The 55947-nt window shown below is 73.1% G+C and carries 53 protein-coding genes (1 of these 53 only partly in view); 17 read left to right on the forward strand and 36 right to left on the reverse strand.

The features are described from left to right. Positions 1-142: 142 nt before the first annotated feature. The 4 genes from ACPZVR_RS23400 to ACPZVR_RS23415 all read right to left on the reverse strand — a co-directional run bounded on the left by ACPZVR_RS23400 (position 143) and on the right by ACPZVR_RS23415 (position 5051). Positions 143-1456, reverse strand: a complete 1314-nt coding sequence (locus ACPZVR_RS23400; protein ID WP_436702093.1) for an ABC transporter substrate-binding protein — start codon at positions 1454-1456, stop codon at positions 143-145. 12 nt (positions 1457-1468) lie between these two features. Beyond that, positions 1469-2269, reverse strand: a complete 801-nt coding sequence (locus ACPZVR_RS23405; protein ID WP_436702094.1) for a cyclase family protein — start codon at positions 2267-2269, stop codon at positions 1469-1471. Positions 2270-2293: 24 nt separating this feature from the next. Then, a complete protein-coding gene (locus tag ACPZVR_RS23410; RefSeq protein WP_436702095.1) occupies positions 2294-3262 on the reverse strand; it encodes a fumarylacetoacetate hydrolase family protein in 969 nt (322 codons plus the stop codon). A 133-nt stretch (positions 3263-3395) separates the two neighbouring features. Then, the gene (locus ACPZVR_RS23415; RefSeq protein ID WP_436702096.1) at positions 3396-5051 is read right to left on the reverse strand and encodes a helix-turn-helix domain-containing protein; all 1656 of its coding nucleotides are present in this window, start codon (positions 5049-5051) and stop codon (positions 3396-3398) included. 94 nt (positions 5052-5145) lie between these two features. Between ACPZVR_RS23415 and ACPZVR_RS23420 the strand changes: the two genes are divergently transcribed. Genes ACPZVR_RS23420 through ACPZVR_RS23430 form a run of 3 tightly spaced genes read left to right on the forward strand, consistent with a single transcriptional unit; the run spans position 5146 to position 6746 of the window. Further along, positions 5146-5736, forward strand: a complete 591-nt coding sequence (locus ACPZVR_RS23420) for a TetR/AcrR family transcriptional regulator (protein WP_436702097.1) — start codon at positions 5146-5148, stop codon at positions 5734-5736. A gap of 48 nt (positions 5737-5784) precedes the next feature. Next, on the forward strand, positions 5785-6180 hold the full coding sequence (locus tag ACPZVR_RS23425) for a helix-turn-helix domain-containing protein (RefSeq protein WP_436702098.1): 396 nt from the start codon (positions 5785-5787) through the stop codon (positions 6178-6180). Further along, entirely contained in the window at positions 6177-6746 is a 570-nt protein-coding gene (locus tag ACPZVR_RS23430) for a hypothetical protein (protein WP_436702099.1), read from the forward strand. Before ACPZVR_RS23425 ends, ACPZVR_RS23430 begins: the two co-directional genes overlap by 4 nt. On the opposite strand, the gene ACPZVR_RS23435 is transcribed toward ACPZVR_RS23430, so the two are convergent. Continuing rightward, positions 6736-7380 carry a TetR/AcrR family transcriptional regulator gene (locus ACPZVR_RS23435; RefSeq protein WP_436702100.1) on the reverse strand — a complete coding sequence of 215 codons (645 nt, stop codon included), beginning with the start codon at positions 7378-7380 and terminating at the stop codon, positions 6736-6738. The genes ACPZVR_RS23430 and ACPZVR_RS23435 overlap by 11 nt on opposite strands. Positions 7381-7455: 75 nt before the next feature. Here ACPZVR_RS23435 and ACPZVR_RS23440 point away from each other — a divergent pair, with 75 nt between their 5' ends. Both ACPZVR_RS23440 and ACPZVR_RS23445 read left to right on the forward strand, forming a co-directional pair. Further along, a complete protein-coding gene (locus tag ACPZVR_RS23440) occupies positions 7456-9066 on the forward strand; it encodes an AMP-binding protein (protein WP_436702101.1) in 1611 nt (536 codons plus the stop codon). Next, positions 9063-9812 carry an SDR family NAD(P)-dependent oxidoreductase gene (locus ACPZVR_RS23445; RefSeq protein WP_436702102.1) on the forward strand — a complete coding sequence of 250 codons (750 nt, stop codon included), beginning with the start codon at positions 9063-9065 and terminating at the stop codon, positions 9810-9812. The genes ACPZVR_RS23440 and ACPZVR_RS23445 overlap by 4 nt, the downstream gene beginning before the upstream one ends. 61 nt (positions 9813-9873) lie before the next feature. On the opposite strand, the gene ACPZVR_RS23450 is transcribed toward ACPZVR_RS23445, so the two are convergent. Then, positions 9874-11556, reverse strand: a complete 1683-nt coding sequence (locus ACPZVR_RS23450) for a flavin-containing monooxygenase (RefSeq protein WP_436702103.1) — start codon at positions 11554-11556, stop codon at positions 9874-9876. Between the two features lie 91 nt (positions 11557-11647). Then, on the reverse strand, positions 11648-12250 hold the full coding sequence (locus ACPZVR_RS23455) for a hotdog domain-containing protein (protein WP_436702104.1): 603 nt from the start codon (positions 12248-12250) through the stop codon (positions 11648-11650). Between the two features lie 92 nt (positions 12251-12342). Here ACPZVR_RS23455 and ACPZVR_RS23460 point away from each other — a divergent pair, with 92 nt between their 5' ends. After that, positions 12343-13110 carry an SDR family oxidoreductase gene (locus ACPZVR_RS23460; protein WP_436702105.1) on the forward strand — a complete coding sequence of 256 codons (768 nt, stop codon included), beginning with the start codon at positions 12343-12345 and terminating at the stop codon, positions 13108-13110. A 76-nt stretch (positions 13111-13186) separates the two neighbouring features. Here ACPZVR_RS23460 and ACPZVR_RS23465 read toward each other — a convergent pair whose 3' ends face one another. From ACPZVR_RS23465 to ACPZVR_RS23520, 12 genes are all read right to left on the reverse strand, one after another. After that, positions 13187-14071 carry an LLM class F420-dependent oxidoreductase gene (locus tag ACPZVR_RS23465; RefSeq protein ID WP_436702106.1) on the reverse strand — a complete coding sequence of 295 codons (885 nt, stop codon included), beginning with the start codon at positions 14069-14071 and terminating at the stop codon, positions 13187-13189. Then, positions 14068-15654 (reverse strand): class I adenylate-forming enzyme family protein, encoded by a 1587-nt coding sequence (locus ACPZVR_RS23470; RefSeq protein WP_436702107.1) that lies wholly within the window; start codon positions 15652-15654, stop codon positions 14068-14070. The genes ACPZVR_RS23465 and ACPZVR_RS23470 overlap by 4 nt, the downstream gene beginning before the upstream one ends. Beyond that, entirely contained in the window at positions 15651-16619 is a 969-nt protein-coding gene (locus ACPZVR_RS23475; RefSeq protein ID WP_436702108.1) for an amidohydrolase family protein, read from the reverse strand. The genes ACPZVR_RS23470 and ACPZVR_RS23475 overlap by 4 nt, the downstream gene beginning before the upstream one ends. Before the next feature lie 3 nt (positions 16620-16622). Then, complete coding sequence (locus ACPZVR_RS23480; RefSeq protein ID WP_436702109.1) at positions 16623-17804, reverse strand: thiolase family protein; 1182 nt, start codon at positions 17802-17804, stop codon at positions 16623-16625. Between the two features lie 16 nt (positions 17805-17820). Continuing rightward, entirely contained in the window at positions 17821-18633 is an 813-nt protein-coding gene (locus ACPZVR_RS23485; RefSeq protein WP_436702110.1) for an SDR family NAD(P)-dependent oxidoreductase, read from the reverse strand. After that, positions 18633-19802, reverse strand: coding sequence for an acyl-CoA dehydrogenase family protein (locus ACPZVR_RS23490; protein WP_436702111.1), 1170 nt, complete (start codon positions 19800-19802; stop codon positions 18633-18635). Before ACPZVR_RS23490 ends, ACPZVR_RS23485 begins: the two co-directional genes overlap by 1 nt. 135 nt (positions 19803-19937) lie before the next feature. After that, entirely contained in the window at positions 19938-20921 is a 984-nt protein-coding gene (locus tag ACPZVR_RS23495; RefSeq protein ID WP_436702112.1) for a nuclear transport factor 2 family protein, read from the reverse strand. 5 nt (positions 20922-20926) lie between these two features. After that, positions 20927-21847 carry an SDR family NAD(P)-dependent oxidoreductase gene (locus ACPZVR_RS23500; protein ID WP_436702113.1) on the reverse strand — a complete coding sequence of 307 codons (921 nt, stop codon included), beginning with the start codon at positions 21845-21847 and terminating at the stop codon, positions 20927-20929. A 92-nt stretch (positions 21848-21939) separates the two neighbouring features. After that, the gene (locus ACPZVR_RS23505) at positions 21940-22644 is read right to left on the reverse strand and encodes an ABC transporter ATP-binding protein (protein WP_436702114.1); all 705 of its coding nucleotides are present in this window, start codon (positions 22642-22644) and stop codon (positions 21940-21942) included. After that, positions 22589-23410 (reverse strand): ABC transporter ATP-binding protein, encoded by an 822-nt coding sequence (locus tag ACPZVR_RS23510; RefSeq protein ID WP_436702115.1) that lies wholly within the window; start codon positions 23408-23410, stop codon positions 22589-22591. The genes ACPZVR_RS23505 and ACPZVR_RS23510 overlap by 56 nt, the downstream gene beginning before the upstream one ends. Continuing rightward, positions 23407-24330 carry a branched-chain amino acid ABC transporter permease gene (locus tag ACPZVR_RS23515; protein WP_436702116.1) on the reverse strand — a complete coding sequence of 308 codons (924 nt, stop codon included), beginning with the start codon at positions 24328-24330 and terminating at the stop codon, positions 23407-23409. The genes ACPZVR_RS23510 and ACPZVR_RS23515 overlap by 4 nt, the downstream gene beginning before the upstream one ends. A 16-nt stretch (positions 24331-24346) precedes the next feature. Next, complete coding sequence (locus ACPZVR_RS23520) at positions 24347-25234, reverse strand: branched-chain amino acid ABC transporter permease (protein WP_436702117.1); 888 nt, start codon at positions 25232-25234, stop codon at positions 24347-24349. Positions 25235-25541: 307 nt separating this feature from the next. Here ACPZVR_RS23520 and ACPZVR_RS23525 point away from each other — a divergent pair, with 307 nt between their 5' ends. From ACPZVR_RS23525 to ACPZVR_RS23540, 4 genes are read left to right on the forward strand one after another with little or no spacing between them, the layout of a single operon-like run. After that, on the forward strand, positions 25542-26816 hold the full coding sequence (locus ACPZVR_RS23525; protein WP_436702118.1) for an acetyl-CoA hydrolase/transferase family protein: 1275 nt from the start codon (positions 25542-25544) through the stop codon (positions 26814-26816). Further along, positions 26813-27298 (forward strand): MaoC family dehydratase, encoded by a 486-nt coding sequence (locus ACPZVR_RS23530; protein ID WP_436702119.1) that lies wholly within the window; start codon positions 26813-26815, stop codon positions 27296-27298. The genes ACPZVR_RS23525 and ACPZVR_RS23530 overlap by 4 nt, the downstream gene beginning before the upstream one ends. A gap of 13 nt (positions 27299-27311) precedes the next feature. Continuing rightward, the gene (locus ACPZVR_RS23535; RefSeq protein WP_436702120.1) at positions 27312-27836 is read left to right on the forward strand and encodes a nuclear transport factor 2 family protein; all 525 of its coding nucleotides are present in this window, start codon (positions 27312-27314) and stop codon (positions 27834-27836) included. Further along, a complete protein-coding gene (locus tag ACPZVR_RS23540) occupies positions 27833-28708 on the forward strand; it encodes a TIGR03620 family F420-dependent LLM class oxidoreductase (protein WP_436702121.1) in 876 nt (291 codons plus the stop codon). Before ACPZVR_RS23535 ends, ACPZVR_RS23540 begins: the two co-directional genes overlap by 4 nt. Before the next feature lie 99 nt (positions 28709-28807). Here the strand turns inward: ACPZVR_RS23540 and ACPZVR_RS23545 are convergent, their stop codons facing one another. From ACPZVR_RS23545 to ACPZVR_RS23615, 15 genes are all read right to left on the reverse strand, one after another. Further along, on the reverse strand, positions 28808-29983 hold the full coding sequence (locus ACPZVR_RS23545) for an ABC transporter substrate-binding protein (RefSeq protein WP_436702122.1): 1176 nt from the start codon (positions 29981-29983) through the stop codon (positions 28808-28810). A gap of 39 nt (positions 29984-30022) precedes the next feature. Then, the gene (locus ACPZVR_RS23550) at positions 30023-31192 is read right to left on the reverse strand and encodes a thiolase C-terminal domain-containing protein (protein ID WP_436702123.1); all 1170 of its coding nucleotides are present in this window, start codon (positions 31190-31192) and stop codon (positions 30023-30025) included. Next, positions 31189-31584: a Zn-ribbon domain-containing OB-fold protein gene (locus tag ACPZVR_RS23555; RefSeq protein WP_436702124.1), complete on the reverse strand. Its 396-nt coding sequence runs from the start codon at positions 31582-31584 to the stop codon at positions 31189-31191. Before ACPZVR_RS23555 ends, ACPZVR_RS23550 begins: the two co-directional genes overlap by 4 nt. Before the next feature lie 4 nt (positions 31585-31588). After that, on the reverse strand, positions 31589-33127 hold the full coding sequence (locus ACPZVR_RS23560) for an AMP-binding protein (protein WP_436702125.1): 1539 nt from the start codon (positions 33125-33127) through the stop codon (positions 31589-31591). Beyond that, positions 33124-34164 (reverse strand): acyl-CoA dehydrogenase family protein, encoded by a 1041-nt coding sequence (locus ACPZVR_RS23565; RefSeq protein ID WP_436702126.1) that lies wholly within the window; start codon positions 34162-34164, stop codon positions 33124-33126. The genes ACPZVR_RS23560 and ACPZVR_RS23565 overlap by 4 nt, the downstream gene beginning before the upstream one ends. After that, on the reverse strand, positions 34161-35366 hold the full coding sequence (locus ACPZVR_RS23570) for an acyl-CoA dehydrogenase family protein (RefSeq protein ID WP_436702127.1): 1206 nt from the start codon (positions 35364-35366) through the stop codon (positions 34161-34163). Before ACPZVR_RS23570 ends, ACPZVR_RS23565 begins: the two co-directional genes overlap by 4 nt. Then, on the reverse strand, positions 35363-36256 hold the full coding sequence (locus tag ACPZVR_RS23575; RefSeq protein WP_436702128.1) for an LLM class flavin-dependent oxidoreductase: 894 nt from the start codon (positions 36254-36256) through the stop codon (positions 35363-35365). The genes ACPZVR_RS23570 and ACPZVR_RS23575 overlap by 4 nt, the downstream gene beginning before the upstream one ends. 92 nt (positions 36257-36348) lie before the next feature. Continuing rightward, positions 36349-37149 (reverse strand): LLM class flavin-dependent oxidoreductase, encoded by an 801-nt coding sequence (locus ACPZVR_RS23580; protein ID WP_436702129.1) that lies wholly within the window; start codon positions 37147-37149, stop codon positions 36349-36351. A gap of 37 nt (positions 37150-37186) precedes the next feature. Further along, entirely contained in the window at positions 37187-38359 is a 1173-nt protein-coding gene (locus tag ACPZVR_RS23585) for an ABC transporter substrate-binding protein (RefSeq protein WP_436702130.1), read from the reverse strand. 141 nt (positions 38360-38500) lie between these two features. Then, on the reverse strand, positions 38501-39376 hold the full coding sequence (locus ACPZVR_RS23590) for a MaoC family dehydratase (RefSeq protein WP_436702131.1): 876 nt from the start codon (positions 39374-39376) through the stop codon (positions 38501-38503). Positions 39377-39450: 74 nt separating this feature from the next. Next, positions 39451-40362, reverse strand: coding sequence for a hydroxymethylglutaryl-CoA lyase (locus ACPZVR_RS23595; RefSeq protein ID WP_436702132.1), 912 nt, complete (start codon positions 40360-40362; stop codon positions 39451-39453). Beyond that, positions 40362-41456 carry an acyl-CoA dehydrogenase family protein gene (locus ACPZVR_RS23600; RefSeq protein ID WP_436702133.1) on the reverse strand — a complete coding sequence of 365 codons (1095 nt, stop codon included), beginning with the start codon at positions 41454-41456 and terminating at the stop codon, positions 40362-40364. The genes ACPZVR_RS23595 and ACPZVR_RS23600 overlap by 1 nt, the downstream gene beginning before the upstream one ends. Positions 41457-41545: 89 nt before the next feature. Continuing rightward, positions 41546-42151, reverse strand: a complete 606-nt coding sequence (locus ACPZVR_RS23605) for a TetR/AcrR family transcriptional regulator (RefSeq protein ID WP_436702134.1) — start codon at positions 42149-42151, stop codon at positions 41546-41548. 90 nt (positions 42152-42241) lie between these two features. Then, complete coding sequence (locus tag ACPZVR_RS23610; protein ID WP_436702135.1) at positions 42242-43429, reverse strand: acetyl-CoA acetyltransferase; 1188 nt, start codon at positions 43427-43429, stop codon at positions 42242-42244. Beyond that, on the reverse strand, positions 43429-44820 hold the full coding sequence (locus tag ACPZVR_RS23615; RefSeq protein ID WP_436702136.1) for a hypothetical protein: 1392 nt from the start codon (positions 44818-44820) through the stop codon (positions 43429-43431). The genes ACPZVR_RS23610 and ACPZVR_RS23615 overlap by 1 nt, the downstream gene beginning before the upstream one ends. Before the next feature lie 129 nt (positions 44821-44949). Here ACPZVR_RS23615 and ACPZVR_RS23620 point away from each other — a divergent pair, with 129 nt between their 5' ends. The 3 genes from ACPZVR_RS23620 to ACPZVR_RS23630 are packed head-to-tail and all read left to right on the forward strand — an operon-like array spanning position 44950 to position 47628. Then, on the forward strand, positions 44950-46134 hold the full coding sequence (locus tag ACPZVR_RS23620; protein ID WP_436702137.1) for an acyl-CoA dehydrogenase family protein: 1185 nt from the start codon (positions 44950-44952) through the stop codon (positions 46132-46134). Further along, complete coding sequence (locus tag ACPZVR_RS23625) at positions 46131-47138, forward strand: TIGR03617 family F420-dependent LLM class oxidoreductase (RefSeq protein WP_436702138.1); 1008 nt, start codon at positions 46131-46133, stop codon at positions 47136-47138. Before ACPZVR_RS23620 ends, ACPZVR_RS23625 begins: the two co-directional genes overlap by 4 nt. 10 nt (positions 47139-47148) lie before the next feature. After that, positions 47149-47628 carry a nuclear transport factor 2 family protein gene (locus ACPZVR_RS23630; RefSeq protein WP_436702139.1) on the forward strand — a complete coding sequence of 160 codons (480 nt, stop codon included), beginning with the start codon at positions 47149-47151 and terminating at the stop codon, positions 47626-47628. A gap of 76 nt (positions 47629-47704) precedes the next feature. On the opposite strand, the gene ACPZVR_RS23635 is transcribed toward ACPZVR_RS23630, so the two are convergent. Next, entirely contained in the window at positions 47705-48196 is a 492-nt protein-coding gene (locus tag ACPZVR_RS23635) for an Lrp/AsnC family transcriptional regulator (RefSeq protein WP_436702140.1), read from the reverse strand. A gap of 131 nt (positions 48197-48327) precedes the next feature. On the opposite strand from ACPZVR_RS23635, the gene ACPZVR_RS23640 reads away from it, so the two are divergent. The 4 genes from ACPZVR_RS23640 (at position 48328) to ACPZVR_RS23655 (ending at position 55070) form a co-directional block, all read left to right on the forward strand. After that, on the forward strand, positions 48328-49419 hold the full coding sequence (locus ACPZVR_RS23640; RefSeq protein WP_436702141.1) for a Glu/Leu/Phe/Val dehydrogenase dimerization domain-containing protein: 1092 nt from the start codon (positions 48328-48330) through the stop codon (positions 49417-49419). Further along, complete coding sequence (locus ACPZVR_RS23645; protein ID WP_436702142.1) at positions 49416-52934, forward strand: indolepyruvate ferredoxin oxidoreductase family protein; 3519 nt, start codon at positions 49416-49418, stop codon at positions 52932-52934. The genes ACPZVR_RS23640 and ACPZVR_RS23645 overlap by 4 nt, the downstream gene beginning before the upstream one ends. 152 nt (positions 52935-53086) lie before the next feature. Beyond that, positions 53087-53668, forward strand: a complete 582-nt coding sequence (locus tag ACPZVR_RS23650) for a hypothetical protein (protein ID WP_436702143.1) — start codon at positions 53087-53089, stop codon at positions 53666-53668. 157 nt (positions 53669-53825) lie between these two features. After that, entirely contained in the window at positions 53826-55070 is a 1245-nt protein-coding gene (locus ACPZVR_RS23655; RefSeq protein WP_436702144.1) for an NAD(P)/FAD-dependent oxidoreductase, read from the forward strand. Between the two features lie 15 nt (positions 55071-55085). Here ACPZVR_RS23655 and ACPZVR_RS23660 read toward each other — a convergent pair whose 3' ends face one another. Beyond that, positions 55086-55947, reverse strand: the 3' portion of a protein-coding gene (locus ACPZVR_RS23660) for a PucR family transcriptional regulator (protein ID WP_436702145.1). 734 nt of this gene lie beyond the right edge of the window; the window shows 862 of its 1596 coding nt (coding positions 735-1596); its start codon lies off the right edge, out of view — the gene reads right to left on this strand; its stop codon occupies positions 55086-55088.

Here is a 55947-nt window from a genome sequence, read left to right on the forward strand (position 1 = left end):
TTTTTGGGGGGGGGGGGGGGGGGGGGGGGGGGGGGGGGGGTGGTGGGTTTTTTTTTTTTTTTTTTTTTTTTTTTTTTTTTTTTTTTTTTTTTTTTTTTTCCCCCCCCCCCCCCCCCCCCCCCCCACGACGGCACGGAGGGGATCAGGGGTTGTAGTCGAGCTCGGCGCCGGCGACGTCCTCGGGCCAGACCAGGACGCGCTTGCCGTCCTGCACCTGGGCCACCCGGTTGATGTCGATGCCGTAGTTGTTGAACCCGTCGAAGTTGAGCGTCCCCACGATGGTGTCGACCTCGTTGGCGTTCAGCCACGCGATGACGGCCGCGTTGTCGACGCCGCCCTCGGTGATCCCGGTCAGCAGGATCTGCCAGGCCGCGAGGCTGGCCGCCGCCTGCGTCTCGACGAAGGGGAACAGGTCGTCCTGCTGCGCGACCTCGCTGTAGGCCTTGGTGAAGTAGCGGGCGACCGGGGTGTCGCCCAGCGGCGGGTTGTCCTCGTAGATCGAGGAGATCATCATGCCGTCGGCCTTGTCGCCCAGGGCGGCGACGGCAGCCGGCGCCGGCAGCGAGACGTAGATCGAGCGCGGCTCGTAGCCGATGGCGTCGAACGCCTGGTAGAGGTTCGTGACGTCGGCGCCGATGCCGCCCAGGTAGACCAGGTCGGGGTCGGCGTTCTGGATCCGGATCGCGATCGAGCTGAAGTCCGTGGTGCCGAGGTCGTACTCGACATCGCCCTCGATCGTGGTGCCGGCGCCCTCGAGCGCCGTCACGACGGAGCCGCGATAGCTCAGCGTGGTCGGGAACTTGGCCGTCGCGAAGAACGCCGACTCGGGCGGGTTGCCACTGGACTCCAGGGCGTCGAGCAGGGTCTGGGCCTGCGCGTCGAACATGTGCGCCGGGTCGTCGACACCACCCATCTGCCACGCCGGGAAGTGGTTCTCGCCGATCAGCTTGTCGGGTGCGCCGTTGGTGGCGGTCGGGTAGGCGTAGCCGGCGCGGGTCACCGGGCCGGCGCCGGCGAGCGTCGCCGCGCCACCGTAGGGGCCCATCACGAAGTCGACCTCGTCGCCGATGAGGCGCTCGTAGTTGGAGGTCACCGTGGCCGGCGTCGACTGGTCGTCGATCACCTTCCACTCCAGGGGCCGGCCGTCGATCCCGCCGCACTCGTTGACCCAGTCGACGACCAGCTCGGCGACCGCGTCGTGGAGGGTGCCGGTCGGCGCGAGGGGGCCGGTGAGGCTGAGCGAGCCGCCGACGACGATGGGGTCGCCGGTGGGCGCGGTGCCCTCGGTGCAGTCCATGCCGGCGATCGGCGCGACCAGCTCGGCGTCGGGGATCTCGGCGACCCGGTCGTCGGCTGACTTCTCGTCCTTCACGACGCCGCCGCAGGCGGTGAGCAGCAGCGCCGCGGCGGCGCTGAGAGCGAGCCCGCGCACGGCGGGCCTCGGGGCGTGGAACATCGTGGTCTCCAGTCAGTTGTCGAGGAAGCCGACGACCCGGCACGGCGACGCGCTGGTCTTCGGGAGCTTGATCGGGAAGAAGCCGACGTGGAAGCCCGTCAGCGGGAGCGCCTGCAGGTTGTCGAGCTGCTGGATGATGAAGGCCTCCTTGTCGGCGATCGCGAAGTGGCCGTCCCAGAGCTCCTTGGGATCGCCGGTCGCCTCGTAGGCCGCCTTCATCACGGGGAAGGGGCGGTCCCATGCCATGGCGTCGGTGCCGAGGATCGTGGCCCCGAGGCCGGTCAGGTAGCGGGTGCCGTCGCCGCTCATGCCGGGGTAGTTGAAGAACTCCGGATCGGCCGGGGTGTAGCGCTCCTGGCCGGTGCGGAGCAGGAGGGCGTCGCCCTGCCGCACCTCGCGCCCGGTCGCGGCGATCGCCCGCTCCAGCGCCTCGATGGTGATCGCCTCGCCGGGCGCGGCCCACGGGCGGACGTCGAGCACCATGCCCGGCCGGTAGAGCTCGGACAGGTCGATGTCGCTGATCGTGCGGGCGGGCTTGCCCTCGATCAGGCTGCCGCTGTGCAGCGGCGCGTCGACATGGGTGCCGCAGTGCGTGTTCATCTCGGTGAGCCAGTCCTCGCCCCAGCCCTCGCCGTTGGGGAGGTGCTCGGCCGGGCAGCCGAAGATGTCCATGGTGCGCTGCAGGCCCTCGCCGCCCGGCGCGAGGTAGTGGATCTTGGGGGCCAGCACGGCGGCGAGCGGCTCGTAGGCCGGCGGCACCATGTCGCGGTAGGCGGGGTCGAGGGTGCGGGAGAGATCGACGATCGTGGTCATGACGGCGTGCCTTTCGGGAGTGGGTCAGTAGGGGAGCTGGACGCGGTTGCGGAGGATGCCGATGCCCTGGACCTCGAGCTCGACCTCGTCGCCGTCCTTGAGGCGCTTGCCGATCTCGACCGGGCTGCCGGACATGACGGTGCCGGTGCCGAGGACGTCGCCCGCGTGCACGGTGCGGTTGCGGGAGAAGTGCGCGATGGCCTTCTCGAACGAGTGGTGCATCGTCGAGGTCGAGCCGTGCGACCAGACCTCGCCGTTGACGCGCGCCGTCATCTCGAGGTCGTACGGCGAGCCGAGCTCGTCCGGCGTGACGATGCAGGGTCCGAGGGTGTTGGAGCCGTCGAAGTCCTTGCCCCGCGACGGCCCGAGCTGCGACTCCATGACGACGCTCTGCAGGTCGCGGCAGCTCCAGTCGTTGAAGATCGTGTAGCCGAAGACGACACCGGCGGCGTCGGCCTCGTCGACGTCACGGGCGGTGCGGCCCAGGACCGCGGCGAACTCCAGCTCGTAGTCGAGCTGGCGGGTCTCGGCCGGCGCCACGATCAGGTCGCCCGGCCCGCTCACCGCCGTGTGGTCGGCGTTGTAGTAGATGACCTCGCGGGAGAACACCTCCGGGGTGTCGAACTTCCCGGTGGCCACCAGCCGCTCGTACTCCGCCTCGGGATCCGCGGCCTCGGCGGCGATCGAGCGCGCCATCCCCCGGAACGCCGGCTGCAGGTGGGCGATGAACAGCGAGCAGTCGCGCAGGCGCGGGGGGTTCGGCAGCGGCGCCCTGAGCGTCACGTCGTCGAGCGCGTGGACCGCCTGGGCCGGGTGGGAGTCGCACAGCTCCCGCGCGTCCTCGACGCCGGCGTCGCCGGCCCGGACCAGGTCGAGCATCGACGCGAACCGCGGGTCGCCCTCCGCGGCCCGGGTCAGGCTGATCGCGGTGTCGCCGGCGAGGGCGCCGACGTGCGTCGCTCCGTCCGTCGTGGTGAATGTGATGAGCCTCAAGGTGACCCCTCCTTCCATCGGGTGGGATCACCTTCACGGCAGTGACGCCCGTCACCTAGAGCGCCGCCTGACAGAGTCCGACGGCCCGGGTGTCACGCCGTGCCAGCCGACGCGCGCACGGCCGCCCGGGGACTCAGGCGCCCGCGAGCGCGGTGCTGAGAGCGTGCATCCGCAGCGCCGTCTCCAACCGGAAGCGGTGGTCGACGTCCCTCATGTCGACACCGAGCACCTCCTCGATGCGGGCGACCCGGTTGCGCACCGTGTTGTAGTGCACGTGCAGCGAGGCGGCCGTGTCCGGCAGGTGCCGGTCGTGGGCGAGATAGGTCCGCAGCGTCGGCACGAAGTCGGTGCCACGGCGCTGGTCCAGGTCCAGCAGGGGGCCGAGGACGTCGCGCACCGTGGTCTCCAGGTGGGCGGCCGGCAGGCTGGCCATCCCGAGGATGCCCAGCTCGTGGGCGGTGACCACCGACCCGACCCCCGACCCGACCGCTGTGCCCACCGCCGCGCCGCGGACCGCCAGCTCACAGGCGGCCCGCGCCTCGTCGTACGACGTCGCGAAGTCGAGGAGTTCGGCGCAGCTGCGGCCGAGGCCGACGGTCCACCCGCGCCGGGACCGGGTCAGGGCGTCGGTGAGCTGCGCCCGCACCCGTGCCGGCGGGCGGCCGGTCGGCGGCAGGACGGCGACCGCGCGACCGGCGCGCTCGAGGGTGACCACTCCCGGGAACACCGGCCGGAGCAGCGAGTCCAGCTCCGCGCGGCCCACCGGCTCCCCGTCGCGCCCGCCGGCGACCAGGACCTGGGCGCCGGGACCCAGGTCGACGCCCATCATGGAGACCCGGGCCCGGAACTCCTCCGGGTCTCCCAGCCGCCCGCTGAGCAGGGCGTCGAAGAGCTCGCCGTTCAACCGCTCCGCCGTCCGCTCGCGCTCGCCCACCCGCAGCACCTGCAGGCGGAACAGGCTGATGCACAGGTCGACGAACGCCTGGCGCTGCTCGTCGGGGTCGCGGGTGTCGATGACGACGACCGTGAGCCCGCCGCAGTCCGCGAGCACCGTGCGGCGGACGACCCGCGGATTGCCCGGGCGCAGCTCGCCCGCCGCGCGGACCAGGGTGCCGTCGCCCTGGCGGAGCTCGACGCGGCCGCCGAGCTCGCGAGCGAGCAGGTCGAGCGAGCCGACGGGATCGGTGTGGGTGGCGAAGCCGTTGGCCAGGTCGGCGCAGGCGCGCTGCTCGCGGGTCGCGCGCTCGGCACGCCGCTCCGCGGCCGCGGCGAGCAGCCCGCGGCGCCCGTCGACGTCGAGCTGGTGGAGGCGGACCCCGAGGTCGTGGGCGATCTCCTCCAGCATCTCGACCTCGGTGTCCGACCAGGGGTAGGGGTGCCGGTGAGCCGCGTAGAGGACGCCGAGCAGCGAGTCGGCCACGAGGATGGGGACGATCAGCGTCGCCTGAATCCCCTCGTTGTCGATGAGCCGCTTGAGCAGCGGCACCCGCCGCGAGTCGTGGCGGTAGTCGCGGCTCATCTGCGGCCGCCGCTCCAGCGCGACCCGGCCGCCGATCCCCTCGCCGATCTTGAGCCGCCAGGCCGCCGCCATCTCCGTCGACGCGACGCCGTGGTGGGCCCCCATCACGAGGTAGTCGCCCTCGACCAGGCCGGCCCACGAGACGGGGCAGTCCAGCACGGTGGCCACGTGGTCGGCGGCGAGCTGCAGCGCCTGGGTCGGGTCCTTGGCGGCGAGCAGCCAGCGCAGGTACTGGGCGGAGGAGGGCGGCGACAGCAGGTCCAGGCTCACGACGTCCTCCTCGCATCGGCATACAAGTTTGTACCCGAGTTCAACCTCTGGCAGTGTACGCAGCGGGAGCCGCCCCTGTCACGAAAGGCATGCGATGGCATCCGAGCCCGTCACCGCCCGCGCCCGCCGCGTCGGCCAGCGCCGCGACCGCGTCTTCGACGCCGCGATCGAGCTGTTCGTCGAGCAGGGCTACGACGCGACGACGATGGACGACATCGCCGTGCGCGCCGACGTCGCGCGCACCTCGGTCTTCAACTACTTCGAGCGCAAGACCGCCTTCCTCGACGAGTGGTCGGCCCGCCGCCGGGCCCGCGCCTTCCACGGCACGCCCCGCGACGGATCGGGCACCCTGCGCGAGGAGCTGTCCGCGATCACGCGGGAGCTCGCCGCGATCAGCGACGCCTCCCGGGTCGCGACGACCGCGATCATCGGGGCGGCCCTGCGCGAGCTCGATCTCCTCGACGACCACCCGCTGAGCCACGAGTTCCTGGCGGTCGTCCGGCGCCACCCCGAGGACATCCGCGACGACGTCGACCCCCAGCTGATGGGGCTCACGCTCGCGACCGGCTACTTCGCCGTCCTGCGCGCCTGGATCGGCGACGGCCCCCCGCCCTTCGACCTGGCGACCCGGCTGCTCGCACTCCTCGACCTGCTCCTCGACGGCGCCAGCCGGCCCGGTCACTGAGCGAGCGCCGTCCTCGACCGTACTGAATTCAGTACGTACACTGTGTCCATGTCCGCCGCCTTCGCGATCGAGCAGATCCTGGAGCGATCGGGGTTGAGCAAGACCGGCCTGTCCCGCCGCTCCGGGGTGAGCCGCGCCCAGATCAACACCTACCTCAAGGGCAGCGCCCAGCCTTCCGTCGCACAGCTCGAGCGCCTCGGCGCGGCCGCCGGGCTCCGGCTCGACCTGTCCTGGACGCCGCTCCCCGGGGCACCCGGCGAGACCGATCCCTCGTGGCTGCGTCCCGACGACCCCCGGATGCAGCCGCCCCCTCTGACCCTGGCGGAGCGCGGCCGGGTGCTCGAACGCGTCGTGCCCGTCGCGATGGCGCAGCGCCGGCACCCCCGCGGAGCGCTGGAGGCGCCGCCCTTCCGATCCCTGCTGCACCCGTCTGCCTCCCCATGATCGATCCCTACGAGATCTTCGTCCGCGCCATCGACGTCCATCGCCGCCTGCTGGCGGCGGGGATCGACAACGCCATTGGCGGCGCACTCGCCCTCGGCTATCACATCGACGACCCGCGGGGCACCCAGGACATCGACATCAACGTCTCACTGCCCGCCGCTCGGGCGCGCGAGGCGCTGAGGAGTCTCCCGCCCGACGTCCCCTGGGACGAGGCCACGATCACCCAGATCGTCCGGGACGATCAGGTCCGGATCATGTGGCCCGTGACCGACGACCTGCCGATCCCCCTCGACCTGTTCTTCGCCGTCCACGCGCTGCACGAGGTCGTCCGCACGAGGACCATCGAGGTGCCCATGCACGGCGCGACCGTGAAGGTGCTGTCCGCCACCGATCTGACGATCTTCAAGGCGCTCTACAACCGGTCCAAGGACTGGCCCGACATCGAGGCGATGCTGGCGGCCCACGACTCCACGGTCGATCTCGACGAGGCGATCCGCTGCGTGGGTGAGGTCGTGGGCGGGGACGACCACCGCACCCACCGCCTGCGCGGGCTGCTCAGGAGGTGAGCAGGCCTCCGTCGAGCATGGTGAGGTACTGGTCGGCCAGGGCGCCGTGCTGCATCCGGCCGCGCGGGTCGTACCACCGCACGGTCGACCAGACGCCGTCGCGGATGAAGCGGTACGTCGTGGTGGGCTCGAGCTCCGCCCGGAAGTCGCCCGACGCGACGCCGGCGCGGAGCACGTCGAGCCAGACCTTCTCGACCTCGCGGCTGGCCTTGGTGACGAACGAGAACTCGGGCGTGCTGCCGAGGAAGTTGGCCTCGTTCTGGTAGAGCGCGACCGCGTGCGGGCTGCGGTGGATGGTCTCGAACGAGCTGCGGACCAGCCCGTCGAGCGCGGCCCGCGGCGACGCGGCCTGCTCCGCGATCGACCGGAACTGCCCGAGCAGGCTGCCCATGAAGTCCTGCAGGATCTCGGTCAGCATCTCGTCCTTGGACGCGAAGTGGTGGTAGAGGCTGCCGGACAGGATGCCCGCCTCGTCGGCGATGTCGCGCACGGTCGTCTGGGTGTAGCCGCGGGAGGCGAACATCTCGGCGGCGATCGCCAGCAGCTGGGTGCGCCGAGCCGAGCCGGTGCCGGTCGCGCCCGCTCCGGCGCCCTTCTTGCGGGCGGTGGCGGCGCCCCCCTTGGTGGTGGCCATGCCTCGATCCTCTCCCACGGTTGCGCCTACGATACCTAACAAGCACTTGGTTAAGCGACGAGCGGAAGGCCGCCGATGACACCCACCACGATGCCCGCCCTGCTGGAGCAGGCGGCGGCTGACCACCGCGACCACCCGGCCATCGTCGACGGCGCCACCATCATCACCTACGCCGGCCTGCGGGACCTCGTCGTCGAGGCCGCCCGCGGCTACCGGGCCCTCGGCGTCGCGCCGGGCGACCGGGTCGCGATCTGGGCGCCCAACCGTGCCGAGTACCTCGTCGCGCTGCTCGGCGCCCAGCAGATCGGTGCGGCGGTGGTGCCGCTCAACACGCGCTACCGCGGTCCCGAGGCGCGCGTCGTGCTCCAGCGCTCGCGGGCGGTGGCGATCGTCGTCTGCGACGGCTTCCTCGACACCGACTACTCGGCGATGCTCGCGGCGGGCGACGACGCGGCGGGGCGCGGCGCGGCCGCGGACGGCGGGGAGGGCTCCGTCATCGCCGGGCTCCCCCACCTGCGGGCCGTGGTCGACATGAACTCCGCCGGGCGGCCGGGCACGATCGGCTGGTCCGACTTCCTCGCGGGCGGGGAGGAGGTGACCCCGGCCGAGATCGAGCGACTGGCCGCCGAGGTCACCCCCGACACCGTGGCCGACATCCTGTTCACCTCCGGCACCACCGGCGTCCCCAAGGGCGTGATGAGCGCCCACCGCCAGACGATCGGGACCGCCGAGGTGTGGGCCCGCGGCGCCAGTCTCAGCGAGGCAGACCGCTACGCGGTCGTGAACCCGTTCTTCCACTCCTTCGGCTACAAGGCCGGCGCGATCGCCAGCCTGACCGCCGGCACCACGATCCACCCGGTCCTCACCTTCGATCCCGAGGAGCTCATGCGGCTGATCCAGGAGGCCGGCATCACCGTGCTCCCCGGAGCGCCGACGATCTTCATCACGCTGATCAACCATCCGCGGCGCGCCGAGTTCGACCTGTCGTCGCTGCGCTTCTCCATCGCCGGCGCGGCGAGCGTCCCCGAGACGCTCTTCGTGCAGATGCAGGAGGTGCTCGGCTTCGACGAGGTCGCCCAGGCCTACGGCCTCACCGAGTGCGTGGTCGCCACCCGGTCCCGCGCCGGCGAGGACCCGCGGCATATCGCCGAGACCACCGGTCCCGGCGTCCCCGGCATCGAGGTCCGCGTCGTCGACGAGACCGGAGCCGACGTCGCGACCGGCACCGACGGCGAGGTGTGGCTGCGGGGCGCCAACGTCATGCTCGGCTACTTCGAGGACCCCGAGTCCACGGCCGCGGCCATCGACGCCGACGGCTGGCTCCACACCGGCGACGTCGGCCGGCTCGACGAGCACGGCTGCCTCAAGATCACCGACCGGATCAAGGACATGTTCATCGTCGGCGGCTTCAACGTCTACCCGGCCGAGGTGGAGAACACCCTGGCCGCGCACCCGGCGGTGATGGAGAGCGCCGTGGTCGGCGTACCCGACGAGCGGATGGGCACGGTCGGCCGCGCCCACGTCGTGCTCCGGCCGGGCGCGACGGCCACCGCGGACGACCTGGTGGCCTGGGCCCGCGAGCGGCTCGCCAACTTCAAGGTGCCGCGCGAGGTGGTCTTCGTGACCGAGCTCCCCCGCAACGCGAGCGGCAAGGTGCTCAAGACCGACCTGCGAGACGCCCGGTGAGCGCGCCGGCACCCGTGGCCCTGGTCACCGGGGCGAGCGGCGGCATCGGGCAGGCGGTCGCACGCCGGCTGGTCGACGACGGCGCCTCGCTGATCCTGCTGCACCGACGGACCGCGCCCGACGCCCTGGTCGGCGAGCTCGGCGACCGGGTCCTGGCGAGCGCCGCGTGCGACCTGACCGCCCCCGAGGCGACGGCGGACCTCGTGGCCTCGCTCGTGGCCGAGCACGGCGACGTGCGCACGGTCGTCCACGCCGCCGGTCCGCACGTGCCGATGGTCCACCTGTCGAGGGTCACCCCCCGCCAGTTCGCCAAGCAGGTCGATCAGGACGTCGTCGCCTTCTTCAACCTCGCCCACGCCGTCCTGCCGACCCTGCGCCGCGCGCGGGGCTCCCTCACCGTGGTGACGACCGCCGCGACCCGGCGCTATCCCGTGCGCGACGGCCTCTCGGCCGGCCCCAAGGGCGCGGTCGAGGCGCTGGCCCGCGGCCTGGCCGCCGAGGAGGGCCGGTTCGGCGTCCGGGTCAACTGCGTGGGCCCGGGCATGCTCACCGACGGGATGGCCGAGCGGCTGATCGGCTCCGGCGACCTCGACGAGCACGCGCTCGATGTCGCGCGGGCCAACATCCCGCTGCGCCGGTTCGGCACGGCCGTCGACATCGCCGAGGCGGTGGCCTTCCTCGCCGGGGACCGGGCGGGCTTCATCTCGGGCCAGAAGCTGGACGTCGACGGCGGCTACGGCGTCTGACCGGACTCGGCTCGAGCCGGACCCACGACCCGGCTCCTGCGCCGGGCCGTGGGGGATCCGGTCAGGCGACGCCCGGCCGGCGCCGCTCGATCTCGGCCGCGGTCCGCAGCTCGAAGCTGGGGTAGCCGCCGTCGATCTCCTCCTGAAGCCGTCGGCGGTAGCGGGGCGCGCCGCCGAGATAGACCATGACCCGCGGCTTGTCGTCGCGGTCGAGGTTGATGTTGTGGCCGTTGAACCAGGACTTCGAGTGGGCGAGCAGGAGCAGGCTGTTGATCTCGCGCACGTGCTCGACCCACGCGATCTCCGCCTCGCGGCGGCCCTCGAACCGCACGACGTCGTGGGCCTCGATGTGGCGCACGGTCTCGGTCATCCAGTTGACGACGTCCTCGATCCCCCGGGGGAAGTTGGCCGTCGCCGAGCCGGACTGCGGCCCGACGAGCATGAAGAGGTTGGGGAAGTTGGTGACCTGGACGCCGACGCAGGTCTCCGGGCCGTCCTGCCACTGCTCCTTGAGCCGCACGCCGTCGACACCTCGGAAGTCGATCCGGTCGAACGGTCCGGTGACGGCGTCGAAGCCGGTCGCGTAGACGATGACGTCGAGCTCGAGATCGCGCACGCCGCCGTCGGCGAGGTCGAGCCGGATCCCGGTCTCGGTCACCTCGCTGATCGGGTGGGCCATCAGGTCGACCAGCTCGACGTTGTCCTGGTTGAAGACCTCGTAGAAGCCGGACTCGCCGGCGACCCGCTTGTTGCCGAAGCCGTGGTCCTTCGGGATGAGCAGCTCGGCGACCTCGGGGTCGTGGACCCGCTGGCGGATGCGGTCGGCGACGAACTCGGAGAGCTCGCGGTTGGGCCCAGCCTCCATCATCGTGTCGCGGTAGTTGCCCATGTAGAGCGCGGCGCCGTGCCCGTTGTCGTAGAGGTCGTTCCAGTGACGCAGCCGCTCCTCGCGGGTGACGTCGGTCGACAGGGTGCGGTCGGGACGGTGCACGAAGCCGGCCGGCGTCTCGCGGCACCACGCGAAGATCTCGTCGTACGACGCCCGCAGCCGGGCCATCTCCTCCGGAGTGATCGGCTCGTTCCCGAGGGGCGCGCACCAGTTGGCGTCGCGCTGCAGCACGACCAGCTGCTCGACCCTGTCCGCGATGTCGGTGATGACCTGCACGCCGCTCGCGCCGGTGCCGATCACGGCGACCCGCTTGCCGGTGACGTCCAGGTCCTCCGGCCAGTCGAACGTGTGGGTCTCGACGCCGCCGAAGGTGCCGAGGCCCGGCACCCGGGGGTAGGTCGGCACCGAGAGCAGGCCCATCGCGCAGAGCACGAAGCGGGCGCGCAACTGCTCACCGCCGGCCATCGTCACCAACCAGTGCAGGTCGTCCTCGACCCACTCGGCCCGCTCGACCCGCGTGTTGAGGCTGATGTGGGGGTGCAGGTCGAACTTGTCGGCGACGTACTCGAGATAGGAGAGCGTCTCGGGCTGCGCCGCGAAGCGCTCCTTCCAGTCCCACTCCTCGAGGAGCTCGCGGGAGAAGGAGTACTGGTAGGTGTAGGACTCCGAGTCGAACCGGCACCCGGGGTAGCGGTTGTTGTACCAGGTCCCGCCGAGACCCGCGTTCGCGTCGACGACCCGCACCGACACCCCGAGCTCGAGCAGCTGGTGCAGCTGGTAGAGCCCGCAGACGCCGGCGCCGATGATCAGGTAGTCGAGACCAGGCGTCGGCTGCCCGTCGGTCTGGATGGTCATGTCGGATCTCCTCATAGAATCAAGCGCTTGCTGCACATTACACGAACACCGGCCCAGCGGCGAACGCGGTGATCGCCGGTGGGCGACGTGCTCAGGGCTGCCCGGGACGCAGCTCGACGAAGAGCGCCTCGGCCTCGGCGCAGACGGAGTCGCCGTCGCGGATCTCGCCGCGGACGTACTGCTTGCGCCCCTCCCTGCGGTCACGCCGGACCCGGAAGCCGAGGTCGCGGTCGAGCCGGACGACGGCCCGGAAGTCCACGTGGAGGTACGCGGTCCGGGCCGGCGGGCGGCCCTCCCCGTTGATCAGTCGACCGAAGAGCTCGTCGAACAGGAGCGGGATCGCACCGCCGTGCGCGGCACCGTTGCCGCCGAGGAAGTAGCCCCCGAACCGCGTGGTGCCACGGAGCTCGGTGTCGCCCTCCCCTGTCACGCGATAGGCGGGCGTCATCGACTGGCCGTGGGAGGCGACCCCCGCCCGCCGGGCGAAGAGCCGCTCCTGCTCCGCACCGGCCCGCTCGGCGAGGACGCTCGCCCAGCCGCGGAGCTCCGCGGCGAGGTCGGCGGCCGACGCGTCGTCCGGCACCGCGCCGGCGAGGGCGTCGAGGAAACCGCGGGTCGCCTCGATCAGCCCCTCGTAGGTCGCGTCGTCCGCGACGGTCGCCCCGATGCCGCGTGGGACCAGGGATTCCGTCATGCCGCCATCTCCTCCGTCACCTCTTCCGCCGGCCGTCGGCATCCAGTAATGTATCAAGCACTTGCTTGATTTACTAGCCTTCAGGAGGATCGATGGATCTGCAGCTCGACGGCCGCGTCGCCCTCGTGACCGGGGCGAGCGCCGGCATCGGCCGGGCGACCGCCCTCGCTCTCGCGGCCGAGGGCGCCGACGTCGTCCTCGTCGCCCGCCGGCGTGCGCTCCTCGACGAGGTCGCCGCCGAGACGGCGGACGTCGCCGCCGACGCGGACCGGTCCCGCAGCCCCCTGGTGATCGAGGCCGACCTCACCGACCCCCGGGTCGCGGCGCGGATCGCCGACACGGTCGCTCGCGAGCGCGGCGGGCTGGACGTCCTGGTCAACGTCGCCGGTGCGGCCGAGCAGCCGGGCGACGTCCTCACCGAGGAGCTGTGGCACCGGCAGTTCGAGCTCAACTTCCACTCCAAGCGGCGCCTCACCGACGCCGTCCTGCCGATGCTGCGGTCCAGCGTGAGCGGTCGGGTGGTCAACTTCGTCGGGCTCCTGGAGCCGAGCGTCGTGTCGGCCGCGCAGGCGGCGGTCGCCGCGTGCATCCTCTGGTCGAAGGCCCTGTCCCGATCCGTCGCCCCCGACGGCGTCACCGTCAACTGCATCGCCCCCGGCCGGATCGAGAGCGAGCAGGTCCGGCGCGCCTACCCGACCGAGGAGTCGCGCGCCGCGCTGATCCGCAGCCGGATCCCGGCGGGCCGCTTCGGCACCCCCGAGGAGGCGGCCGCTCTCGTCGCCTTCCTCGCCTCGGGACCGGCGTCCTACGTCACCGGCGACCTGTTCAGCGTCGACGGCGGCATGCACTGGTCGATCTGAACGGCCGACGCCGTCGCCCGGACCCCTCCCGGCGACGGCGTCGGCGACACCCGGTGCGCTCAGCCGCGCCCGGCCCTCACAGCCCGACGATCTCGGCGTAGCGCCGCATGTCCCTCTCGTAGTCCGCGTCCCCGATCCGGGGGGACACCACGACCTCGTCGATGCCGAGCCGGAAGGCCTCCTCGATGTAGGCGCGGTCGTCCTCCCAGTCCTTCTCGGTGCTGCCCTTGCTGCGGCGGCCGACCTTGAGCGACAGCTCGGACATGTCGCGGCCCGCGGCGTCCATCAGGACGCTGAGCTTGTCGATGAAGACCTTGATGTCCTCGTGGGTGCGGCTGTAGCCGGCCCAGCCGTCGCCGTACTTCACGATCCGCTCGAGGGTGGCGCGGCTGTTGCCGCCGACGATGACGGGCAGGCGCCGCTGGGCCGGCTTGGGGAAGCAGTAGAGCGGCTCGAAGTCGACGAACTCGCCCGAGAAGGTCGTCTCCTCGGCCTCGTCCCACAGGGCGCGCATCGCGGCGAGGTACTCGTTCATCCGCTCGCCACGGCGCTCGAACGGGACGTCCAGCGCGGCGTACTCCTCCTCGGACCAGCCGACGCCGACGCCGAACTGGAACCGGCCGCCGCTGAGCTGGTCGATGCTGGCGACCTGGCGAGCGGTGATGATCGGGTTGCGCTGGGGTACGACGAACACGTAGGTGCCGATGCGCAGGGTGGTCGTGGCGGCGGCGATGGCGCCGGCGAGCACGAGGGGGTCGTGGACGCCGAGCGTGCGGTGGACCTCCTGGGCGCCGCCGGACTCGTAGGGGTACTGCGAGCGGTAGCTCGGGAAGAAGACGACGTGCTCGGGCAGCCACACCGAGTTGTAGCCGATCTCCTCGATCAGCTGCGCGGCATCCATCGACCAGCGACCGTCGCGCGGCCCGGACCCGGGGAAGAGCTCACTGATGCCCAGCTTCACGGCTGGCCTCCTGTCGTTGCGGTCGAGCCGTCCGGCGCGGTCGCCCCGGTCAGCTGCTCCTTGAGGACGTGCTTCATCACCTTCATCCCCGCGTTGCGGGGCAGGGCGTCGAGGACGAACAGGTGGACCGGCTTCTTGTAGCCGGCCAGCTGCGAACGGGCGAAGTCGCGGACCTCATCGAGGGTGACGGTCGAACCGGGGCGCAGGACGACGGCGGCCGAGACCGCCTCGCCCCAGCGCTCGTCCGGCAGTCCGAAGACGGCCGCCTCGGTCACGTCGTCCATCAGCAGGAGGACCCGCTCGACCTCCGCGGGGTACACGTTCGCGCCGCCGCTGATGATCAGCTCCTGCGCCCGGCCGGTGAGGTAGTAGTAGCCGGCCTCGTCGCGGTAGCCGAGGTCGCCGGTGAAGTAGGAGCCGTCGCGCAGCGCGGCCGCGGTCTTCTCCGGCTGGTTGTGGTAGCCGGAGAACATGGTGTCCGCCTCGATGACCAGCTCGCCGACCTCTCCGGGCGGCAACGGGTTGCCGTCGGCGTCGACGACCCGCATCGAGGACGTCGGCAGCGGGCGGCCGACGGTCTCGAAGATGCTGTCGGCGCCGCCGAGTCCCCGCCAGTCGGACCGGTTGGTGATGGTGATCGGTCCGACCACCTCGGTCATGCCGTAGGTCTCCACGAGACGGTCGTCGATGAGGGCGACCAGGTCCGAGGCGAGCTCGGGCGGCAGCGGGCCGCCGGAGTGCAGGACCGACTGCAGGGTGTCGAGGGCGGCGGGGTGGAGGCGCAGCGCCTCCATCAGGCCGGGGATGAGCGGCGTCAGGCCGAGCGTGAAGGTCGCCTTGTTCTCGACCATGTGCCGACCCCACTCGTCGGGGGTGGCACCGGCGATGAACGCGACCGTGCCGCCGGTGTAGAAGTGCGGGAAGATCACGCCCCACAGCCCGGACACGAAGGACCAGCCGCCCGGGAAGGCGGCGTGCCCCTGGAGCGGGAAGCGGTAGGCGTAGGGCACCAGCTTGATGCAGTTGACGACCGCGCGGTGGCTGACCAGGACGCCCTTGGGGAAGCCGGTCGTGCCGCTGGTGTAGCCGACGAGCGCGATGTCCTCCGGCGTCGCCGGGTTCGGCACCGGCTGGCTCGAGGCCGCGGCGAGGACGTCGTCGAAGGCCTCCGCCCCCGCCGGCGCGTGATCGCCGATCGCGAACCACGCCGCGAGTCCGCTCCCCGTCGTCAGCTCCGCCGCGACGCCCGCGGGCCCGTCGGTGTGGACCAGCGCCACGGCCCCGGAGTCGGAGATGACGTAGTCGACCTCCGGCGCGGTGAGCCGGTCGTTGACGTGGACGGCGGTGTAGCCGCCGAGGGCGAGGCCGACGTAGACCTCCAGCGACTCGACCCGGTTGGCGCCGAGCATCGCGGCGACGAACGAGCCGGGTGGCACGCCGCGCTCGCGCAGGGCGTGCGCGAGCCGCCAGCCACGGTCGACGACCTCGGCGAAGGTACGTCGCTCCGCGCCGACCGTGACCGCCACGTTGTCGTGGAAGCGCCGTCCGGCGTTGGCGAACAGGGCTCCGAGGGTGTCGCTCATGTCAGCTCCTTGAGGTCGAACAACCGGATGGCGTTGCCGGCGAGGAAGAGCCCGAGCTCGTCGTCGGTGAGGACCGCGGGATCGCCGTCGTACGGCGAGGCGAGGTCTCCGACCATGCTGACCCAGCGCTCCAGGTCCGCGCCGTCCGGGTCCTCCTTGGGACCGCGGATGATGTCGGAGCCGAAGACCAGCCGGTGCGCTCCGACCTGCGCGCGCATCGCGCGGACGCGGCGCCGGAACTCCGCGTAGTCGACGGCGGCGACACGCTGCCACAGCGACAGCTCGAGATAGGCGTGCTGCCACCCCGTCGCGCAGTCGAGCGCCTCGCTCCACCACGCCTCGATCCCGGCGTGGGCGAAGGACACCCGCAGCGTCGGGTACGACGCCAGGAGGGCGCCGATCTCGGCGGGTCGGCAGCGGATCACCTGCAGCGGGTCGCCCCCGAGGGGGCTGCAGTGGATGACGGCGGGGATCTCCCGCTCGACGAGGGCCTCGAACAGCCAGGCGTGCGCGGGATCGCGCAGGTCCCAGCCGGCGGCGGGATACAGCTTGAACCCGCGGCAGTGCGGGTGCGCCGCGGCGGCCTCGAACAGGGCGCGGGCGTCGGGGTGACGCGGGTCGAGGCCGGCGGCGAAGTAGAGCCGGCCCTCGTGGCGGGTGCAGACGTCCTCGTAGCGCGCGTTGAGGTCGGCGATCGGCAGGTGCTCGCCACCGGGGGCGCCGACGATCGTCCAGTCGACGACGGGCACGAGGCCGGCCGCGACGCCGGCGCGGTCGAAGGCCGCCATCGTGAGCGTCGCGTCGGGGTCGCTCTGCCCGACCGCGACGTGGGCGAGGATGTCCTCGGGGTCGCGCGCCGGCAGCCGGCGTCCGGAGCCCTGCCGGGCCCAGGCCCGGCGCAGCCCCTCCGGGAGCCAGGTGGCGTCCCAGACGTGCATGTGGGCGTCGATGACGAGGTCGGTCACCGATCAGCCCCTCGCCAGGATGTGCACGCTCGAGGCGGCGGTCAGCCAGTCGACGACGCCGCCGCCGATCTGGACGACCGCGCGGCGCGGGTCCTCCAGCTGGAGGTCGCCCGCCTCGCCCCGGAGCTGCCGGACGACGTCGTGGATCTGGGCGAGCCCGCTGGCCCCGAGCGCGTGTCCCCGCCCGACCAGGCCTCCGGAGCGGTTGACCGGCATGGCGCCTCCGGCCTCCGTCACGCCCTCCATCGCCCAGCGCTGCTCGTCGCCGGGCGCGCAGAGGCCGACGTCGGTCCACGCCATCAGCTCGTAGGCGACCGAGGCGTCGTGCACCTCGGCGAGGTCCATGTCCGCGGGGCCGAGCCCGGCCTGCTCGTACGCCGCGTGCGCCGACGCCTCCACGGCATTGGGGGCGTCGGGCCGGTCGGCGGGCGGCCGGGTGGCCATGCGGGAGCCGAGGATGTCGATCGACCGGGAGGAGGCCACGGCCTCGGGCCGGCTGGTCACGACGACCGCGGCGGCGCCGTCGCTGACCGGCGAGCTCATCAGCACGGTGAGCGGCTCGACGACGACCCGGGCGTTGAGGACGTCCTCGGGCGAGCCGCCGAAGCGGCGGTGCGCGAAGGGGTTGAGGCGGGCGCTCTCGAGCGAGCGGGAGGTGACCCGGGCCAGGCCCTCCATCGTGACGCCCCGCTCGTCGAACAGGGTGGCCGCGAGTCGCGCCTGGCGATCGACGAAGGGGCTGCGCTCCTGGCCGGCGCCGTCGCCGGTCGCGAAGCCCTGCTCGACGTCCATGCCGGCGGCGTAGGCGCTGAACGTGCGCTGCCGGTCCTCGTGGTTGGCCTTCTCGACCCCGAGGGCGAGCACGGTGTCGTACATCCCGGACGCGACGGCCATCCAGGCCAGGTGCAGGGCGTTGCCACCGGACGCGCAGGCGTTCTCGACGTTGTGGATGGGGATCCCGGCCAGGCCCATCGGATAGCCGACGACCTCGCCGCGGATGCACTCCTGACCGGTGATCAGCCCGGCCAGCGCGTTGGAGAAGAACATCGCCTGGACGTCGGGGACCGCGATGCCGGCGTCCGCGAGGGCCGCGTCGACCGCGACCTTGCCGAGGTCCTTCATCGACCGGTCGAGGAACTTCCCGAACGGGCTCATCCCGACACCGCTGACGACGACCTTGCTCATCTGCTGCTCCTCCTGCTCACGACACGACTGGGGGGACGGGCCAGGCAGCGCTCACGCCGCCGTCCACGAGAAGGCTCTGGCCGGTGACATAGCCGGCGTCGTCGCTCACCAGGAAGGCGACGGCGCCCGCGGCCTCCTCGGGCCGGCCCTCGCGCCGCATCGGTACGACGGCCGCGCGGGCGGCTCCCGGCGCGTCGCCGAACTCGCGGCGCACCAGGGCGGAGTCGATGTTGCCGAGCACGACCGCGTTGGCGCGGATCCCGCGGTCGGCGTACCGCACCGCGACGTGGCGCATGACGGCGAGCTGGGCCGCCTTGGTGGCCTCGTAGGACAGCGAGCGCCGGCTGCTGTAGACGCCCGCGGTCGACCCGATGAACGCGAACGCGCCGGCGCGCTGAGCCAGCATCGGGCCGAGCGCGGCCTGGGCGGTCAGCCAGTGCGAGCGGACGTTGACGTCGGAGGCGACGTCCCAGTCCTCGAGGCTCTGCACCTTCAGCGGCTCCCGGCCGGACAGGCCGACATTGCACACGACGATGTCGAGGCGGCCGGCGCCGTGGTCGATCGCGGCGGAGACCGCGGCCCGGCACGACGCGGGGTCCGCGGCGTCGACCTCGACCGCGAGGCCCGGTCCGTCGAGGTGTGCGACGGTCGCCTCGGCGCGGGCGAGCACCTTGTCGCCGACGACGACGGTCGCGCCCTCCGCGGCCAGGCGCAGCGCGATGGCGCGTCCGTTGCCCATCGGCAGGGCCTTGCCCGGCCGGGCCGGACCGTCACTGCCGCCGCCAAGGACGTAGGCGACCCGGCCCTCGAGGCGTCGCGCGGCGGTCATCAGTAGCTCCGCGGGAGGCCCAGCACCTGCTGGGCGATGAAGTTGAGCGACATCTCCTGGCTGATCGGCGCCAGGCGCATGATCCGTGCCTCGCGCCAGTAGCGCTCCACGTGGTACTCCTCGGCGTACCCGAGCCCGCCGTGGGTCTGCACCGCGCGATCGGCGGCGTCGTAGCCCGCGTCCGCGGCGAGGTACTTCGCCATGTTCGCCTCGGCGCCGCAGGACAGGCCGGCGTCGTACCTGGCGGCGGCCACCATGGTCAGCTCCCAGGCCGCCTCCAGCCGCGCGTAGGAGTCGGCCAGCGGGTGGCTGAGCGCCTGGTTGCTGCCGATCGGGCGGTCGAAGACGCGTCGGACCTTGGCGTACTCGGTCGCCCGGCGCAGCGCGGCGTGGCCGATGCCGGTGGCCTCCGCTGCGATCAGGATCCGCTCGGGGTTGAGGCCGGCCAGGATGTGCTTGAAGCCCTTGCCCTCCTCGCCGACGAGCCGCCACCCCTCGACGGGGAGGTCGTCGTAGAAGGTCTCGCAGGTGGCGACCGCGTTGCGGCCCGCCTTGGGGATCGGGCGGATGTCGACGTGGTCGGGGTCGAGGTCGATCAGGAACAGGCTGAGCCCGTCGAAGCGGCCGGCCTCGGTGTCGGAGGCCGGCGCGGTCCGCGCGAGCATCAGCGCCATCGAGGACTCGAGCGCCTTGCTCGTCCAGATCTTCTGGCCGCTGATCCGCCAGCCGTCGCCGTCGCGGACGGCGCGGGTCTTGATCCGGGAGGTGTCGGTGCCCGCGTCCGGCTCGGTGACGGCGAACGCGACGTGCAGGTCGCCGGCGGCCGCGGCCGGGAGGAAGGTCTCCTTGAGGCGGTCGTTGCCGTACTTGATGACCGGCTGGAGCCCGAAGACGTTCATGTGCAGGGCGGTGCAGCCGTTCATGGCCGCCCCGGACGCCGCGACCTCACGGAGCAGGATCGCCGCCTCCGTGACGCCGCGGCCACCGCCGCCGTACTCCTCGGGGATGGCGAGGCCCACCCAGCCGTCCTTCGCCAGTGCGTCGAAGAACTCCCAGGGGAACCGGTGGTCCCGGTCGCAGGCCGACCAGTAGTCGTCGTCGAACCCGGCGATGCGCTCGCGGATCGCCTTGGCGATCAGCTCGTGCTCGGGGTCGCGCAGCTCACGCATCGGCGGCCGCCGAGAGGAATGCGGTGGGGCGGGGCGTGAGCTTCATCGTCGTCCTTCGTGGGGTGTTCGGTGAGCGACTCTCATCGCACCGTAGAGCATGCGCTTGATTAGAATCAAGCGTTTGCTTCACATTGGTCACAGGTCGATCCCGTACACGTCGAAGGCGTGCCGGGTGTCGCAGTACTCCCGGATCTCGGCGAGCCGGCCGCCCTCGGCGCGGAGCACGAAGACGTAGCGGTTCTGGTAGGTGCCACCGCGTCGGTGCACGCCATGGCCCTGCACCTCGACCGCGACCAGACCGCTGCCGGCGAAGTCGTCGTCGGTCACGACGCGGTGCGCGCGCAGCCGCAGCCCGTCGGGGAAGGTCGTGCGCAGAGCGCCGATCCGCGGAGCCCGGACGGCGACGGGGACGCGCCCGACGACCACGAGCTCGGCGTCGGGGTCCGCAGGCGCCTCCGGGCCCGCGGTCCGCACCCGGCCGCCGTCGGCCCACCAGGTCGCGGTCGGCGTGCACAGGGCGAGCAGGCGGTCGCCGTCGGCCGCCTCCAACGCCGCCAGGAAGTCCGCCGCCAGCCGCTCCCCCGGGCCCGCCGGGCCCCCGGAGCGCGCGTCCGCGAGGACGTCGGCGGTCGGCTCCGGCGCACGGGAGCGCCGGTCCAGGCCGCGGCCGTCGAAGACCGCGGCGCTGTGCGCCGTGTCGAGGTACTCCCGCAGGGAGGTCACGGCACCGTCGCGCACGGTGAGCACGAAGGCGTACCGGTTGCGGTAGGGCCGCTCGCCGAGGAACATGCCGTCGCCCTCGACCTCCACGACGGCGACATCGCCGCCGGCGAAGGACCGGCGCACGTGCTGGCGTACGCCGCCGGGGAAGCGCTCCGGCACCGAGCGGAGCAGGTCGCACTTGGTCTGCGCCGGCATCAGGCCGTGCAGTGGCCACGGCCGGTCCTCGCCCGGATCGACGTCGAGGACGCCGGCAGCGCGGTCGAGCCCGGTGTCGACCCACCAGGTGCCGTCCGGCGCGAAGCAGCGGCGCACGCCCTCCGCGTCGTTCGCGTCCAGTGCCGCCATCAGGCGCAGCGCCGGGGCGAGGACGCGGTCGGCGGGGCCGGGATCGCGCACGGGGATCAGGCGCCGGCGCCGGCGCGGTCCCCGTCCGACAGCAGGTCGACGAGGACGCCGAGCTCCTGCTGGAACGAGGTCATCACCTCGGCCAGGTCGGGGTCGTTCACGGTGTCCCAGCTGTCGCGCAGCGCCTCGGGGGTGATGTCGCGGGAGAAGTACCCGGGGGTCTGCGCGACGACGACCCGGGCCACCCGGCCACCGCCCACGTTGTAGACCTCGCCGGTGGTCTCGCACTCGGCGGCGGCCAGCCACAGCACGAGCGGCGCCACCAGGCTCGGGTCGAGCCGGTCGGCGAGGTCGCCCAGCAGGTTCTCCGTCATCCTGGTCCGCGCGCCCGGCTCGATCGCGTTGACCTGGATGCCGCTGCGGGCACCCTCGATCGCCAGGGTCTTCGTGACGCCCCAGATGCCGGCCTTCGCCGCCGCGTAGTTGGTCTGGCCGAAGTTGCCGAAGATGCCGGCCGCCGACGTCGTGTTGATGATGCGCCCGTAGCCCTGCTCGGCCATGACCGGCCAGGCGGCCTTGCTCATCCAGATGGTGCCGCCGAGGTGCACCTCGAGCACCGGCGCGACCTCCTCGGGGGTCAGCTTCGCCATCGACCGGTCGCGCAGGATGCCCGCGTTGTTGACCAGGATGTCGAGTCGGCCGTAGGTGTCGGTCGCGGTGGCCACGATCCGCGACGCGCCGTCGAGCGTGCTGACGTCGTTGGTGTCGGCGACCGCGATGCCGCCGGCCGCGCGGATCTCCTCGACGACCTGCTCGGCGGGCGACGCCTCGCCGCCCGCGCCGTCGAGCGCGCCGCCACGGTCGTTGACGATCACCGCGGCACCGCGTGCACCGAGCAGCAGGGCGTGCTCGCGGCCGAGGCCTCGTCCGGCGCCGGTGACGACGGCGACACGACCGTCCAGCCTGATCTCGCTCATGGTGGGTGGGACTCCTTCTGGGTTCGGACGGTTCGGGGCGGGCGGGACGAGTCGCGACGCGGGGACGACTCAGCCGGAGAGTCAGCCGAGAGTCAGCCGAAGAGGGCGGACATGACCTCCGCGCGGCCGCGCACGGCCTCCGCGGTGCCGTCGGTGACGATCTGGCCGCGCTGCATGACGTAGACCCGCTCGCTCACGGCCAGGGCGAGCTCGGCGTTCTGCTCGACGAGCAGGATCGTCGCGCCGTTGTTGTGCAGGGTCTCGATGGTCTGGAACAGGATGTCGACGATCGACGGCGCCAGCCCCATCGACGGCTCGTCGAGGAGCAGCACCTCGGGGCGGGTCATCAGCGCCCGCCCGAAGGCGAGCATCTGCTGCTCGCCACCGCTCATCGACGCGGCGAGCTGGTCGCGCCGGTCCGCGAGCCGCGGGAAGAGGTCGAAGACCTCCGTCAGCTGCTCCTTCTGCTGGGCCTTGGTGCTGCGACCGCTGTACGACGCCAGCTCGAGGTTCTCGAGCACGGTCAGCGGAGGCGCCACGCGGCGGCCCTCGGCCACCAGGGCGACGCCGGAGCGGACCACCTTGTGACAGGACCAGCCGGTGATGTCGCGCCCGCCGACCGTGACCGCGCCGCCGGACGGCTTGTGCAGGCCGGCGATCGTGTTCAGCGTCGTCGTCTTGCCGGCGCCGTTCGAGCCGATGAGGGCGACCAGGGTCCCCTGGGCGACCTCGATGTCGACCTCACGAACCGCCGGAACCGCGCCGTGCGCGGCGGAGAGTCGCGATACGCGCAGCATCGGATCGCTTTCCAAAGTAGGCCTCCTTGACCTCGTCCTGCTCCAGGCACCACGTCGGCGCACCCTCGGCGAGGAGTGCACCGGAGTTCATGACCGAGACGGTCTCGCAGAACTCCTCGACGAGCCGCATGTTGTGCTCGATGAGGATCAGCGTCAGGCCGAGCTCGCGGAGCTCGACCAGCAGGCGGCCGACCTCCTCGGACTCGACGTCGTTCATGCCGGCGGTGGGCTCGTCGAGGAGCAGCACCTTGGGGTTGGTCGCCAGCGCCCGGGCGATCTCGACGCGACGCTGGTCGCCGTACGACAGGGTCTCGGCGAGCGCCGAGTGCGGCGCGCGGCAGCCGACCTTCTCGAGCAACTCGCCCGCGCGCTCCCGCATCTCCCGGCGCTCGCGGCGCTCGGTCGGGCTCATCAGGATCGCGCCCGCGATGGTGGAGCTGCGCTGCATGTAGGCGCCCGCCACCACCGTCTCCAGGACGGTCAGACCGGGGAACAGCCGGATGTTCTGGTAGGTCCGGGCGACGCCGCGACGCGCGATCTGGAACGGCTGCATCCGGGTCACGTCCTGGCCGAACACGTCGATCCAGCCGGTGTCGGCCTGGATGAAGCCGCTGACCATGTTGAGCACGGTCGTCTTGCCGGCGCCGTTGGGGCCGAGGATGCCGTGGATCCGGCGCGGCGGCACCTGGATGGTCACGTCGTCGACGGCCTTGAGCCCGCCGAACGCCTTGGTGAGGCCGACGATGTCGACCGCCAGCCCGCTCACGAGGCCACCTCCGCCCGGACGGCGGGCTGCGGCTCCCGCGGGTCCGGCCCGTCCGGCTCGGGACCGCCGCCCCTGCCGCGCCACCAGCGGGCACGCACCAGCCGCAGCCGGCGTACGTCGACGAGGCCGCGCGGCATGTAGATGATGATCAGGACCAGCAGCACGCCGGTGACGACGCGGTCGTACTCGCCCATCGGCTCGCGCAGCAGCTCCGGCAGGATCGTGAAGACGACCGCGCCCACGATCGGCCCGAGCCAGTGGAAGGCACCGCCGAGGACGACCGCGGCGAGGGTGACGAAGCCGAGGTGGGTGTAGAACGTGTCCGGCCCGATGTACTGCAGGAAGCTCGACTGCAGGATGCCCGCGACGCCGCCGAGGGCGCCGGAGATGATCATGCCGACGAACTGGATGCGGCGCGGCGAGATCGCCAGCGTCTCCGCCACGGCGGGATCCTCGCGGACCGCGTCCGCCGCGAGCCCGAAGCGCGATCCGGCGAGCCGGGCCATGACGTACGCGGCGACCACCAACGTCCCGATCAGCCAGGCCCAGGTGCCGAGGTCGCCCGGCACCAGGGTGCCGGTCGCGCCGCCCGTGTACTCGGTCAGGTTGAGGATGAGGACGCGCCCGATCAGCACCATGGCGATCGTGGCCATCGCCAGGTAGTGGCTGTCGAGCCGGATCAGCAGTCCGGCGGTCAGCGCGCCGAGGCCGGCGCCGAGGGCGGCACCGAGGAGGAGGCCGAGGAACGGCGAGAGGCCGAGCGTGCCGGCGGCGTACCCGAAGGTGAAGGCGCTGACCGCTCCGAAGAAGACCGGCGCGAGGCTGAGGACGCCCGTCCACAAGGACGCGTAGATCGCCAGCGCGAAGAGGGCGTTCACCCCGGCGAACTGCAGGGTGATCATCCAGGCTGTTGTGCTCACGAGTCGTTCTCCTTGCTCAGGCTCGGACGAGCTGTCGTTCGCCGAAGATGCCCTGCGGCCGGACCACGAGGACCACCATCAAGACGCCGAACGTGATCGCGTCCCGGAAGCCGGACGAGATGTACTGCGCACTCATCACCTCGAGCACCCCGATCGCGACGCCGAGCAGCGCGGCGCCGCGGATGTCGCCGTAGCCCCCGACGACGACGGCCGCGAAGCCCTTGAGCAGCAGCGCCTCGCCGATGCCGAAGGAGACGTTGTTGTCGGACAGCGCCGCGAGGATGCCGGCGAGGCCGGCGATCGCCGCGGCGAGGAAGGCCACGGCGATGAGCGTGCGGCGGGCGTTGACGCCGACGATGGTCGCCGAGCGTGGGTCGACCGAGACCGCGCGCACGGCCGCGCCGAAGCGGCTGCGGGTGAGCAGCAGGTGGACGGCCGTCACGATCACCACGAGCGCGATCACGCTGATCACCTGGGCCGGCAGGAGGAGCAGCCCCGCGACCCGGATCGGCTCGGTCGGGACCGACTCCGTCGGGTAGCTCGTCGCCGTGGGGCCGCTGAAGGCCTCGGCGAGCGTGAGCAGCACGATCCAGATGCCGATGCTGGCGATGATCGGGGCGAAGGTGCCGGCGTTGCGCTTGCGCAGCGGCTCGAACGCGATCAGGTCAGCGGCCACGCCCAGCGCCCCGGCGAAGCCGACGCCGAGGAGGAGGGCGAGCCAGAAGCTGAGCCCGTGCTCGGACACGAGCCAGTACGACGACAGGGCGCCCCACGTCGCGAACGTGCCGTGGGCGACGTTGAGGATGCCCATCTTGGCCAGGATCAGCGAGAACCCGACCGCGAAGAGCGCATAGATCGACCCGAGTGCGATGCCGTTGAGCAGCTGTTGCATCAGCAGTTGCACGGAACGGTCCCTCCTTCTGGCGAGCGACGCCGAGTCCGGTCCCGTCGCTGAATCAAGCGCTCGCTTGAAGTGCAAGTAAGCCACGTCACAACAGCCCTGTCAAGACGTGAATCAAGCACTTGCTTAAATCCCTGGGGCGGACTACGTTCGCGGATGCCCCGGGTCGGCCGGGGAACGCCGTGGACGACGCAGGAGCAGCCTCCGGACGCCCCCGCCGACGACGTGGCCGGCCGCGGCGAGGATGCTCCGCCCGCTCGCCGACAACCCACCGATCCCAGCCCCACGACCGCGACAGGAGGTGGCGCCGGTGCCGCCGCCGCCCACCCACAGCACGCCCGCCGAGGCCGTGCGCCGGATACCGCCGGGGTCCGCGATCGTGGCCTCCCCGGGATGCGGGACGCCCGAGACCCTGCTCACCGAGCTCGGCGCCGCCGCCGACCTCCTGGGCCGCCCGACGCTCTACTCCGGCCTGCAGCTCGGCCGCTACCCGTTCCTCGACGCCGCCGCCGCGGGGCTGCTCCGCTACCGGACCTGGCATCCCTACGGCCCGGCCCGGGCCGCACTCGCGCCGGGCAGCGTGGACTACGTCCCGGCACGCGGCTCCGCCGTACCCGGGCTGCTCGACCAGTGGGAGACCTCGGTCGCGCTGGTCCGCGTCTCCCCACCCGACCGCAACGGCTGGTGCAGCCTCGGGCCCTCGGCCAGCTACGTCTGCCACGCGGTCGCCCGGGCCGCGCTCGTCATCGCCGAGGTGGACCCGCGGACCCCGCGCACGACCGGCGACTCGATGCTCCACGTCTCGCAGCTCGACGTCCTGGTCGAGGCCGACACGCCACCGTGCACCTTCCCCGCCGCCGTCCGCGACGAGGTCAGCGACCGGGTCGCCGGCCACGTGCTCGGCCTGCTGCCGCCCGAGCCGACCCTCCAGCTGGGCATCGGCGCCATCCCCGAGGCGCTCACCGCCTTCCTCGCCGAGAGCGGGGTCGGGCCGGTGCGGATCGTCGGCATGGGCAACGACGCCATGGTCGACCTCTTCGAGCGGGGCCTGCTGCGCTGGACCGACACCGGCGAGGCCCCCGCCATCTCCGCCGCCGAGCTGATGGGCACCCGCACGCTGATGGAGTTCGCCGACGGCAACCCCGCGATCGTCCTGCGCGACAGCCGCTTCGCCCACGCACCCCGGGAGCTCGCCCACATCCCGCGCCTGGTCGCGGTGAACTCGGCGATCGAGGTCGACCTCGCCGGGCAGGTCGGCTCCGAGCTGGTCCGCAGCCGCCAGGTCTCCGGGATCGGCGGCAGCGCCGACTTCGTCGAGGCCGGCTTCGGCTCCGCCGGCGGGCTGTCCGTCATCGCGCTCCCGTCGACGACCCCGGACGGCCGGCACAGCCGGATCGTGCCCCGCCTCGGCGCGGACGTCGTCTCGCTGGCGCGGCACACCCCCGACGCTGTGGTCACGGAGTACGGCGTCGCCTGGCTCCGCGGCCGCACCGAGGCCGAGCGCGTCGAGGCCCTCGTGGCCGTCGCGCACCCCGACCACCGGGACGGCCTGCTGACCCCCACCGACCCCCAGGAGACCCGATGACCGTCCACACCCGCCGCGGCCGCTACTACGAGGAGATGATCCCGGGCGACGTGTTCAAGCACGAGCCCGGGCGCACCATCACCGAGGCCGACAACGTGCTGTTCTGCAGCCTGACCATCAACACCCAGAGCCTGCACCTCGACGCGGTGAAGTCGGCCGAGTCGGAGTTCGGGCAGCGGCTGGTCAACAGCCTCCTCACGCTCGGCATCGTGTGCAGCATCGGCGTACCCGACCTCACGCAGAAGACGACGATCGCCAACCTCGGCTTCCAGCAGATCGCGTTCCCGGCGCCGGTCTTCATCGGCGACACGCTCTACTGCGAGACGGAGATCAAGGACCGCCGGCCCTCGGCGTCCCGGCCGGGCCAGGGCATCGTCACGCTCGAGCACCGCGGCCTCAACCAGGACGGCGTACTGGTGTGCACGGCGGTGCGGAGCGCGCTCGTGAAGTTCCTGCCCGAGGGCGAGACCGCGCTCGCCTGATCCGAGGACCGGCATGACGACTCCCCTCACCACCCCCGCCCCGGGCGACGACGCCCTCGCGCGGCTGGAGCGGCTCGAGCGGCGCATCGCCGAGCTCGAGAGCGTGCGCGCCATCGAGGCCCTGGCCAGCCGCTACCACACGCTGTGCGACGGCGGCTGGGCCGGACCCAGCCATGCCGACGTCGACGCGCTCGCCGACCTCTGGCTGCCCGACGGCGTCTACTCCATCAACGCGGCACGGCCGCCGTGCCGCGGGCGGGCCGAGATCCGCGAGCAGTTCGTCCGGCTGCGGACGTCCATGCCGTGGATCCTCCACACCTTCACCAACAGCGAGATCGACGTCGCCGACGACGGGGACCGGGCGACCGGCACCTTCAAGGGCATCGCCTACTACCGCCGCGACGGGGGGAGCCACGTCGTGGTCGGCTCGTACGTCGGCGAGTTCGTGCGCACCGCCGACGGATGGCGGTTCGCCTCCTGGGTCGCCGACCTCGCGCACGGCTCCGTGCTGACGCCGCCCGCGGAGTCGGACCGATGAGCCTGCCGAGCGGACGCTGGGGCGCCTGGTCCAGCGCGCTCCGGCTGCGCGACAGCGCCGCGGCCCAGGACGCCGCCGCGGCGCTGGAGGAGGCGGGTTGCACGGCGCTGTGGATGACCGGCGGGCTCAGCGACCCCTTCCCGCGGGTCGCGGAGCTGCTCGCCGCGACGTCCCGCACCGTCGTCGCGACCGGGATCCTCAGCATCTGGACGATGCCGGCCGACGCGGTCGCGGACGCCGTCCGCGCCCTGCCGGATCCCGGCCGGTTCCTGCTCGGGCTCGGCGTCAGCCACGCCCAGCTGGTCGACCACGCCGCCCCGGGCCGCTACCGGCGCCCGCTGAGCCGGATGCGCGCCTACCTCGACGAGCTCGACGCCGCCGGCGGCCCCGACGCCGGCGGCCGGGTCCTCGCCGCCCTCGGACCCCGGATGCTCGACCTGGCCGCCACCCGGGCCGCCGGCGCCCATCCGTACCTGACGACGCCGGAGCACACCGCGCTCGCCCGCACGGCACTCGGCCCGGCGGCGTACCTCGCCCCGACGCAGATGGTCGTCCTCGAGGCGGACCCCGACCTCGCCCGGGCCGCCGCCCGTCGCCACCTCGCGATGTACCTCGGCCAGCCGAACTACCGCTCCAGCTGGGAGCGACTCGGCTTCACCGACGAGGACGCCGCCCACGGCGGCTCGGACCGCCTCGTCGACGCGCTGGTCGCCTGGGGCGATCCGGAGCGCGTCGCCGTACGGCTGCACGAGCACGTCGCCGCTGGCGCCGACCACGTCTGCCTCCAGGTGCTCGACCGGCGTGCCGGCTGGAAGGACCAGGCGCTCCCCGTCGCCGACTGGCAGCGCCTCCTGGCCGCCCTCACCCCCTGACCCGACCCGCGCCCGATCCAGATCGACCCGGCGCGTTTGAACGCGCCGGGTCGGCGTCTCTCAGGCGTTCAGACGCGCCGGGTCAGCGTCATTCAGAGTTCAGTTCGAGCCGGGTCGGGGGGACCAGGGGGCGAGCGAGCCGCCCTCGCCCCAGACGAGGTACTGCCCGGGCTCCTCCACCTCGGCCTGGCCGTCGGCGTAGGTCAGCGAGCCGTAGACCGAGACCTGCTCCTCGACCGCGGCGAGCGCCTCGGCCACCTTCGCCGGGTCACCGCTGCCGGCGTCGCGGAGGGCGGTGGCGACCAGCCACATGGCGGTGTAGCCCTGGGCGGCGAACATGTCGGGCGCCGCGCCGTACTCCTCCTCGTAGGCGGCGGCGAACTCCGCGCCCTCGTCGTTGACGGTGAAGGCGGCGCTGAACGGCGTCGGGAAGATCGTGCCGGCGAGGTCACCGCCGGAGGCGTCGTACGCCGCGCGGCTGTCGGCCCCGACGTTGGAGACGATGGTCCTGTCGTAGCCCCGGCTGCGCAGCGCCTTCGCGAGGTTCGCCGTCGAGGAGCCGATCGTGCTGGCGACGACGACGTCGGGGTCGAGGCTGGCGATCTCGGTCGCGACGCCGGTGAACGACGTCTCGGCGGTGCCGACGCGGATCGTCTTGGCGAGGTCGACGCCGTGGCGCTCCAGGCCGGCCTCGTAGACCGCGGCGTCCTGCACCATCGCGTCGTTGTCGTCGTTGACGACCATCACGGCGTCGGCGAAGCCGCCCGCCGGCAGCACGGTGTCGAGGAACTGGTCGTACATCCCGCCGGGCGCCGAGGGCACCTCGAACGGCCGGAACAGGTACGGCGGATCGGCCAGGTCGTCGAGGATGGAGACGGTCACGACGCCCGGGACCGTGCTCTCCCGCAGCAGCGGCGACAGGGCACCGGCCTCGCCGCCGAGGGTGCAGCAGAGCACGGCCGACGCGTCGTCGGCCTCGAGCTGGCGGTAGGCGGCGATCGCCTTGCCCGGGTCGCCCGCGGTGTCGACGATCTCCAGCTCGATCTCCGCGCCGTCGCCGAGGAAGTCGCTGTCGTTGATCTCCGCGACCGCGAGCTCGATGCCCTGCGCCACCGGCTTGCCGGCGAAGGCGCCGGGGCCGGACTGCACGATCGGCGCACCGACGAGGTACGTCGTGGGGCCCTCCTCCCCGTCCGAGGAGGAGCATCCGGCAAGGACGCTGCCGGCGACGGCGAGGGCGGTGAGGGCTCCGGCGGTGCGGACGGCTCGACGCATGGGTGGATCTCCTGTCGGGTGGAGCTCGGGATGTGGACCTCAGAGGGTGGCCGCGCTGCCGAGCACGAGCGTCCCGGAGCTCATGAACATGCCGCCGACCCCGGTGCAGACGCTGATGTCGACGCCGTTGACCTGGGCGGGGGCGGTGCCGCGGACCTGGCGCACGGACTCCTGGATGGCGAACATGCCGTACATCCCGGTGTGGGTGTAGGACAGGCCGCCGCCGTTGGTGTTCATCGGCAGGCTGCCGCCGGGGGCGGTGTGGCCGTCCTCGATGAACGCCGGCGCCTCTCCCCTGCCGACGAACCCGAGGTCCTCGAGCCCGTAGACCGGGACGTGCGCGAAGGCGTCGTAGATCATCAGGTGGTCGACGTCGGCGTGCGCGACGCCGGACTGGGCGAGGGCGCGCTCGCCGGCGACGCGGATGGCCCGCGACGACGTGAGGCTCTCCAGGCCGGAGACGACCGACGACTCGCTGGACTCGCCGGCGCCGAGGACGTAGACGGGCGGCTGGGGCAGGTCGAGCGAACGGGCGCGCTCAGCCGAGGTGAGCACGAGCGCCCCGCCGCCGTCGGTGACCAGGCAGCAGTGCAGCAGGTGGACGGGGTCGGCGATGACGGGCGAGGCGAGCACGTCCTCGACGGTGATCGGGTCGCGCAGCTTGGCGCGCGGGTTCATGGCGGCCCACTGACGCTGCACGACGGGCACCAGCGCGAGCTGCTCGCGGGTCATGGCGTACTCCGCCATGTAGCGGCGCACGCCCATCGGGAACAGCGAGGGCGCGCCGACCGGCCCGTGCGGCACCTCCAGCTGCGCCATGAACGACTGCGGCGCGGGCGCCCACGGCGTCATGCCGATCCGCGAGCGACCGGACTCCCCGTGGGTGACGAGGACGGTCTCGCACAGGCCCGCGCTGATCGCCGCCATGGCGTGCCGCACGTGCAGCATGTACGACGAGCCGCCGACGTTGGTGCCGTCGAGGTACTCCGGCACGATGCCCAGGTAGTCGGCGACGTCGTTGGGCAGCTCGCCGGCCGAGGCGACGCCGTCGACGTCGGCGGGGGTGAGACCGCAGTCCGCGAGCGCGTTGAGCGCGGCGTCGACATGCAGTTCGAGGGCGGACTTGTCGGGGATCTTCCCCAGGTCGGTGCTCTCGGCGGCGCCGACGATCGCGATCGCGCCACGCAGGCCGGCCCCACGGGCGCTCATCGCGCGGCCTCCTCGAGGTCGAAGCAGACGACGCGGCGCTCGCCGCGCTCCTCGAACGCCACCCGCACGGGTACGTCGACCTCCAGCCGGTCGGGCGCGTCGGTACGGACGACCCCGGTCAGGTGCGGCCCCTCCGCGAGCGCGACGACGCCGAGGGCGTACGGCGCCTCGAAGCCGGCCGGGGCGCGGTGGTTGACGACGAACGACAGCAGGACGCCGGTGCCCGCGGCGGGGACCAGCTCGACCGAGCGCGCGCCGCAGCGGGGGCAGCTGCTGCGCGGGTGGAGGAAGAACGAGGCGCAGGCCGTGCAGCGGGGCACGGTCAGCTCGCCGGCGTCGATCCGGTCGAACCACTCCTGGGTGTCCGGGGTGGGCAGCGGGACGGGCTTCACGGGTTCACTTCCTGACGAGGTCGGGCAGCAGGTGCTTGCGGAGCTTGCCGTTGGCGCCGCGGGGCAGCTCGGCGACGACCTGGTACTGGCGCGGCACCTTGTAGCGCGCGAGTCGGTCGTGGAGGAAGGGCGCGAGCAGGTCGGCGACCCCGTCGCCGTGCAGCGGCGAGCCGGGGACGGCCTGGATGACGGCGCACGAGAGCTCGCCCCACTCGGGGTCGGGCAGCCCGACGACGCCGGCGTCCTGGATGTCGGGATGCTCCAGCAGGGCGGCCTCGACCTCGGCGGGATAGATGTTGACCCCGCCGCTGACGATGACCTCGGCCGAGCGGCCGAGCAGGTAGAGGTAGCCGTCCTCGTCGAGGTGGCCGAGGTCGCCGACGGTGACGAAGTCGCCCACCCGGCCGGCCTGCGTCTTGGCGTCGTCGCCGCGGTACTCGAACGCGTGCGCGCCCATCCGGAGATAGACGGCACCGTCGGTGCCGGCCGGGACCTCCGCGCCGTCCTCGTCGAGGATCCGGACCTCGGCACCGGGCTGGGGCCGCCCGACGCTGCCGGGCCGTTCCAGCCACTCGGCGCTGGAGATGGCGGTGCCCGCGGCCTCCGTCGCGCCGTAGTACTCCCACACGACCGGGCCGAACCAGTCGATCACCGCGCGCTTCACCGACTCCGGGCACGGCCCGGCGCCGTGCACGAGGTTGCGCATGCTCCCGACGTCGTACGCCGACCGGGTCGCCTCGGGCAGGCGCAGCAGCCGGTGCAGCTGGGTCGGCACCATGTGGGTCGTCGTGACCCGGTGCTCCTGGATCAGCCGCAGCACGCTCTCGGCGTCGAAGCGGTCCGTCAGCACCACGGCATGGCCGTAGTGCAGCGAGGTGACGGCGAGCCCGCTCACCGCGGTGTGGCTGAGCGGCGAGGTCACCAGGTGCACCCCGTCGTCGAGCGGGGTGATGCCGAACATGCTGAGCTGCCAGGCCGCGCCGGCCGCGAACACGTCGTCGGGGTCGCCCTCGGGCAGCCGGCGCAGCACGCCCTTCGGGCGGCCCGTCGTGCCGGAGGTGTAGCCGAGGTAGGAGCCGGGCGTGCGGTCCTCGACCGGTCCCGTGGACACCCCGGCGACCTCGGCGGTGAGGTCGCGGAAGCCGTCGGCCGCGCCGAAGGCGAGGCGCCGCTCGGCCGGCAGGCCGGCCGCGTCCGCCGCCGCGCGCACCGTGTCGGCGTACGCGAGCGAGCAGAGGACGGCCACCGGGGCGGCGTCCTCGACGATGTAGCCGACCTCGGTGGTGGTCAGTGCCGTGTTGACCGGCACGTAGTAGGCGCCGATCTGCTGGCAGGCGAGCACCAGGGCGATCGCCCACGACTCGTTGGCGACCACGCCGACGACCCGGTCGCCGCGCTCGAGGCCGAGGTCGCGCAGCAGCCGCGCCGTGGCGTTGGCCCGGGCCAGCAGCTCGCCGCGGGTGACGACGGCGCCGTCCGGCTCGACCACCGCGCACGCGACGGGGTCGCCGCCCGCCAGTCGCCAGAAGCCCAGCTCGCTCATCCGCGCCGCTCCTGCGCGACGCGCGCCACCAGCTCGCGCGCCAGGTCGCGGCGCAGCGCCGTCGTCGTGCCGTACGACGCGGCGAGGCCCATCACGCGCTTGAGCCAGATGTGGAGGTGGTACTCCCAGGTGAACCCGATCCCGCCGTGCAGCTGGAGTGCGTCGACGTTGGCCCGCGCGGCGGCATCGCCGGCGTAGGCCTTCGCCGCGGCCGCGCGGCGCGCTCCGTCGGGCTCGTCGACGGCGTCGAAGGCGTCGAAGGCGGCGAGGGCAGCCGCGGTGGCCATGTCGACCATGACCGCGAGGTCGGCGGCCTTGTGCTTGACCGCCTGGAAGGAGCCGACGGGGCGGCCGAACTGCTCGCGGACGGCGACGTACTCGACGGTGAGGTCGAGCAGTCGCTGGGAGGCGCCCGCGAGCAGGCAGGCCGCGCCGGCGAGGGCCAGCGTGCGGGTGCGGGCGACGACGGCGCTGTCGTCGCCCACGACGGTGCCCGCGCCGGTCGGCGCGACCCGCGCCAGGGGGCGCAGCGGGTCGAGGGCGGCGACCGGGGTGACGTCGAGCTCGTCGGCCGTGAAGGCGCGCACGACGCCGTCGGCGCCCAGGTCGAGCAGCAGGTCGGCGTCGGCGGCGTACGGCACCAGCGGCGTGAGCTCGCCGAGGCGGACGACGGCGACCGCCTCGCCGGCGGCGATGCGCGGCAGCCAGGCGTCGGCGACGGAGCCGGGCAGGGCGCCGAGCACGGAGACGGCGAGCACCGCCGTCTCCAGGTAGGGCTCGGGGACCGCGTGCCGGCCGAGGCTGTGCAGCACGCCGGACAGGTGGGCGGGCGTCAGTCCCGCGCCGCCGTGCTCCTCGGCGACGAGGGCGGAGACCAGGCCGGTCTCGGCCAGCCGGCCCCAGAGTGCGGGAGTGTGGGCGGTGCCGTCGTCGATCCGGGCGCGCAGGAAGTCGAGGTCGCAGTGGCGGCCGAGCAGGTCGTCGGTGAGCTCGACCAGCTCACGGCGGTCCTGGTCGAGGGCGTCGGGCAGGGTCATCGTCGCGGCTCCATCGGCAGGCCCAGCACGCGTTCGCTGATGATGTTGCGCTGGATCTCGTTCGTGCCGCCGAAGATCATGGCGGCCCGGGCGTACCAGTAGCGGTGGTGCCACTGGGACCACGCGCGCAGCGTGGCGGGGTCGGCGTCCGGCAGCGCGCCCGGGTCGCCGACGACGGCGCCGTCCTCGGCGAGCAGGCGGATACCGGTCTCGAAGATGTCGTGCTGCATCTGGGTCCAGAAGACCTTGTTGATGCTGGCGGTGCTGTCGAGCTCACCACCGGCCTCGGCGCGCGCGGCCAGCCGGTAGACGTTGGCCCGGTAGACCTCGGTCTGCACCAGGACCCGGCCCAGCTCGTCGAGCGCGTGCGTGTCGTCGCCGAGGCCGCGCGCGTCGACCAGCGCGGCCAGGTCGGCGACGTCGCCCGCGAACTTGGCGTGGTCGCCGAAGACGGCCCCTCGCTCGAAGCCGAGCGTCGACATCGCGACCGCCCAGCCGCGGTCGACCTCGCCGACGACGTTCTCGACCGGCACCCGGACGTCGGTGAAGAAGACCTCCGCGAAGCCGCGGGTGCCGTCGACCATCGCGAGCGGCCGGACCTCCACGCCGGGCGAGCGCAGGTCGATGCACAGGAAGGTGATGCCGTCATGCTTGCGCTTGCGTCCCGCCTCGGGGTCGGTGCGCACCAGCGCGAAGATCCAGTCGGCGAAGCCGCCCATGGAGGTCCAGATCTTCTGGCCGTTGACGACGAAGTGGTCGCCGTCGCGCTCGGCGCGGGTGCGCAGCGAGGCGAGGTCGGAGCCGGAGCCGGGCTCGCTGAAGCCCTGGCACCAGATGGTCCGGCAGGCCAGCAGGTCGGGGATCCAGCGTGCGCACTGCTCGGGCGTGCCGTACTGCATCAGCACCGGGCCGAGCAGGTAGAGCCCGCCCATGTTGATCCGCTCCGGCGCGCCGGCGCGGTAGTACTCCTCGGCGAACGCGATCGACTGGCGCAGGCCGGCGTCGCGGCCGCCGTACTCGGTGGGCCAGTCGACGGCGGCGTACCCGCCCTCGAAGAGCCGGCCCTCCCAGGCACGGTGCAGGTCGAAGCCGGCGCGCTCGGTCCACGGCGGCAGCGGATCGGCGGGGACGTTCTCGGCGAGCCAGGCGCGCACCTCGGCGCGGAATTCGGCGATCTCGGCGTCGGTGACGGGCGCGTTCATGCCGCGAGCCCCAGTGCGTCGGAGACGGCGTGCATCGTGTCGGCGTAGTCGTGCGCCGCCATCCGCAGCGAGAGGTTGACGCCGTCGGCACCGAGCTCGAGGTAGCGCTCGACCACGGCGGGCAGCGACTCCATCTCGCCGGTGAAGCGGAGACCGGCGATCACGTGCTGCTCGGCCCGGTCGCGCCCGGCCTCCTCCAGCTGGGCGCAGTACGTCGCGTGGTGCTCGGCGAACTGCGAGGGGGTGAGGTTCCAGGGGTACCACCCGGTCGCGACCGCCGCGGCCCGGCGCAGCGCCGCGGGCGAGTGCCCGCCGACCAGCATCCGAGGCATCGGCGCGGGCTGCTCGGGGTAGATGCCGTCGGGGTCCGCCCACAGCCGGGTGAGCTCGGCGATCCCCTCGCCGCAACGGCGACCGCGGGTCTTGAACTCGGTCTGGCAGGCGGCGAACTCCTCGGCCGACCAGCCCACGCCGACGCCGAGGTCGACCCGGCCGTCGGTGAGCGCGGCGACCGTCATCAGGTCGCGGGCGAGCAGCCGGGGGTTGCGCAACGGCAGCAGCATCACCGAGCTGCCGATCCGCAGGCGGGTCGTCGCGGCGCACACCTCCGCCGCGGCCTGGAGCACGTCGAGCAGTCCCTGGTCGGCGGCCGCCTCCACCCGGGCCTTGCCGTCGACGGTCTTGTTGTGCCGCTCGACCTTCTCGGGGTCGGTGGCCGACGGCGCCTCGGGGTAGGGGTACTCCGAGGTGTACTCGTCGAAGAAGACGATGTGCTCCGGAAGCCAGATGCCGGTGAACCCCAGCTCCTCGGCCGTCCTGCCGAACTGTGCCATGAAGGCGGGGTCCCGCTCGGTGCTGCCGTCGAACAGGTCGACCAGGCCGATCTCCACCGAGGCTCCTCTCGTGGTCGTGCGTGGCTGGATGGGTCTGGATGGGTCTGGGTGGGAGTGTGTGGTGCTGCCGGGTGCCGGACCCGCTCCGCTCAGGCGAGGGCCGCGATGGCGGCGATCTCCTCGTCGCTCGGAAGGTGGTCCAGGTCGGCGACGAGCTCGTCGACCCGGACCGGCAGCGAGGCGATCACCTCGCGCGCGGCGGGCAGGTCGGCGACCGGCACGCACCAGGTGCGGCGGACTCCGTCCGCGGCGTCGCCGAGCACCTTGTCGAGCACCTCGACCGAGGCGACGAGGTCGTCGCGGCCCGCCTGCCAGGCGAGCCAGCCCGCGGGGGCGCCGTACGCCGCGGCGTACCGGTCCAGGACGTCGGCGGTGGTGGCGCGCAGGTGGGTGGCCGGCACACGCTCGCCCACCGGCTTGGGGAGCGCGATGGCACCGGTGAAGGCCACCTGCTCCCCGGCGTACGACGCGCGCCGCTCGGTCCACAGGGCGCGCATGGCGCCCAGGTTGTCGAGCGCGCGGCCGACATGATCGTCGACGTCGCGGAACGGGTCGGCCAGCACGGCCGGCGGGGCGCCGAGGTCGAGCCCCAGCTCCAGCCGACCGCCGGCGAACCAGTCGATGCTGGCGATCTGCTTGGCGCGGACCGCCGCGCTGTGGAGGGAGAGGAGGTCTCCGGACAGTCCGAGCCGGATCCCGCTCGTCGCCCGGGCCAGGCGCTGCAGGCCCAGGCTCGGGTCGTGCGCCCGGTCGGCGGCGGCCTCGCGGTCGCCGCCGGCCCACCACGAGGCGAGCCCCGCCCGTTCGGCGGCCGCGGCGGCCCGCGCGATCGCGGTGCCGAGCGGCTCCCCTCCCGTCGTGCGGAAGCTGCAGGCGATTCCGAGGTCCATCGACGTCCTCTCCCTCACACGGCCGGCGACCCGTGGGTCAGCCGGCCCACTCCGTCAGCGTGCCCTCGGCGGTCCACTCGAGGTAGGCGCCCGGCGCGTTCAGGCTGGCCTGGCCGTCCTTGTAGACGAGCTCGCCGTAGACGGTGTCCTGCGAGGTGATGCCCTCGAGCGCCTTGGCCACCTTGGCCGGGTCCTTGTCGCCGGCCTCCTTGATCGCCTCGGCCAGCAGCCACATCGCGGTGTAGCCCTGGGCGCCGTACATGTCGGGGTCCTTGCCGTACTCCTCGTTGTAGGCCTCGGTGAACTTCGTGGCGAGCTCGTTGTCGGTGAACCCGGCCTGGAAGGGCACGGCGAACAGCGCACCGGCGAGGCCGCCGCCCGAGGACTTGAAGAGCTCGACGCTGTCGACGCCGTAGCTGGTCAGGATCCGCTTGTCGTAGTCGCGCTCGCGCAGCGACTTCGCGAGCAGCGCCGCGGGGGTGCCGAGCATGCTGGCGACGACGGCGTCGGGGTCCAGGGACTGGATCTCGGTCGCGGCCTGCGTGTAGTTGGTGTCGGTGGACGACGTGTTGATGGTCTTCACCACGTCCACGCCGTTGCGCTCGAGCGCCGCCTTCCAGACCTCGGCGTCGCCGACCATGCCGTCGTTGTCGGAGGTGACCACGAGGACGGCGGTCTTGATGCCCTCGGCCGGGACGACGGTGTCGATGAACTGGTCGTAGATGCCGTCGGCGTCGGCCGGGAGCACGACCGGTCGGTAGACGTACGGCGGCTCGGCGAGCCCGGCGAGGATCGCCGAGGTGACGATCGCCGGGACCTTGCTCTGCTTGATCATCGGGGCCAGGGCGCCGGCCTCGGAGGAGAGACCGCAGCACAGGACGCCCGAGGCGCCGTCCGCGGCGTACTGCTTGTACAGCGCGATGGCCTGGGCGGGGTCGCCCTTGATGTCGTCGATCTTGAGATCGATCGTCTTGCCATCGCCGAGGAAGTCGCTGTCGTTGATCTCCTCGACGGCGAGCTTCGCCCCCTCGGTGATCGGCACGCCGGCGAACGCGGCCGGGCCGGAGGTGAGGGCGGGGAAGCCGACGAGGTACTCGGTGTCGCCTCCCTCGTCGGAGGAGCTGCATCCCGAGAGGGCGACCAGGGCCGCCGTGGTGATGGCCGCCGTGACCGTGCGGAACCGGCGGCGTGGGGTGATGAGTCGAGACACGAGCGTCCCTTTCTTGCGGGCGGGTCAAGCAAATGCTTGATTAATGTGAAGCAAGTGCTTGATCTTAAGCACAGTGATGCCGGTCACGCAATGGCCCGAGGCGGCAATTCCGGCGGAATCCGAGTCGGAAGGGGCTCGGGATCAGGCCGGAGCGCCCTCGGGCGCCGGCGAGCCGTTCAACTCGAACCGCCCGCGGTCGATGACGACGTCGCCGGCGGGCGTCAGCACCCGGAACAGTCCCTCGTCCCCGTCGCGCCACACCACCAGGCGCAGCGCGTCGCCGGGGAGCACGGGCCGGGTGAACCGACCCGCCATGGCGCGCAGGGCGCCGGCGTCACCGGCGGCGAGCCGGTTGACGAGCAGGCGCGCCACCCAGCCGTAGGTGCACATCCCGTGGAGGATCGGGCGTTCGAAGCCGCCCCGCGAGGCGAACGCGGGATCCGCGTGCAGCGGGTTCCGGTCGCCGGTCAGGCGGTAGAGCAGGGCCTGGTCGGGCCGGCTCGCGAAGTCGATCTCCAGGTCCGGGTCCCGCTCCGGCGCGGTCCAGGACGGGCTGGGCCCGCGCTCGCCGCCGAAGCCTCCGGCGCCGCCGAAGAAGGCGCCCAGGCGGCTGCGCATCAGCCGCCGGCCGGTCGTGGCGTCGATCAGCTCCGACTCGGTCCACATGACCGCGTGCGGGTCCTTGTCCCAGATCTCGGTCACGGTCGTCACGATCTCGGCCGCGCCGGCCGCGGGGATCGGTCCGTCCACCTCGAACTCCTGCTCGGCGTGCACCGCCCGCGTCGGGTCGAAGTCGCCGACGTCCGGCAGGCCGTCGGCGAGGCCGAGGACCACCCCGAAGGTCGGGAGCACCTGCTGGACGACCCCCTCGCTGTTCTCGGTGGTCAGGGAGAGCTCGGCGAGCGGGTCGTCCTGGCCGGCACCCACGGCGAGGGCGTAGAGCAGCGAGTCCTTGTCGGTCCAGGTCACCGGGTGGGGTCCGGTCACCATGCCGACGCGGGTCGGGTCGAGGGGCATCAGTTCCTCCTGGGAGTCGTGGCAAGGGGCAGGGTCTCGGGAAGGCAGCGGCGGGCGCGGGACCGAGCCCGCGCTCAGACGGACAGTCGGGTGCGCGGCCCGGCCTTGAGCAGGCGGGAGGGCAGCTCCCGGCCGACCAGCCGCTGGGCGAGCTCGGCGACGTCGAGGAGACGCTCGAGGTCGACGCCGGTCTCCACGCCGAGCTCCTCGAGCAGGTAGACCGCCTCCTCGGTGGCGATATTGCCGCTCGCGCCCGGCGCGTACGGACAGCCGCCGAGGCCGCCGACGCTGGCGTCGAACCGCCACACCCCCATCTCCAGGCCGGCGACGAGGTTCGCCATGCCGGTCCCGCGGGTGTCGTGCAGGTGGAGGCTCAGCGGGACGTCCGCGTCGAGCTCGCGGAGCCGGCCGACCAGGCGGCGTACCCGCGGCGGCGAGCCCATGCCGGTGGTGTCGCCGAAGCAGATGCTGTCCGCGCCGTCGCGACGGGCCCGGGCGGCGTACGACGCCACGACCTCCTCGGCGACCTCGCCCTCGTAGGGACAGCCGAACGCCGTCGCGACGATCACCTGGCACTGCGCGCCGGCCGCGTGGGCGAGGTCGATGACCTCGGCGATGGCGTCGAGCGACTCCTCCGGCGTGCGGTTGATGTTGCGCAGGTTGTGGGTGGTCGACGCCGAGACGACGACCTCGATGTCGCGGAAGCCCGCGTCGAGCGCCCGGCGGGCGCCGACCAGGTTCGGCACGAGCGCGGAGTAGCGCACGTCGTCACGGCGCCCCACCGCCGACCACACCTCGGCCGCGTCGGCCATCTGCGGGATGGCGCGCGGGTGGACGTAGGAGACGGTCTCGATCTCGCTGAGCCCGGTGGTCCCGAGCGCGTCGACGAGCTCCACCTTGCCGGCCGTGGGCACGGGGGGCTCGTTCTGCAGCCCGTCGCGCGGGCCGACCTCGCGCAGCACGACCCGGGAGGGGACGTCGCTCATCAGAACCCCCGCTCCGCGGCCACCAGCGCCCGGTGGGCGGACGGTGTGCCGTACAGGGCGCGCGCGGCGGTCACGCGCCGGAAGTGGTGGGAGATCTCGTGCTCCCAGGTGAAGCCGATGCCGCCGTGGACCTGGACGGCCTCGCGCAGCACGAACATGGCCGCGTCGCCCGCCCGGACCTTGGCCGCGGAGGCGGCGAAGCGCCAGTCGTCGGCTCCCTCGCCGGCCGCGGCCACGGCGGCCAGCACCGCGCTGGTCGCGGTCTCGAGCTCGGCGTACATGTCGACGAGCTTGTGCTTGATGCTCTGGAAGGACGCGACCGGCCGCCCGAACTGCTGGCGGTCGACGGCGTAGTCGCGGGCCAGCCGGAACGCCCGGTCGGCGGCGGCGAGGGCGTCCACCGCCGTGAGGAGGGCGCCGACCAGCCAGGCGTCACGCACCGCGGCCGACACCTGCGGCCCCGCGGCGAGAGGGATGGCCGGGGCGTCGTCGAGGTCGAGCAGCGCCATTCCACGGCCGGGGTCGACCGCCTCCATGGCGCTCACGCGCACGCCCGCCGCGCCGGCGTCCACGAGCACGAGCTCCACGTCACCGCCCGCACCCGTGGCCGTGACCAGGAAGGCGTCGGCATGGGTGCCGCTGTCGACGAACGTCTTGCGGCCGCGGACCGTGAGCGTCGCGCCGGCGCCGTCGAGCCGCGCGGCCGCGTCGAGGGCGAGTCCGGCGCCGTCCTCGTGCAGCGCGGGTACGACGACGCGCCCCTCCTCCGCGAGCGCGCGCCGCAGACCGGCGGCGTCCGCGGGGTCGACCCGCCGCAGCAGCGTGGCACCGACCCCCGACGCCGCGACCAGCGGTCCGGACCACCCGCAGCGGGCGGTCTCCGCGACGGCGGCGGCGAGCTCGGTGAGCGAGGCTCCCTGGCCGCCGTACTCGTCCTCGACGAGCAGGCCGGCGGCGCCGACCTCCTCGACCAGTCCGGTCCACAGCTCGGGGAGCGCGGCTCCCCCGAGCCGGCTCACCTCGACCGGGCTGCGCTGGTCCAGGAACCGCGCGAACACCGGGGACAGCTCGGCACTGAGCACCAGGCCTGCCATGATCACTCCTCCCGCTCGTTGTCGAGCAAGCGCTTGCTATTCTTGGCCGACGAGAGAGCGCCGCCGGGCGGCGCTCCTCGCTCAGGCTGTCAGGCCGTGCGGATCCCGTCGAGCAGGATCGCGGTCTGCACCTCGATGACCCGGTCGATGCCGACCCGGCCGCGGGGGTTGAACCATCGGATCACGGCCTGGATGGCACCCATGATCGTGCGGTAGATCATCCGGGCGTCGATGTCGTCGCGGATCTCGCCGGCGTCGATGCCCCGCTGGATCGTCTCCAGCCAGACCTTCTCGATCTGGTGCTGGCGCTCGACGATGCCCTTCATCGGACCGACGTAGTGCCAGTCGTTCTGGAGGATCGTGACGTGCTGGCGGTTCTCGACCAGGCCGCGCAGCGCGCACGCCACGAGCTGCTCGAGCGCGACGACGGGGCTGTCGGCCTCGGCGACCGCGACGTCGTAGCCGCGGACCATCGAGTCGAGGTACTCGACGAGCACCTCCTCGACCATCGCCTCCTTGGAGTCGAAGTAGTAGTAGAGACTCCCCGAGAGCATGTCGGCGTCGTCGGCGATGTCGCGGACGGTGGCCGCGGAGAAGCCCTTCTCCGAGAACACCTTGGCCGCGGCGCGCATGATCAGCTCCTTGCGGGCCACGCCCGTGGGGGAGCCGGTCGAGCGGCGACGGGTAGTACTCACGCTGCGCTGCCTTTCTGCAACCGGTCCACGTGCTCGGACACCTTAACGGACCCGATCCACGTCGGGCGGCGTACGCACGGCGGGGTCATGTCAGGGCCGACGGTCGGAGACGATGGTGACCGCGCTGACGAGGTCGCCGGGGCTGCCGCCCTGGTTCTGCACCAGCCCGAAGCGCGGGTCGGCGACCTGCCGCTCCCCCGCCTCGCCGCGGAACTGCAGCCACATCTCGTAGATCATCCGCAGGCCGCTGGCCCCGATCGGGTGACCGAAGCTCTTCAGTCCGCCGTCGATGTTGACCGGCAGCGCGCCGTCGCGGTCGTAGCGGCCGTCGAGCACGTCCTGCCACGCCTTGCCGCGCTCCGAGAAGCCGAGCTCCTCCATCAGGACCAGCTCGGTCGGCGTGAAGCAGTCGTGCACCTCGGCCAGCGAGATCTCCGTGGCGGGATCGGTGATCCCGGCCTGGGCGTACGCCGTGCGCGCGGACGCCGCCGCCTCCGCGAGATCGGAGTAGTCGTAGTCGCTGTCGTTGCGGCCGGTGCCCGAGCCGGCGTCGAGCGCCAGCGCGTGCACGTAGAGCGGCTTGTCGGTGTACTTCAACGCGTCCTCGGCCCGGACGATGACCGCCGCTGCGGCGCCGTCGGCGACGCCGGAGCAGTCGAACACGCTGAGCCGGCCGGCGAGCGTGGGCGCCGCGGCGATGGTCTCCTTCGGCACCTCCTTGCGGAACTGCGCGCGCGGGTTGCGGGCCCCGTTGCCATGGTTCTTCCAGGCGATGTGCGTCATCGCCTCCTTGATCCGCTCCTCCGGCACGCCGTAGCGGCGGGCGTAGGCCGGCACGATCATCGAGTACATCGCGGGCGCGCTGAGGACCGGCGGGGTGCCGTCGTTGGGCACGCTCGGCATCTCCAGGCCGGAGTAGCCCGCGTCCTTGAGCTTCTCGCCGCCGACCGCCATCACGACGTCGTAGGCGCCCGAGGAGACGGCGTAGCAGGCGTTGCGGAAGGCCTCGGAGCCGGTCGCGCACATGTTCTCGACCCGGGTCACGGGCTTGTGGGAGATGTTGAGCGGCCGGGTGAGCGTCAGGCCCGAGACGCCCGAGATCATCGAGCCGAGCCAGAACGCGTCGACGTCGCCGACGCCGAGCCCGCCGGCCGAGCCGAGCGCGCCGTGGGTCGCCTCGACCAACAGGTCGTCGACGTTGCGGTCCCAGTGCTCACCGAAGTCGGTGCAGGCCATGCCGACCACGGCGACCGGCGTCGCCAGGGCGTGAGATCCCATCAGTGCTCCTCCTCGTGGTGCGGCCGCACCTTCCACACGTAGTTCCTGACGCCGTTCCCGGCCACGCTCGCCAGCCGGAAGGTCGGGCTCACCCGGTCGCCGATGGCGAGCTCGTGGCCGACGGCGTCGGTCATCTCGCACTCGAAGCGGCCGCCACCGTCGAAGTCGACGGCGACCACGCGCGCCGGGAGCTGCACGGACTCGGAGAGCCAGTCGTCGGTGAACGTGGCGATCCGGCCGGGCACCTCGACCATCGAGACCGGCTCGAAGCCCTCGGTCGCCGAGCAGCGCAGGCAGACCTGCCGCGGCGGCAGGTTGCGGTAGCCGCAGGAGCCGCACTGGGCGGCCACGAAGGCGAACTTCCACGCCGCGGTACGCCGCGCGGCGGGCGGGACCGGCGGCTTGACGTCGGGTCGCCGCGCCGGCTCGCGCGGCAGCAGGCCGCGCCAGTTGAGGAAGTCGCCGTAGGAGACGGGTTGGCCGGGAGGCGCGTCGGCGAGCCCGCTGCGGCCGCTCGTCGCGTGCTTCTCGGTCACCCGGAAGACGAAGGCGTCGGCGCCGTCGGTGGCCGACACCGCGAGGACCAGGTCGCCCGGCGCGGCGGCGTCGAGCGCGAGGCCCAGGCCGACGGCGAGGTCGGCGGCGCCGGCGTACCCGAGGGCCGCGGCGTCGGTCGCGGCCAGCTGCGCGGCCTCGAAGCCGCGCCGGGCCGTCGCCCGGGCGCGGGCGTGGGGGGTGCTGATGACGACGTGGTCGACCTGCTCGCGCTTGAGCTCGCAGCGGCCCAGGACGTCGTCGACGATCCGCTCGACGAGGGGGACGTACTCCTCGACGCCGAAGCGCTCCTCCCACGTCCGGGTGCGGACGTCGCCGGGGATCCGCCACCGGTCGAGGAACTCGGCGGTCAGCGAGGCGCTGCCGACCAGCTCGGCGACGGGATCCGGTCCGACGACCAGCGCCGCCGCCGCGTCCGTGCCGTCGGCCTCGTCGCTGGAGCCGGGGAGGCCGTAGCGGACGTCGCTCGCGACGACGACGGCGGTGCCGTCGGTGCCGGCGGACAGGCCGGCGCGCAGCGCGCCCGCGCCGCCGCGCAGGGCGCCGGAGAGGTCGTACGCCGCGACCTCGGCCGCCAGGCCCGAGGCGGCGGCGACGGTGGCCGCGTTCGACTTCTCGAGATAGGCGGGGCGCGTCGTGGCGAACCACAGGCTGTCGACGCCCCCGGCACCGCGCAGCGCGGCCCGGGCCGCCGCCACGCCCATGGTCGTGGCGTCCTCGTCGTAGGACGCCACGGGGCGCACGCCCCTGCCGCGGCCGCCGATGACCCGGGCCACGTCGGCGCGGTCCAGGCGCGGCACGGGCAGGTAGACCGCATATGACTCGATGCCGACCACGGCACCTCCTTCTGTCCCGTCTCCGACGACACTTTCAATCAAGCACTTGCTTTGATACTTTAGGCCTGCCGCCCCACCGACGCAACCGCGTGTCGGCCCAGGAGCCCCGATCGGAGGACGATGTCGAGCGTGAGTGAGCAGGACTTCCGGCAGCGCCTCACCGAGGTGATCGGCGCCTTCGCCCCGCGTCGGGCCGACGCCGGCAACGCCTGGGGCGAGGGCGAGGACCGGGTCTCGGTCGTCGCCGAGCGCTCCGAGGGCGAGGCCGAGGAGATCGCGGAGCTGCGGCGCTACCGCGCGCATCTCGACGCCCACGGCCTGGCGTGGGTCGAGGGACCGGAGACGTACGGCGGCGCGGGCCTGTCCACGCGGCACGCGGACCTGCTGCGCGAGGTCGAGGCGGAGCACGAGCTCCCCGACGACGCGTACCTCCGCTTCAGCGCCTCCACCCTGTGCCCCACCCTCCTCGAGCACGGCACCGAGGAGCAGCGCACCGAGCTGCTCCGCCGGCTGCGGACCGCCGAGGTCATCGCCTGCCAGCTCTACAGCGAGCCCGGCGCCGGCTCCGACCTCGCCGGCCTCTCCACCCGCGCCGAGCGCGACGGCGACGGCTGGCGGCTCAACGGCCAGAAGGTGTGGAGCTCCGGCGCCCACTACAGCGACCTCGGGCTGTGCATCGCCCGCACCGACCCCGATCGGCCCAAGCACGCCGGGCTGACCACCTTCCTCGTCGACCTCCGGGCGCCGGGCGTCGAGGTCCGCCCGATCCGCCAGCTGACCGGCGGGGCGTCCTTCGACGAGGTGTTCCTCACCGACGTCCACGTCCCCGACAGCGCGCGGGTCGGCGAGGTCGACGGCGGCTGGAGCGTCGTCGTCACCTCGCTGCTCAACGAGCGCTCCGCCATCGGCCGGGAGGTCGGCGTCGACGCCGCCCTCGTGGACCGGCTCGTCGACCTCGCGCGCCACGTGCAGCAGCCGGTCGACGACCGCACCCGCGACCAGCTCGCCGACGTCGTCGTCCGGGCCTGGGCCGCGCAGCTCACCACCGCCCGCTTCCTCGACGGAGGCGGGACCCCCGGTCCCGAGCTGGCCCTCACCAAGCTGCTCACGACGGACCTGCTGCGCCAGATGAGCGACGTCGCCGCCGACGTCCTCGGCGCCGGGCACGTCGCCGACACCGGGGCGTGGGGCACCTACGCCTGGTCCGAGCTCACCCTCGGACTGCCCGGCCTCCGCGTCGGCGGAGGCACCGACGAGATCCTCAAGAACGCCGTCGGCGAACGGGTCCTCCACCTACCGAAGGACGCACGATGAAGATCGACATGGGCATGATCGGCTCCTCCGCCGCCGGTTGCGGGCCGATCGCGGCGGACGCGGAGAAGCAGGGCTTCGACGGGGTCTGGGCCAGCGAGAGCGTCACCGACGCCTTCCTGCAGTCCCAGGCCGCGCTGCTCACCACCGAGCGGCTGTCCGTCGGTACGGCGATCGCGGTCGCCTTCGCCCGCAACCCGATGTCGGTCGCCTATCTCTCCTGGGACCTCGCCGCCATGTCCGGCGGGCGCTTCGTGCTCGGTCTCGGCAGCCAGATCCAGGCCCACATCGAGCGCCGCTTCTCGATGGCGTGGAGCCCGCCGGTCGACCGGATGCGCGACTTCCTCCTGGCCCTCGATGCCATCTTCACCTCGTGGCGCGACGGCACCCGGCTCGACTACCGGGGCGAGCACTACCAGCACACGCTGATGACCCCGGTGTTCACGCCGCACCACCACACCCATCGGATCCCGACGATGATCGCCGCGGTCGGCGCCAAGATGACCGAGCTCGGCGGCGAGCTGTGCGACGGCCTGCTCCTGCACGGCATGACCACCACGGCGTACCTCGACCAGGTGACGCTGCCGGCCGTCGAGCGCGGCCTCGCCGCCTCCGGCCGCGACCGGGAGGCGCTCGAGCTCTACGTGCCGCTGTTCCTCGTCATGGGCGACACCGACGCCGAGCTGGAGGACATGGCCCGCCGCACCCGCGAGCAGATCGCGTTCTACGCCTCCACGCCGGCGTACGCGAAGGTGCTCGCCAGCGTCGGCTACGAGAACCTCCAGCCCGAGCTGCAGACGCTGTCCCGCGAGGGCAAGTGGACCGAGATGGGCGACCTGATCGACGACCGGCTCCTCCACGAGATCGCGCTCGTCGGCAAGCCCGAGGAGATGCCCGCGCTGTGCAAGGAGCGCTTCGGCGGCCGGGTCGACCGGGTGTCGTCGTACTTCGGCTGGCCGACCGACGACCCCGACCGGCTGCGCGAGATCCTCGCCGCCTTCGCCTGAGGAGCCCGCGATGCCCCGTCTCACCCCCGACGACCTCGTCGCCCGCGCCGAGATCAGCGACACCCTGCACGCCTACAGCCGCGGCGTCGACCGCTGCGACATCGACCTGCTCGCCGACCTGTTCTGCGAGGACGCCACCTTCGACTACGGACACGGCAACGTCACCTCCGGCCGCGAGCGCCTGCGCGGGCTGTTCGAGGCCGCCACCGGCCGCTACACCGCGACCAGCCACCACGTCTCGACCGTGAGCTTCCTCGAGGTCGGCGGCGGGACCGCGCGGACCATCGCCTACGTCTACGCCTTCCACGACAACGCCGAGCAAAACCTTCACCTGCATGTGTGGGGCTGCTACGAGGACGAGCTCGTCGACGAGGGCGACCGCTGGCGGATCAAGGCCCGCAAGGTCCGGATCGCCGGCACCAAGTCGACCGGGTCGGAGCAGATCCCTGAGCGGTTCCAGCGCTACGAGCGGGGCGGCAGCCCCTTGTAACCAAGGGTTACGTCACGGTTCTCGGCGATGTGATCGTTCCACGACGTACGTAACACTTAGTGCAAGGGCGGGGCGCTCAGCCGAACCGGGTCCACTGCTCCAGGACCACGAGCGTCTTGGTGCTGGCCACGGCGCCGCCGGAGCGCAGCGAGCTGACCACGCGCCGCAGGTCCTCGACCCCCTCGACCCGGATCCGGACCAGCGCGTCGGGGTCGCCGGCGAGGGTGAGCACCTCCTCGACCTCGGGGATCTGCGCGACGAACTCCATGATCTGGGCGAGGTCGAGGTCGTCGGCGAAGTGCAGCTCGGTCATCGCCTCGATGCCGGTGGCGATCCGACCGTGGTTGATCTGCACCGTGTAGCGCTCGATCACCCCCAGCTTCTCCAGCCGCGCGATCCGGCGCTGCACCGGAGCGACCGTGAGCCCGACGGCGGTCGCGATCTCGCGCAGCGGTCGGCGCGCGTTCTCGCGCAGCAGGTCGAGGATCGCGCGGTCGGTGGCGTCCAGGACGGCGGGGCCGGTCCGACGCCGGGCCCGGTCCCCGGCCCGGGGGGTCTCCTCGGTCACGCAACAGAATCTACCTCGGACGGGTACGGCGTTGCGCGGGCGCCGCACGGAGAGGGGATCCGGTTGCGGATCGACGCCAAACCCGGCGACAGGAGTTGTGACCCGGCCCACCATGCCCCAGGCTCGTGCGCATGACCCTCACCGCTGCCCCCGCCGACCTCGTCTTCGAGCGCACCGACGAGCTCGGGACCGCCGGACACGAGCAGGTCGTCTTCTGCCGTGACCGGGCCACCGGCCTGCGCGCGATCATCGCGATCCACGACACCCGCCTGGGCCCGGCGCTCGGCGGCACCCGGTTCTACCCCTACGCCACCGAGACGGCGGCGCTCACCGACGTGCTCCGCCTCTCCCAGGGCATGACCCACAAGGCGGCCGCGGCCGGCATCGCCCTGGGCGGCGGCAAGGCGGTCATCATCGGCGACCCCGCGACGGTGAAGACCCCCGCGCTGCTCGCGGCCTACGGTCGGTTCGTCGACTCACTCTCGGGTCGCTACATCACCGCCGGCGACGTCGGCACGACCGCCCAGGACCTCGACATCGTCGCGACGGCGACCCGGCATGTCGTCGGGAGCAACGGCGGCTCGGGCGACAGCGGCCTGTCGACGGCGTACGGCGTCTTCAGCGCGATGCGCGCGGCCGCCGAGCACCGCTGGGGGACCGACGGCCTGCGCGGACGCCGGGTCGGCGTCGAGGGTGTGGGCAAGGTCGGCGCGCAGCTGGTCGGCCTGCTGCTGGAGGAGGGCGCCGAGGTGACCGTGTCCGACGCCTCCGGGGACGCCCTCGCCCGGGTGCTCGAGCACTACCCGCGGGTCACGATCCGCCACGCCGTGCTGGATGCGCCGGTCGACGTCTACGCGCCGTGCGCCCTCGGCGCCACCCTGACCCCCGGCTCGGTCGACGCCATCCGCGCGGGCATCGTGTGCGGCGCGGCCAACAACCAGCTCCTCGACTCCTCCGTCGCGCCGCTGCTGCGCCGCCGCGAGATCACCTGGGTGCCCGACTACGTCGCCAACGCCGGCGGCCTGATCCAGGTCGGCGGCGAGATCGAGGATCACTCCGCCGACCGCGTCCGCGACGACATCGCGCGGATCGCCGACACCGTGGGCGACATCCTTCGTCGATCCGACGAGGGGGACCGCCTGCCGAGCGACGTGGCGGCGGAGATCGTCGCCGAGCGGCTCGCCGCCGCTCCGTCCCGTCCGAGCGAGGGAGTCCGCGCATGACCGAGCTGCTCGACCGGCCCGCCCACGAGTCGCCGGCGCCGTACGACCTCGACGACCGCTTCCGCGTCGGCGCGCCGCCGGCCCTGCTCACCGGCGTCCAGGCGATCGCCCGGCTCCTCGTCGAGCACCGCGCGCTCGACCGTCGCCGCGGCCTGCGCACCGCGTCCTTCGTGTCCGGCTACCAGGGCAGTCCGCTCGGCGGCCTGGACCGGATGCTCGCGGACATGAAGGACGTCCTCGACGAGAACGACATCCGCTTCGTCCCCGGCCTCAACGAGGAGCTCGCCGCCACCTCGGTGTGGGGCAGCCAGATCGAGCTGCCCCTCGGCACCCGCACCCACGACGGCGTGACCGGCTTCTGGTACGGCAAGGGCCCCGGTGTGGACCGGGCGACCGATGCCCTCCGGCACGCCAACATGTACGGCGTCAACCGGCGCGGCGGAGCGGTCCTGCTGGTCGGCGACGACCCGGCCTCGAAGTCCTCGACCGTCCCCGCGGTGAGCGAGCGGTCGCTGGCCGCCCTCGGGATCCCGGTGCTCTTCCCGCGCAACGCCACGGAGATCGTCACCCTCGGGCTGCACGCGATCGAGATGTCGCGCACCTCCGGCTGCGTCGTCGCCCTGAAGATCGTCGCCGACGTCGCCGACGGCGCCTGGGTCGTCGACAGCGCCGACATCGACGTCACCCCGGTCGCGCCGGCGATCGAGTGGAACGGTCATCCCTACGCCTACACGCAGAGCCCGATCGTGCTGCGACCGCCGATGATCATCGGCGCCGAGGCCGAGCTGGTCGGGCCGCGCACCGCCCTGGTGCACGACTACTCCGCGCGCAACGGCCTCAACGTGGTCGAGGTCGACGCCCCGGCGGCCCGGCTCGGCCTGGTCGCCTCGGGCAGCTGCTTCGACTCGCTGCGCCAGGCGCTCACCGACCTCGGCGTCACCGACGACGCCCTGGTCGCCGCCGGCGTGCGCCTGATGCGGATGGGGATGATGAGCCCGGTCGAGCCCGCCGCCGTCGAGCGCTTCGCCGCGGGCCTCGACGAGATCCTGGTCGTCGAGGACAAGACCTCCTTCATGGAGATGCAGATCCGGGACCTGCTCTACGGCACCGAGCGGGCGCCGCGGATCATCGGCAAGACCGACGCGGCCGGTCTGCGGCTCATCCCGGCCGACGGCGAGCTCACGGCCGGCCGGCTCCTGGCACCCCTCCGCCACGCACTCGAGGGCTGGCTCACGGTCGCGCCGCCGCAGCGGGAGCGTACGTCGCTGCCGCTGCTGCCGGTCAACCGGTCGGCGTACTTCTGCTCGGGCTGCCCGCACAACCGCTCCACCGTCCTGCCCGAGGGCTCGATGGGCGGCGGCGGCATCGGCTGTCACGCCATGGTGACGATCTCCGACCGTCCGGAGGACACGGTCACCGGCGTGACCCAGATGGGCGGCGAGGGCGCCCAGTGGATCGGACAGGCCTGGTTCACCGACGCGCCGCACATGTTCCAGAACGTCGGCGACGGCACCTTCTTCCACTCCGCGCAGCTGGCCGTTCAGGCCTGCATCGCCGCGGGCGTCAACATCACCTACAAGGTGCTCTACAACGACGTCGTCGCGATGACCGGCGCGCAGGACGCCGAGGGCGCGCTGTCCGTGCCGCGGCTGACCCGGAAGCTGCACACCGAGGGCGTCGCGAAGATCATCGTGTGCGCGGAGGACCCGAGCCGGCACCGCCGGCGCGACCTCGCCCCCGGCACCCTGCTGTGGGACCGCGACCGCCTCGACGAGGCGCAGCGCATGCTGCGCGATATCCCGGGCGTGACCGTGCTGATCTACGACCAGCACTGCGCCGCCGACGCCCGCCGTCAGCGCAAGCGCGGCGGCCTCCCCGCCCGCACCCGACGGGTCGTCATCAACGAGGCGGTCTGCGAGGGCTGCGGCGACTGCGGCGTGAAGAGCAATTGCCTCTCGGTGCAGCCGGTCGACACCGAGTACGGCCGCAAGACCCGCATCGAGCAGACGTCCTGCAACACCGACTACAGCTGCCTCGACGGCGACTGCCCGTCGTTCGTCACCGTCGAGACCGCGCCGCGCGGCCGCCGGGGCGCCAAGGCCAAGGCGGGGAAGCCGGCGGGCAAGGGCGGCCGCAAGGGCTTCCCGGCGCCGCCCGAGGTGGCGCCCAGCCTCGCCGAGGAGCGGGTCACCGGCACCCAGAACGTCTTCATGACGGGCATCGGCGGCACCGGCATCGTGACCGTCAACCAGGTGCTCGCGACCGCCGCCCTCCGCGCCGGGTACGCCGTCGAGTCCCTCGACCAGACCGGACTGAGCCAGAAGGCGGGCCCGGTCACCGCTCACCTGCGCTTCGCCGACGGGGACCTCGAGCCGGCCAACCGGCTGACGCCCGGCTCCGCCGACTGCCTCCTCGGCTTCGACCTGCTCACGCTCGCCGAGGACCGCAACCTGGTCTACGGCGACGTCGCCTCAACCCGGGCCGTGGTGTCCACCAGCCGCACCCCCACCGGCACGATGGTCTACGACCCGGCCGTCCGGCACCCGGAGGAGGCGGACCTGCTCGCGCGGGTCGGCACCGCCAGCGCCACGACCTTCGACTTCGACGCGCTCGAGGCCGCCGACCGGATCTTCGGCAACACGGTGGCGGCGAACTTCCTGCTCGTCGGCGCCGCCTACCAGACCGGCGCGCTGCGGCTGCCCGCCGCCGCCATCGAGGAGGCCATCGGGATCAACGGCACCGCGGTGGCCGCGAACGTCGCGGCGTTCCGCTGGGGCCGGGTGGCGGTCACCGACCCCGCCGCCTTCCGGGCCGCAGGCACGCTCGCCGCTCCGCCCGCCGCGCGGGAGCTCCCGGTGCCCGCGTCGGTCGCGGCCTCCGGGCTCCAGGGCGAGCTGCTGCGCCTGGTCACCCGGCGGGCCACCGACCTCGTCGGCTACCAGGACGAGCGCCTGGCGGACTCCTACGTCGCCCTGGTCGCGCAGGTCGCCGCGGCCGAGCGCGCCGTCACCAGCGAGACCCGGTTCAGCGAGGCCGTCGCGCGCCACCTGTTCAAGCTGACGGCCTACAAGGACGAGTACGAGGTGGCCCGACTCCTCACGGACCCGGCCTTCCTCGCCTCGACCGGCGACAGCTTCCCCGGCGGCACGGTCTCCTTCCAGCTGCATCCGCCGGTGCTGCGGGCGATGGGGCGCACGAAGAAGATCGCGTTCGGCCCGAAGTCGCACGGCACGCTGCGGGCGCTGGCCCGGATGAAGTCGCTGCGCGGCACGCGCGCCGACGTCTTCGGCTACGCCCACCTGCGCCGCGTCGAGCGGGACCTGCGCGACCACTACCGCGCGACGGTCGCCGACCTCGCGGCCACGCTCGACCTCGCGTCGTACGACCGCGCGGTCCGGATCGCCGAGCTCCCCGACCTGGTCCGGGGCTACGAGACCGTCAAGCTCCGCAACGTCGAGAAGTACGCCGCGGCGCTCCGCGAGCTGGGCGTCACCCCGCCGGCGACCATCGCCTGAGCGCCCTCCGGGCCGCGGCCCGGGCGCAGGCCGGACCCGGCGGGCAGGGACGGGAACAGCGTCCCTGCCCGCCGGGACTTTGGACCATGGCGGGCCCCGGGCCGGCGGACCGATGCTGGAGGCATCAACCACCGTCCAGCCAGGAGAATCCGATGTCCGCCACCGCGACCGCCCACCACGCCGTCCTCGTCGAACAGGACGTCGTCACCCACTCCGCCGCCCGCCGCGCGCTCGCCGCGCTCCGCATCGGCTTCGGCCTCACCTTCCTGTGGGCCTTCGCCGACAAGCTGCTGGCCCTCGGCTACGCGACGGGCCACGACACCGCCACCGACACGGTCGACCGCTTCGGACCGGCGGCCTGGATCCACGGCGGGAGCCCGACCTTCGGGTTCCTCAACTTCGGCGTCTCCCCCGACAACCCGTTCCACGGCACGTTCACCTCGATCGCGGGCGACGCCTGGGCGGACTGGCTGTTCATGCTCGGCCTGCTCGGCATCGGGCTCGCCCTGACCCTCGGCGCCGGCATGCGCCTGGCCGCGATCACCGGTGCGGCGCTCTACCTGCTGATGTGGGTGGCCTCCTGGCCGCTCGCGAACAACCCGGTCCTCGACGAGCACGTCCTCGGCGCGGTGACCCTGGTGGCACTGGCCCTCACTCTCGCCGGTGACACCTGGGGCGTCGGCCGGATCTGGGCGCGCACCGAGCTGGTCCGGCGGCTCCCCATCCTCCGCTGACCGCTCCACCGCCCCCTCCACTCGACCGCCCCAGGCCGTCCCGCCCACCCGGGCAGGACGGCCTGGGGCGCCGCTGTGCTCCGGGCCCAGCGCGGCGGGCGATGACTGTGGGAAGTCGACAGGGCCGCGACCGGCCGGCGCCGGAAGGCTGTCCAGCATGAGCAGCTCAGGGAATCGGACGCCGCGCCGGGTCGCGGTCGTGGGTGCTGGCATGGTCGGACTGGCGACGGCCTGGCACCTGCAGGAGCGTGGTGTCGAGGTGACGGTGCTCGACCGTGACGGCGTCGCCGCCGGGTCGAGCTGGGGCAACGCCGGCTGGCTCACCCCGAGCATCGCCGTCCCCCTCCCCGAGCCGGCCGTGCTGAAGTTCGGGGTGCGCGCCGTCCTCAGTCCGTCGTCACCGGTCTATGTGCCGCCGACCGCGGATCTGCGCCTGCTGCGCTTCCTCGCGCGCTTCACCCGCAACTGCACCCCCGCCCGCTGGCAGCGGGCGATGCGGGCCCTGATCCCGCTCAACAACCAGGCGCTCGCCGCGTTCGCCGAGCTGGAGGCCGGGGGCGTCGAGGCCAGCACCCGGCCGGCCGAGCCGTTCCTGGCGGCGTACCGCACCGCGGCCGAGCGGGAGCTGCTGCTGGAGGAGATCCGGCACATCCGCGACTGCGGCCAGCAGGTCGACTTCGAGGTGCTCGACGGCGCCACCGCCCGCAGCGAGGAGCCGATGCTCTCCGGCGAGATCAACGCCGCCGTCCGGTTCACCGGCGAGCGGTTCATCGACCCCGCGGCCTACGTGCACGCGATCGCCGATGCCGTCCGCAGCCGCGGCGGCGAGATCCGCGGTGGGTACGACGTCACCTCGCTCACCCCCGGCGCGACCGAGGTGCGGGTGGGCGAGAGCGCGTACGACGCCGTCGTGGTCGCGACGGGCGCGCGGCTCGGACGCCTGGCCCGTCCCTTCGGCGTCCGCAGCATCGTCCAGGCCGGACGTGGCTACAGCTTCACGGTCGAGGTCGACCAGCTGCCGCGCGGCCCGGTCTACCTCCCGGCCCAGCGCCTGGCCTGCACACCCCTCGACGGGCGGCTGCGCATCGCCGGCATGATGGAGTTGCGCGACGTCGACGCGCCATTGGACCCGCGCCGGATCCAGGCCCTGGTGCGGGCCGCGGACGGCCTCCTGGTCGGCGCGCACCTCGACGAGCGCAAGGACGAGTGGGTCGGCGCACGGCCCTGCACGGCCGACGGGCTGCCGCTCGTCGGCGCGACCCGCGACCCGCGGGTCTTCGTCGCGGGCGGGCACGGCATGTGGGGCATCACGCTCGGCCCGGTGACAGGCAAGCTGCTCGCCGAGCAGATCGTCACCGGGCGCACGCCCGACGCCCTGCGCGCGGTCGACCCGCTGCGCTGAAGGATCCGGAACCTCCTACTCCGCGGCGACGTCGGGGTGGAGCGCCTCGAGCCGCAGCGCCAGCCGGGCCACCGGGTCCTCGAGGTCGACCGGCACCGTCCGGGCCAGCCGGGCCAGGCGGTTCCGGACCGTGTTGGGGTGCACCCCGAGGGCGCGCGCGGCACGCTGCGGCTCACCCCAGTGGTCGACCACCGCGCACAGCGTCGCGACGAGCTCACTGTCGTGCTCCCGGTCCTGGGCGACGAGCGCCGCGATCGGGGACACCGGCGGGGCGGCGCCGACGCCCCGCACCGCACGGGCCAGCACCAGAGCGGCCCACGCCTCGTCGACCGTCGACACCGGGCGAGCGTCCGCGTGGGGCAGGCCGGCCACCTCGACCGCCTGCGCGGCCGAGACCGCCAGCCGGTCGGGCGAGCCCACCGCGCCACCCGCGAACGCCCGCAGGGTCCGGTCGGTCCGCGCCTCCGCCGCCACGAGGTCGCGCAGCCAGGACCAGCTGCCCGGACCCGTCACCGTCTTCGCGCCCGGTTCCCCGGGGGCCCCGGGGGCCGCCGGTGCCGCCGTGGCCCCCGGGGCCGCCGCGTCCCGCACGACGGCGTAGACGCGTCCGTCCAGATCGCACAGCAGGGGCGAGCGCCAGCCGTGCCGTTGAGCCAGCGCGGTCCAGACGGTGACCCGCTCCTCGGGCTCCAGGTCGCTGCGGGGCCCGGCCAGCACGACGGCGCGCCAGGGGCCGTCGGCTCCGCCCGGCACGGACCCGGCCTCGCCCCGGAGCACGGCGCGCACCTGCTCGCTCTCGAGCCGGCGGTGCAGGTCGCCGCGGGTCCGCAGGCGCAGGAAGTGGAGGGCGAGCACCTCGGCGGCGGTGCGGGCGCGG

This window comes from Nocardioides segetis (assembly GCF_051390595.1).
GTDB lineage: Bacteria > Actinomycetota > Actinomycetes > Propionibacteriales > Nocardioidaceae > Nocardioides.

Excerpts from the sequence above, each read along its gene's own strand:
- ACPZVR_RS23500 (WP_436702113.1), bottom strand. The coding sequence starts at position 21,847 with ATGAGCGAGATCAGGCTGGACGGTCGTGTCGCCGTCGTCACCGGCGCC.
- ACPZVR_RS23490 (WP_436702111.1), bottom strand. The coding sequence starts at position 19,802 with ATGCGTGAGCTGCGCGACCCCGAGCACGAGCTGATCGCCAAGGCGATC.
- ACPZVR_RS23480 (WP_436702109.1), bottom strand. The coding sequence starts at position 17,804 with ATGAGCAAGGTCGTCGTCAGCGGTGTCGGGATGAGCCCGTTCGGGAAG.
- ACPZVR_RS23625 (WP_436702138.1), top strand. The coding sequence starts at position 46,131 with ATGAAGATCGACATGGGCATGATCGGCTCCTCCGCCGCCGGTTGCGGG.
- ACPZVR_RS23630 (WP_436702139.1), top strand. The coding sequence starts at position 47,149 with ATGCCCCGTCTCACCCCCGACGACCTCGTCGCCCGCGCCGAGATCAGC.
- ACPZVR_RS23485 (WP_436702110.1), bottom strand. The coding sequence starts at position 18,633 with ATGACCGCCGCGCGACGCCTCGAGGGCCGGGTCGCCTACGTCCTTGGC.
- ACPZVR_RS23530 (WP_436702119.1), top strand. The coding sequence starts at position 26,813 with ATGACCGTCCACACCCGCCGCGGCCGCTACTACGAGGAGATGATCCCG.
- ACPZVR_RS23425 (WP_436702098.1), top strand. The coding sequence starts at position 5,785 with ATGTCCGCCGCCTTCGCGATCGAGCAGATCCTGGAGCGATCGGGGTTG.
- ACPZVR_RS23455 (WP_436702104.1), bottom strand. The coding sequence starts at position 12,250 with ATGACGGAATCCCTGGTCCCACGCGGCATCGGGGCGACCGTCGCGGAC.
- ACPZVR_RS23565 (WP_436702126.1), bottom strand. The coding sequence starts at position 34,164 with ATGACCCTGCCCGACGCCCTCGACCAGGACCGCCGTGAGCTGGTCGAG.
- ACPZVR_RS23470 (WP_436702107.1), bottom strand. The coding sequence starts at position 15,654 with ATGAGCGACACCCTCGGAGCCCTGTTCGCCAACGCCGGACGGCGCTTC.
- ACPZVR_RS23505 (WP_436702114.1), bottom strand. The coding sequence starts at position 22,644 with ATGCTGCGCGTATCGCGACTCTCCGCCGCGCACGGCGCGGTTCCGGCG.
- ACPZVR_RS23550 (WP_436702123.1), bottom strand. The coding sequence starts at position 31,192 with ATGAGCGCCCGTGGGGCCGGCCTGCGTGGCGCGATCGCGATCGTCGGC.
- ACPZVR_RS23400 (WP_436702093.1), bottom strand. The coding sequence starts at position 1,456 with ATGTTCCACGCCCCGAGGCCCGCCGTGCGCGGGCTCGCTCTCAGCGCC.
- ACPZVR_RS23430 (WP_436702099.1), top strand. The coding sequence starts at position 6,177 with ATGATCGATCCCTACGAGATCTTCGTCCGCGCCATCGACGTCCATCGC.
- ACPZVR_RS23460 (WP_436702105.1), top strand. The coding sequence starts at position 12,343 with ATGGATCTGCAGCTCGACGGCCGCGTCGCCCTCGTGACCGGGGCGAGC.
- ACPZVR_RS23535 (WP_436702120.1), top strand. The coding sequence starts at position 27,312 with ATGACGACTCCCCTCACCACCCCCGCCCCGGGCGACGACGCCCTCGCG.
- ACPZVR_RS23420 (WP_436702097.1), top strand. The coding sequence starts at position 5,146 with ATGGCATCCGAGCCCGTCACCGCCCGCGCCCGCCGCGTCGGCCAGCGC.
- ACPZVR_RS23640 (WP_436702141.1), top strand. The coding sequence starts at position 48,328 with ATGACCCTCACCGCTGCCCCCGCCGACCTCGTCTTCGAGCGCACCGAC.
- ACPZVR_RS23610 (WP_436702135.1), bottom strand. The coding sequence starts at position 43,429 with ATGGGATCTCACGCCCTGGCGACGCCGGTCGCCGTGGTCGGCATGGCC.
- ACPZVR_RS23440 (WP_436702101.1), top strand. The coding sequence starts at position 7,456 with ATGACACCCACCACGATGCCCGCCCTGCTGGAGCAGGCGGCGGCTGAC.
- ACPZVR_RS23405 (WP_436702094.1), bottom strand. The coding sequence starts at position 2,269 with ATGACCACGATCGTCGATCTCTCCCGCACCCTCGACCCCGCCTACCGC.
- ACPZVR_RS23580 (WP_436702129.1), bottom strand. The coding sequence starts at position 37,149 with ATGGACCTCGGAATCGCCTGCAGCTTCCGCACGACGGGAGGGGAGCCG.
- ACPZVR_RS23645 (WP_436702142.1), top strand. The coding sequence starts at position 49,416 with ATGACCGAGCTGCTCGACCGGCCCGCCCACGAGTCGCCGGCGCCGTAC.
- ACPZVR_RS23655 (WP_436702144.1), top strand. The coding sequence starts at position 53,826 with ATGAGCAGCTCAGGGAATCGGACGCCGCGCCGGGTCGCGGTCGTGGGT.
- ACPZVR_RS23595 (WP_436702132.1), bottom strand. The coding sequence starts at position 40,362 with ATGAGCGACGTCCCCTCCCGGGTCGTGCTGCGCGAGGTCGGCCCGCGC.
- ACPZVR_RS23650 (WP_436702143.1), top strand. The coding sequence starts at position 53,087 with ATGTCCGCCACCGCGACCGCCCACCACGCCGTCCTCGTCGAACAGGAC.
- ACPZVR_RS23560 (WP_436702125.1), bottom strand. The coding sequence starts at position 33,127 with ATGAGCGAGCTGGGCTTCTGGCGACTGGCGGGCGGCGACCCCGTCGCG.
- ACPZVR_RS23540 (WP_436702121.1), top strand. The coding sequence starts at position 27,833 with ATGAGCCTGCCGAGCGGACGCTGGGGCGCCTGGTCCAGCGCGCTCCGG.
- ACPZVR_RS23600 (WP_436702133.1), bottom strand. The coding sequence starts at position 41,456 with ATGGCAGGCCTGGTGCTCAGTGCCGAGCTGTCCCCGGTGTTCGCGCGG.
- ACPZVR_RS23435 (WP_436702100.1), bottom strand. The coding sequence starts at position 7,380 with ATGGCCACCACCAAGGGGGGCGCCGCCACCGCCCGCAAGAAGGGCGCC.
- ACPZVR_RS23450 (WP_436702103.1), bottom strand. The coding sequence starts at position 11,556 with ATGACCATCCAGACCGACGGGCAGCCGACGCCTGGTCTCGACTACCTG.
- ACPZVR_RS23570 (WP_436702127.1), bottom strand. The coding sequence starts at position 35,366 with ATGAACGCGCCCGTCACCGACGCCGAGATCGCCGAATTCCGCGCCGAG.
- ACPZVR_RS23590 (WP_436702131.1), bottom strand. The coding sequence starts at position 39,376 with ATGCCCCTCGACCCGACCCGCGTCGGCATGGTGACCGGACCCCACCCG.
- ACPZVR_RS23545 (WP_436702122.1), bottom strand. The coding sequence starts at position 29,983 with ATGCGTCGAGCCGTCCGCACCGCCGGAGCCCTCACCGCCCTCGCCGTC.